The following is a 45,820-nucleotide window of genomic DNA, read 5'->3' on the forward strand; positions in this document are numbered from 1 at the left end:
CGGCGGCGTTCCTGGCGCTGGCGGGCGCGGCGGCCGATCTGCACCGCAGGAGGCGGTCGACGCGTCACGGGCGTTGCACGGCTTGGGTTTCGCGGGTGTGCCGATGGTGCTGACGACGATGGCGCAGAGCACCACCGCGCTGGACAGGGCCGCGATCCACGCACGGGCGGCGCGGTTCCGGCACGACGACCAGGCGCCGATCGACGACGTCGCCGCGCATCTGCTCGAGGCCGCGCCGATCGGAGAGGACTGGGTGCGGGACGTGCTGCGCATCGCGGCTCGACGGTCCACTCCGGACAAAGCGATCGCCTGTCTGCGAAGGCTTTTGCGCGAGCCGTTGCCCGACGATCTGCGCGGCGAGGTGCTGGTCGAGCTGAGCGAGGCGCAGTCGCTGGTCGATCCGGGCGCGGCGATCGCGTCGTTGAACAAGGCCGCGAGCGCGTCGATGGACGTGATGGCGGAGGGGCGGATGGCGCTGTTGCTCGCCTACGACCTCGCCGGGCGGCGGCTGTACCGGGACGCGGTCGCGAAGGTCGAGTCGGTGATCGCGCGCGTGTCCGGTGTCGACGCGGATTTGGCTCAACGGCTGGATTTGTACGCGTTGTCGCTGGGCTTGGAGGAGTCGTTCTTCTCCAGCGAGGTGGAGACGCGGATCGCCCGGTTGTCGGGCTCGCGCATGACCTCGGCGCGCAACGAGCGGTTCCTGAACGCGGTCCTGGCGTACCGGGGTGCTTCCGTTGGCACCAACCCCGGGGAGACTCGGCGGCGCGTGCAGTCGTCGTTGCCGTTGTCCATTGGTCGCGACCTGATCGACCAGTTCTCGTTCGCGCACATGATCGTGGCGCTGATCGGCATCGACGAGTACGAGCAGGCCGACCGGCAGTGCGAGGAGGCGCTGCGGGTGACGTCCGAACGCGATCTCGCCGTGTGCGCGGCTCTGGTGCAGGGACTGCGGTGTCACGTGGCGCGGCGGCTGGGCGCGTTGCCTGCCGCGGAACAGCTCGGCATCGCGTCGCTGTCGAGGCTCGATGCGTTGGGAGCCAACCAGGACGGCAACGTCGTCGTGGCGGTGGCCGGCCTGGTCGGCGCCTGGGTCGACACCGGCGACACGACGTCGGCGTTGCGGCTCGTGCGCGAACGCGAGCTCGACGGCGACGTGCCGGAGTACGCGCACTACCACGCACTTCTGCACCAGCGCGGCCGTCTGCACATGGCTCTCGGCGACCCCGTTCTGGCGTTGCGCGACCACCTCGACTGCGGCCGGCGGATGGAACGCCGTGGCGCGCGCAACCCGTCATTGCAGCCGTGGCGCTCGCACGCGGCGTTGGCGCACTTGGCGTTGGGGGATTGGGACAGCGCGTTGCGGTTGGCCGCGCAGGAGCTGGAACTGGCGCGCGACTGGGGTCTCGCGGTGCCGATCGGCGTGGCACTGCGGGTTTCCGGTGTCGTGACTGGAGATGTCGCGTTGCTGGAAGAGGCGGTGTCGACGCTGCGCGCTTCCCCGCCCCGCCTGGAGCTGGCGCGGGCGCTGGTCGACTGGGGTGTCGCGCTGCGCTCGTCGGGCCGCGGCCCGGAGGCGCTGGCGGCGTTGCGGCAGGGCCACGACGTGGCGAAGAGGTGCGGCGCGATCCCGTTGATGGGACTCGCGGCACGGGAGTTGCGCAGGGCAGGCGGCCGCCCGGCCCGCACGCCGTCGGGTTCGGTGCTCACCGCGCAGGAGGAACACATCGTGCGGCGCGCCGTGCACGGCCTGACCAACCGGCAAATCGCGGCGGAACTGTTCGTCACGCCACGAGCCGTTGAACTGCATCTGACGCGCGCGTATCGAAAACTGGGTATTTCCGGGAGGCGAGACCTGGCGGCGGCATTGGAAAAGGCCGGCGCGTGAGGGCGGCGCCGGCCTTTTCCCTGGGCGTTACTTGATGACGACGATGCCCGACGCGAAGATCTTGCCGCCGACCTTCTTGCCGTTCACGTCGACCGACGCACCGACCTTCAGCTCACCGGAGATGATGGTCTGCGTGAGGCTGTAGTCCACGTCCACCGTCGTGGAGGCGTCGACCTTCACCTTGATGGACTTGCCCTTGACGACCGCGACGACCTCGCCGGTCACGTTTGCCGCGGCCTCGGCCGACTGGTTCGTCGTCGGCGCGGCGACAGCCTGGGCGGCACCACCGAACAGCACGGCGGTGGCGGCGAGACCGACGAGAACACCCTTGATCGCGTTCATTTGTTCTCCTTGATGCCTTCGTGCTTCGGGGAGATTTCCTGGGCCCGGTTGAAATGTGGCCCAGCATGATCCGCACGCTCAAGGGTTCGGTTTCAAGTTTTCGTTCTCGCCGAAGTGCGGCTTTGCATTGGGCAACGACTTCGGTGGCGTGTGGCAAACTTGTGGGCATGCTGCGGAACATGTTTCGGTGGGGCAGAGGCAAGGCCGTCACGCAGTGCTCCTGCGAGCCCGAGTGGCAGGGCCTCTACACCGAGATCGACGGCCAGCGCCAGCTCGCGCTGCCCCGCGACGAGATGGCGACCATCGTGGGGTATCTGGACCTGACGGCCCACTGCGCCGGCTGCGGCGCCGAGTACCCGAAGCCGTGGGGTCTGGCCTCCAAGTAGGCTCCTCGGTCGTGCTCACGGTCTCCACGATCAACGTCAACGGTCTGCGCGCTGCCGCGAAGAAGGGCTACCTCTCGTGGCTGGAGACTTCCTCCGCCGATGTGGTGTGCCTGCAGGAAGTCCGCGCGGAACCTGACGAGCTGCCTTCGGACGTCCACTCGCCCACGGGCTGGCACGGCGTGTACGCGCCGTCGTCGTTGAAGGGCCGCGCTGGCGTGGGGATCATGTCGCGCGTCGAGCCCTCGTCGGTGCGTGTGGGCTTCGGTACCGCGGAGTTCGAGTCGAGCGGCCGGTACGTGGAGATCGAGCTGCCCAACGTCGTTGTGGGGTCCTTGTACCTGCCCTCCGGCGACGTCGGCACCGAGAAGCAGGACGAGAAGGACCGCTTCATGGCGGCCTTCCTGCCGTACCTGGTGTCGCTGCGTGAGAAGGCGGCCGTGTCGGGCCGTGAGGTGCTCGTGTGTGGTGACTGGAACATCGCGCACCAGCAGGCAGACCTGAAGAACTGGCGGACGAACCAGAAGGAGTCCGGCTTCCTGCCGTACGAGCGGGAGTGGATGACCTCGGTGTTCGCGTCGGGATACAACGACGTGGTGCGCGCGCTGCACCCTGATGTCACCGGGCCTTACTCGTGGTGGTCGTACCGCGGCAAGGCCTTCGACAACGACTCGGGCTGGCGGATCGACTACCACGTGGCGACGGACGGGCTGGCGGCTCGGGCTTCGTCTGCGGTGGTGGAGCGGGCTGCGACGTACGCGGAGCGCTGGTCGGACCACGCCCCTGTCACCGTCGTGTACTCGGACTGACCCAACGCCGGAGATCAGGCACAATCGTGTTTGAGGAGGTGGCGAGGGTGCACGAGGTCGTGACGGCCAAGCTGGCCGAGATCGAGGAGCTGTGCCGGGCGCTGGGCGTTCGGCGGCTTGACGTGTTCGGGTCGGCGGTCAGTGACTCGTTCGACGTGGCGACCAGCGATGTGGACATTCTCGTCGACTTTGAGATCGGGCACGGCTTTGATCACTTCGGCACCTACTTCGCGTTGAAGGAAGGGCTGGAGCGGATCCTCGACAGGCCTGTTGACCTGGTGATCAGCGGCAGCATCCGCAACCCGTACTTCCGGCAGCAGGTCATGGACAGCAAGGAAAACCTGTATGCGGCGTGATCCCCGCACGTACTTGTGGGATGCCTTGCACGCTGCCGAGCTGTTGGCCGAGTTCAGCAGCGGCAAGTCCTTCACGGACTACCTGGGTGACGCGATGCTGCGGTCGGCAGTCGAGCGGCAGTTCGAGATCATCGGTGAGGCGCTGAACAACCTGTCCAAGGTCTCCCCGGAACTCGCTGCGGCGATACCGGACCTGTCTCGCATCGTCGCCTTCCGCAACATCTTGATCCACGGCTATGCCAGCGTGGACGATGCGCTCGTTTGGCAGGTGCTCACCGAGAAGCGGCCACAGCTGGAGGAGCGGTTGCATCAGCTGCTCGCGGGGCTCGGTTGAGCACCGTCGTCTACTCCGACTGACCCAGCCCGACCAGCCTTTATCGCTCTTGTCCCCCACCTGACGGCTCGATTTAACCCACCAGCTCCCCGAACATGAACACGATTCAGCATCGATGAATCGGGGGCGTTCATGACGGGCTTCAAGCGGCGTTCATTCCTCCTGGCCATGGGCGTGGGCGCCGCAGGCGTGCCACTCCTGGACACGCAAGCGATTGCCTCGACCGCAGGCACCACACTCGACACCACAGCCGTACCGGTCGGCACCAGCGGCTACCGCAGGCTCGCGGCAGGCCCGGGCTGGCCGACCGTCGTGCGCAACGACATCATCCAGGCCAAAGCAGGCCGCGAAGCACGGCGCCAAGCCCTGACCAGCTTCGTGCAGTTCTCCGACATGCACATCTGTGACGCGCAGAGCCCGCTGCGGTTCGAGTACCTGCACCCGATCATGGGGTCCAGCGCGCACCGGCCGCAGGAGGCGCTCACGGCGCAAGGGTCGACGTCGCTCGTCAAGCGCGTCAACGCCGTGCGCCGAGGTCCGCTGACCGGCAGGCCGTTCGACTTCCTCATGACGACCGGCGACAACACCGACAACCACGAGCACGTCGAGCTCGACTGGTTCCTCACGATCCTCAACGGCGGCCGGATCACGCCCAACACCGGTGACTCCAGGTACGAAGGCGTGCAAAACGCGGGTATCAAGACGTTCTGGCAGCCAGACCTCAGTGGCAGCGACGACTACAAGGCGGCGGGCTTCCCGCAGCTCAGCGGACTGCTCGATGCCGCGGTCCGCGAGTTCACCAGCCCCGGCCTGAACATCCCCTGGTACGCCACCATCGGCAACCACGACGACAGCGTGGTCGGCGCGTTGCCCGATGGGCTGCTCGACAGCTGGTACACGGGACGCAAGAAGATCGTCGGGCTCGGCGACCCCGTGCAGAACGCGAAGGTCGCGAAGGCCTTCACCGACCCGACGGCTGTGCCCGAGGCGTTGGCCATTATCGCGAACGGCGGCGCAATAAGGACCGTGACGCCCGATGACCGTCGCAGGCTGTTCGACACCGGTCAGTTCGTGCGCAAGCACCTGCCGACGGGTGGACACGGCTACACCGAGGCGAACGCGGACGGTGTCGACGTCTTCTACACGTTCCGGATGGCGCCCGGCGTCACCGGCATCAGCATGGACACGACGAACCTCGCCGGGTTCTCCGAGGGCTCGATCGGGCTGCACCAGCTCAACTGGATCGAGAAGACTCTCAAGCGCAACAGCTCGCTCTACTACGACTGGCTCGGCAGGCCGACACGGCAGAACGTCACCGACGAGCTGTTCGTGCTGTTCAGCCACCACACGAGCAAGACGATGGGCAACGTTCTGCCGGACCGGCGTCGCCCGCTGGACCCGCGAATGAACGGCAACGCGCTGGTCGATCTTCTTCACCGGTTCCCGAACGTGCTGGCGTGGGTCAACGGCCACACGCACCGCAACGTGATCACGCCGCACCGGCACAGCACGCCGTCGCGGAGCTTCTGGGAGATCAACACTGCCGCGCACGTCGACTACCCGCAGCACGCCCGCGTGATCGAGGTGGCTGACAACGGGGACGGCACGTTGTCGCTGTTCACGACGTTGCTGGAGGCCGATGCGCCGTACCAGGTGGACTACGACGACCGGACCGATACAGGGCTTGCCAGCCTGTGCAGGGAGTTCACCTACAACGACATCCACTCGCGGACGAACCCGCTGGGCACGCCGCTGGACCGGAACACGGAACTGCTCGTCGCGGTGCGCTGAAGTGGGATGTCCCACAGCGCATCACAACTGATCAGGAATTTAAGCGGCCTAAGGTCGTTGACGTGGCAGTGGACATCTCAGTAACCCCACCGCAGCCCAGTCCGAGCGCGGCGGCCATGCGGCGTGCGCTGCGCCGGGCCGCTGACGGTGCCGTGCTCGACGCGACCGAGGCTGCCGTGTTGCTGCATGCGCGCGGGGATGATCTGGACGCGCTGTTGACCGCGGCGGGCAAGGTGCGGGACGCGCACTTGCTCGCCGAGGGGCGTCCCGGGATCGTCACGTACAGCCGGTCGGTGTTCATCCCGCTGACCAGGCTGTGCCGGGACCGGTGTCACTACTGCACGTTCGCGACCGTGCCGCACAAGCTGCCCGCGGCGTTCCTCGAACGCGACGAGGTGCTGGAGATCGCCCGCGCAGGGGCGGCTCAAGGGTGCAAGGAAGCGCTCTTCACGCTCGGGGACCGGCCGGAGGACCGGTGGCCGGCCGCGAAGGAGTGGCTGGAGGCACGTGGTTACGAGTCCACTTTGGACTACGTGCGGGCCAGTGCCATTGCGGTGCTTGAGGAAACCGGTCTGCTCCCGCACCTGAACCCCGGCGTGCTGAGCTGGGAGGAACTGACCAGGCTGCGCCCTGTCGCGTCCAGCATGGGCATGATGCTGGAGACCACCGCCGAGCGGCTGTGGAGCGAGAAGGGCGGCCCGCACTACGGCAGCCCTGACAAGGAACCCGCTGTCCGCCTGCGCGTCCTCACCGACGCGGGACGCGTGAACGTTCCCTTCACCACCGGAATCCTGATCGGCATCGGCGAGACCATCGCTGAGCGCGCGGAGTCGCTGCTCGCGATGCGTCAGGTCGCCAAGCAGTACGGGCACATCCAGGAAGTGATCATCCAGAACTTCCGCGCCAAGCCGGACACGGCGATGCGCGGCATGCCCGACGCCGACCTGACCGAGCTCGCGGCCACGATCGCCGTTGCGCGCCTTGTGATGCCTTCGACCGTGAGCGTGCAGGCGCCGCCGAACCTGGTCGGCGAGGAGTTCGACCTGATGCTGCGCGCGGGCGTCGACGACTGGGGCGGCGTCTCGCCGATCACGCCGGACCACGTGAACCCCGAGAAGCCCTGGCCGCAGGTCGACAAGCTCGTCGACATCACCCGTGAGGCCGGTTTTCCTTGCAGGAACGGCTGAACGTCTACCCGCGCTACGTCCGTGCGGCGGCGGGGCAATGGATCGACACCCGGCTCACCGCGCATGTTTCCGCGCTGGCGTTGGAAAGCGGGCTCGCGAACCCCGACGCTGAAGTGGTCGGCCGTGAGTGGCAAGAACCGGACGGCGGGCTCGACACGTTTGGCCGCGCGGACCTGAACACCGCGATCGACACCGAAGGCCGCACGGGCGACCGGCGCGGCGACTTCGACGAGGTCTACGGCGACTGGGACGAGCTGAAGATTCCTGTTGCGCCGCAACGGCTTCCCGAAGACGTCCAACGTGGACTGAAGATCGCAGCGAACGATCCGGCCGCGTTGCTCGGTGACACCGAGGCCGCGATGGCCCTCCTCACCGCCGACGGCGACGCACTCGAAGAGATGACCCGCCTCGCCAACGATCTGCGGCGCGAGGTCGTGGGCGACGACGTCACGTACGTGGTCAACAGGAACATCAACTTCTCGAACGTCTGCTACGTCGGTTGCCGTTTCTGCGCTTTCGCTCAACGCGAGCGCGACGCGGACGCGTTCCGGCTCTCGGCGGAAGAGGTCGCCGACCGCGCGCAGGAGGCGTGGGACACGGGTGCCACCGAGGTCTGCATGCAGGGCGGCATCGACCCCAAACTGCCGGTGACCTACTACGCGGACGTCGTGCGCGCGATCAAGAAGCGTCTGCCCGAGATGCACGTGCACGCGTTCAGCCCGATGGAGATCGTCTCCGCCGCGGCGAAGGCGGGCGTGAGCGTGCGCGAGTGGCTGACCGAGTTGAAGGAAGCCGGCCTGGACACGATTCCCGGTACGGCGGCCGAAATTCTCGACGACGACGTGCGGTGGGTGCTGACCAAGGGCAAGCTGCCGACCGCGACCTGGCTCGACGTCGTCGGAACAGCCCATGAGCTGGGCATTCGTTCATCGTCGACGATGATGTACGGCCACGTGGACCACCCCGGCCACTGGCTCAGCCACTTCCGCGTGCTGGCGAACCTCCAGGACAGGACCGGCGGGCTCACCGAGTTCGTCGCGCTGCCGTTCGTGCACCGCAACGCCCCGATCTACCTCGCCGGCGTCGCCCGCCCCGGCCCCACCCGCCGCGACAACCGGGCCGTGCACGCGTTCGCGCGGCTGGCGTTGCACGGGCGGATCGACAACATCCAGTGCTCGTGGGTCAAGCTCGGCGACGAGGGCACCGCGGAGATCCTCAACGGCGGTGCGAACGACATCGGCGGCACGTTGATGGAGGAGACCATCAGCCGCATGGCCGGGTCCGAGCACGGGTCCGCGCGTACTGTGCGTGAGCTTGAAACCCTGGCTTCGCTCGCAGGGCGTAACGCCCGTCAGCGGACTACGACATATGGGCGAGTGCGGATCGATCAACAGTGACCGATAGTCTGTTTCGGCGCATCGACGCTACCGGCCTTCGGTAGCTTGGCGGCCAATCAGTCAGCAAGGTTCACCCGTTCCGGGGTGGATCTGTGCCTTGGGGAGGCTCGGCAAGTGCAAGGCATGAGTCTGGTGCTGAGTGCTGCGGTTGAGAGCAGCATGACCGGCACCGCTGCTGGTCCCGTGGGTCTGATCGCGGTCACGGCGGGTGTGGGCGGTTTGGTGTACGGCCTGGTCAAGCGGCGCAAGCCGGCCACGGTCTCGGCGGCGAACCAGCGCGTCGACCTGGTCCAGCAGGACACCGCGCAGAACTGATTCACCTGGTCTGAGAAGATTTCGTTCGTGTCCACCGAGAACGCGCCCGCAGAGATCACGACCGCGCCCGTCAAGCGCCCTCGCGTCCTGTCCGGCATCCAGCCAACGGCCGGGTCGTTCCACCTGGGCAACTACCTGGGTGCGGTGCGGCAGTGGGTGGCGCTGCAGGAGGACCACGACGCGTTCTACTGCGTCGTCGACCTGCACGCGATCACCGTGGAGCAGAACCCGAAGGAGCTGCGCCAGAACACGCGCGTCTCGGCCGCTCAGCTGCTCGCGCTGGGCATCGACCCCGACCGCGCGACGCTGTTCGTGCAGTCGCACGTTCCTGAGCACGCTCAGCTCGGCTGGCTCATGCAGTGCATGACCGGCTTCGGCGAGGCTGCGCGGATGACGCAGTTCAAGGACAAGTCCGCGCGCCAGGAGCAGTCCGTCGGCGTGGGCCTGTTCACCTACCCGATCCTGCAGGCCGCGGACATCCTGCTGTACCAGGCGCACTACGTGCCGGTCGGCGAGGACCAGCGCCAGCACCTGGAGCTGACCCGCGACCTCGCGACGCGCTTCAACTCGCGGTACGGCAAGACGTTCCGCCTGCCGGAGGCGTACATCGTCAAGGACACCGCCAAGATCTTCGACCTGCAGGAACCGACGGCGAAGATGAGCAAGTCGGTGCCCGGCGGCGTCGTGGAGCTGCTGGAAGACCCGAAGCGCTCGGCGAAGAAGATCCGCTCGGCCGTCACCGACACGGGCCGCGAGATCATCTTCGACGTCGAGAACAAGCCGGGCGTCTCGAACCTGCTGACGATCTACTCGGCCCTCACGGGGCGAACGGTCGAGTCGCTGGTTCTCGATTACGAGGGCAAGGGCTACGGCGACCTGAAGAAGGACCTCGGCGAGGTCTTCACCGAGTGGGTCACGCCGGTCCAGGAACGCGTCCGCACGTACCTCGACGACGTGGCGTCGTTGGACAAGATCCTGGCCCGCGGCGCGGAGCGCGCCCGCGATGTCGCCTCGGTCACGCTGCGCCGCTCGTACGAGAAGATCGGGTTTGTCCTGCCCGAGTAGTGCACTTGCACTAGCGTCTTGGTCGTGGACAAGTGGCGGCGGAAGTACGCGTGGCTCGACCACATCATGTTGGCGTACGAGCGCTTCACCGAGAGGTACGGCACGCACTACGCCGCCGCGGTGACGTACTTCAGCGTGCTGTCGCTCGTACCCATCCTGATGATCGGTTTCGCCGTCGCGGGCTTCGTGCTGCAGTCCCAGCCGGACCTGCTGGCCGACCTGCGCGACAGCATCGCCAAGGCCGTGCCGGACGAGCAGCTGCGCGGCCAGATCAACGACGCCGTGAACACCGCCCTGGACTCCAAGGGCACTGTCGGCATCATCGGTCTGCTCGGAGCCGCCTACTCCGGCCTGGGCTGGATGAGCAACCTCCGCGACGCCCTGACCGCGCAATGGGGCCACGCGAAGGAGAACCTGCCGTTCCTGGGCACGTTGTGGCGCGACCTGCTGGCGTTGGTCGGGCTGGGTCTCGCGATCGTGCTGTCGTTCGGCATCACCGCGCTCGGTTCCGGGTTCGCGGAGCAGATGCTGGAGTGGATGGGGCTGGAGAACGCCGGCTGGGCGCACGTCCTGCTGCGGATCGGCTCGATCGTCCTGTCGCTGCTCGCGAACTGGATGGTGTTCCTCTGGGTGCTCGCGCGGTTGCCCCGCAAGCCCGTGGGGTGGCGGAGTGCGCTGCGCGGGGCGTTCGCGGGGGCGATCGGGTTCGAGGTGTTGAAGCAGGCGGCCACGATCTTCCTGTCGTTCGTGACCACCTCGCCCACGTCGGCCGCGTTCGGGTCTGTGATCGGTGTTCTGGTGTTCGCGAACCTCGTGGCGCAGTTCCTGCTGTTCATCACGGCTTGGACGGCCACGGCGCGGGAGAACCGGGAGCCTGAGGTGGTTCCGGCGCCCCCGCCCGCGGTGATTCGGCCCGTGGTCGCGGTGCGGTCCGGGCCTTCGCCGTCGTTGATGCTCGGTGCCGGTGCGGTGGTCGGGGCGTTGCTCGGTCTTCGGTGGCGCCGCCGCTAGGACGCGCGGGCGTTCCAAAACGAACGGCCCCAGCGCCTTGAGCGCTGGGGCCGTCCGTTTTGGGGTTCTAGACGCCCTGTGCCGCCTGCGCGGCCTGGCGGCGTGCCCGTGCCGCCTTGGCTCGCTTGTTGCGGATGTAGAGGAACACAGCGGCCAGCAGGCCGATGCCCGCCACGGCCGTGATGGGGAGGCCGACGGTGCCGAACGCGGTCGGCGTCGGGCGGCCGGTGCCGGAGTTGGCGGCGGCCGCGTCGTCGGCGGGTTGGTTGTCCTGGGTGGGGACGACCTTCGGCTTCGGCTGCGGGGCGCCGTCCACGAGCTTGCCGACGCCGCCGGGGCCCATGGCGAAGCCGTAGTCGAGCAGCTTCGCGGCCTGGGCCGTGATGTGCGTGGGCTGCAGCTGGCCGCGCAGCAGGACGACGACGAGGCGGCGGCCGTTGCGTTCGGCGGCGCCCGCGTAGGTGTGCTGGGAGTCGTCGGTGAAGCCGGACTTGCCGCCGAGCGCGCCCTGATAGCTCGTGAGCAGGCGGTTGTCGTTCGTCAGCATGATCGTGCCGCCGTTGCGACCGGGGAACTGCGCCTGCTGCAGCTTGATGGCCTGCGCGAACTCCTCGTACTTCATCGCGCCCCGGAAGATCAGGGCGACGTCGTAGGCGGAGGTGCTGGTGCCGGGGGCGTCGAGGCCCGACGGGGTCACGGCGCGGGTGTCGAGGGCGCCGAGCTCCTTGGCCATGGCGTTCATCTTGCGCAGCGCGTTCGGCACGCCGCCGAGCTGGCGCGCAAGCGTGTGCGCCACGTCGTTGCCCGACGTGAGCAGCAAGCCGTGCAGCAGCTGACGGACCGTGTACTGGCCGCCGTCACGCAGGCCGACGCAGGTGCATTCCTGCTGCGTGTCCTCGGCGGTGGCGGTGACGACGAGATCGCCGCGCAGCTCCTTGGCGACCACCATCGCGAGCAGCACCTTGATGACGCTCGCCGGGCGCTGACGACCGTGCGGGTCGTACGCGGCGATGACGGCGCCGCTGTCCATGTCCGCGAGCAGCCACGAGGCCGCGGTGATGCCGCTCGGCGGCTGCGCCGAGTTCGGCGGCAGGATCAGGCCGCACTCGCCCAGCCGGTCACCACCGACGGGTTTCTCCGGCACTTCGAGCGGGGTCGGCGCCTTCTGGCCGGGCGCGGGCTGCTCGGACGTGTCCACCGGTGGCGGCGGGGTCTCGCGGTTCGCGCACTGCGCCGAGCCGGCGGCCTGCTGTGCGGTGCCGGTCGGTGCGGCGAACGCGGCTGTGGCCGTTGCTAGGACCAGGGCGACGATGAGCCGTTTGGTGAAGGGCACGGCTCCAGGCTATCCACCCCCGTTTAGCGTCTTGCACGCACCACGTCCGATACTGGTCGCTGTGAAGCTCTCGCGCCCGATGTCACTCTTCCTGGTGGCTTTCGGAGTGTGGTCGTGGGTGATCTGGCCCACGTTCCTGAAGAACATCTGGAAAGATCCCCGTTCGTTCAGCGACGGACCGACCCCGTTCTTCACGGTGCACCTGGTGCTCGTGATCGTCTCGCTCGTGCTCGGCACCGTCATCGGGGTGCTGGGCGTGCGAGGCTTCCTGGCCACTCGACGTCGATAGGAAACGCTGTGGAGTTCGTACGCCTGCTGCTGGTGTTCCTGCACCTGCTCGGCATGGGCATGCTCGTCGCGATGATCATGTTGCAGGCCAAGGCCGGCAAGGACGCGCCGGTCAACAAGGGCTGGCTGCACGGCGCCGCCCTGCAGTTGCTCACCGGCGTGGCACTGGTCGGCATCGACCCGCTGGTCGACTCCGTGAAGTACGACCACATCAAGATCGGCGTGAAGCTGCTGGTCGTCGTGGCCATCGCCGCCGTCGTGGCGATCACCGTCAACAAGCCCAAGGCCCCGTCGTGGCTGCTGCCGACCGCCGCCTCACTTGTCGTGCTGAACGTGGGCATCGCGGTCTTCTGGACCTGATCGGGGGACGTCGCGCGCACGCGTGGGTGACGTCTGCCTACTTCACGCGCGACGTGCTGTGTTTGGGCGGAAGCATCGTGCCATGTCACGTATCGCCTATATCGGTGTGCTCACCGCCGGCGCGGTGTTGACGTTCGTCGCTCTGCACGGTGCCGCTCCGGAGGCCTCGGCCTCCGGAGATGGCCGGGTGTGCGCCGCTGCGTGGTGCCCGAAAGAACGTCCAGGGTGGAGAACGCCTTCGCCGAGAGGTGAGGAACCTCCCACGTCGACGAAGCCGTCCACCTGGACCAAGCCGTCGACGACCACCACCACATGCACCGAGACGACGACGTCTCCGAGTTCGACAACGTCCTCGTCCACCACCACTCCACCGACGTCAACATCTACGTCCACGTCGACGCGCACCACCACGTCGCCGCCGACCTCGACGACCACAACGACTCGGCCGACGACGACCACTCCACCGACGACGACCAAACCGGTCGCGAAGCCTCCGCGCCACCAGGACAACCGCCTGGCCAGCACCGGCGCTTCCACCGGCTGGATCCTGCTGCTCGGCGTGCTGCTCCTCACAGGCGGCGTGCTCCTGTTGGTGATCGACCGCGCCAGGCGGGTCTCCCGGCGCTGACCGTCAGAAACTGTCGGTGGTCCTCGTCACACTGGTGACATGCGAATCGACCAACTGCGGGAACGCAGCGATCTCGGTGTCATCAGTGCCGGCGCATTGAAGTCGCTGGGTGTCTCCGATCCCTGGCGGCGGTGCGCCTCGGGCGGGCCGTGGCAGCGCATGTACCCCGGTGTCGTGCTGCTGCACACGGCCCGCCCACGCGCGACCAACAGGTCACCGCGGCCCTGTTGCGTGCGGGGCCGGGTGCCGTGGTCAGCGGCGCCGAGGCGTGCCGCCGGCACGGGCTGCCCGCTCGAGGTGCCGAGATCCACGTGCTGGTGCCGGGTTCGGTGCGTGGCAGCGGTTCGCTGATCGTGGAACGCGCCTCGCCGATGCCGCCGCCCGCCGACGTCGGCGGGTTTCCGGTCGTGCGAGCGGAACGGGCCGTCGTGGACGCGTGCCGCCAGATGCGTTCGGTCGACGAGGCCACGGCTCTGGTCGCCGCAGCCATCCAAAAGGGCCGCTGCACGCCCGAAAGTCTCCGTGCGGAGGCCCGTACCAACCGCTATGGCACGAAGCTAGTCCGTGCCGTCCTGAAGGAACTGGGGCGCGCGGAATCGGTGGCGGAACGGGACGCGCGGCGGCTCTCGCGGCGGATCCGGCTGACCACACCGCACTGGAACGTCACGATCGCCGACTCCGACGGCCTGATCATCGGCAGACCGGATGCCTGGTACGACGACGTGGGGCTGGCCTGGGAGATCGACTCGAAGGCCTTCCACTACGGACCGCGTGACTACGAGCGGACCCTCGCACGCAACAGCCGTTATGCCGCAGCCGGAATCCTCGTCGTCCAGACGTTGCCGACTCGCTTGCGCGACAATCCGGACGCGGTTGCGCGGGAGCTGAAGAAAGCGCACGCAGCTGCGGCGGCACGCCCTCGGCCGCCGGTGCGCATCGTGCGTCTCGATCACTCCGCGACTTCTGGTGACCCACCGCGGAAGTCGAACCGGTAGACACCGTGCCCACCGACCACCACCAGGTCGGTGTTTCCGGCCCAGTCACATCCGGCGACCGTGCCGTCGAGGCGAATGGAGGTGAGGCACTGCCAGCCGGCACCGTCGTAGATCCGGACGATCTGGTCTTTCGTCACCACGGCGACCAGGGAGTGGTCCGGCGTCCAAGCGGCTCCCTCGACGTTGGAGCTGATTTCCGTCAGGACGGTCTTGCGGGCCCACGTGTCGGTGCACCACACCTGCAGGGCGTCCTTGACTCCGACGAGCAGCCAGCGATCATCTGGTGAAACGATTGCTCCAGTGGGCCGCGTGCCTGCGTCGACAGTCGCGATCGCCTCGCCCGTGGCCGGTGCGAGGACGAAAACCGTGGTGTCGGTGGCAACCACTACTGAGCCACCGGACGGAGCGACGGCTGCTCCGACGATCTCCGGCGGTGCCGATCGCCGCAGGAGTGGTAGGGCCCGGCGTGGGCTTTCCGGCATCGGACGGTCGGCCAGTCGTACCGAGTCGCCGTCGACCACGACGAACCTGGGCGGGCCCCACTTGTCGACGTCCCACAACAGAGCCTGCCCTCCGGATTCGGCGCAGACGAATGAACCACCGCCGGTGGCGGCGCCGAGCGTGTTGCCCTCGGGATGCGCCAGCACTCGGCCGGCACGCCAGTCATTCGCGTCGCAAAGGAGGATTTCGCTGACCAGTTCCACCAGCAGTTGCTCGCCGCCGTGAAGCGCTACGAGCCTGTAGGCGCGGCTCGCGAACTCGAGCTCCAGTGTGGGCTCGGGAGGTGCGAGCCTCTGGATGATCGTGCTCGTCGGCGTCCCGATTGCCAGCCAGCTGCCGTCCGGTGCCGCGGCACAGGTGGATGCCGCAGTGTGCTGCGTCCGTTCTGATGCCAGCGTGGGATCCCAGAGCCGTGCGGTGCTGTCGGCGCTCGTCGAGGCGAGCGTGGAACCGTCGGGAGAGAAGGCCAGAGCGTTGATCGCTGAGCCGTGGGCGGCGATCTGTCCGACCGGACACCACTCCGCGACGCTCCAGATGGTGATCATGCCTTTGTCGTCACCGGTGGCGAGCAAGTCTCCACGCGGGGAGAAGGTGACCGCGGTCAGATCGGTGTGGTGCCTCAGCATGCGCGCGGGCTGGCCGGGCCGGGCCAGGTCGTGCACGGCGAGACCGAAGTTGCCGGCAAGCGCTGCGAAGCGGTGACTCGGGTCCACCGCAGTGCTGTCGACCGAGTAGCTCGTCTGCAGCTCGGTGAACGTGGCGTACTTACCGGTGTCCATGTCCCACAGCCTGACCAGGCCGTCATCGACACCCAATACCGTTGTGCCGGTCAGCGCGACGCAGTGCCCGAGATCCTGTTCGATCTTGAACTGTCGCAGCTTCTTTCCCGTGACCGCGTCCCACACGATCAGCTGGTTCCGCCCGTCGGCCACGACCAGCGTGCGGCTGTCCGCCATGAAGGTGAAACACCTGATCGCGCTGCGGCCTTCGAGAACGGCCTGCACTGTCCAAGTGCCGGTGTCGAACACATGGACCACTGAACGGAAACCTTCGACCGCGAGCCACCTGCCGTCAGGCGAGAGTGCACTTTCGCTGAACAGCCAGGTGTTTGTGGTGATGACCTGCAACACCCGACCACTTGACGGATCCCATACACGAATCGTGTTGTCTGCGCCGACTGTGGCGAGCCACGCTCCGGTGGGAGAGAAGGCGCATCCTTTCACGGCGCGGTCGTGACCGGTGAGTACCCGGTTCAACGCGGGGTCGGGCAGATCCGGCATCGGAGCGCTCGGCACGAGCCGTGGCACCCCTCGCGTTTCCGCGATCGCGGCTTCGTGCAGCTTGCTCAGCGCCGGATAGTGTGCGAGCCGATGAGCCAGGGCGTTGACCACCGCGTGTTCGGGGACGGTTGGGGTGAGTATGTGCCCCAGTTGGTCGAGGAACCGGGTGAGCTCACGGCTGTGCTCGTTGTCGACGAGCGCGACGTCCTCGGCGACGGCAACCGGACCGAACCTCCGCAGCTTCCCGATGAGCCAGGCAGGGGCCTCGACGAGCGCGGCGAGTTCCTCGGTCCGTTGAGCACCGGTGAGGTGGTAGGCGAGGGTGCGCCACAGGTGTTCCTGTTCGCCGGGAATCTGCCACCACCCGGCCGGATCCGGAGGAAGCGTCGCGGCGACAGCGTCGAGAAGGGCGTTGTGCAACACGGTGAGGCGGTCGAGCCCGCATTCATGGCGCAGGTAGGAACGAATGACGTCGTGCAGGCGGACGCGACGCTGACCTGTCGCCAGCGAGAGGTCCACGATCTCCGCACACAGCCGGTCGGTCTCGTCGGACGACAGTCCTGCGGTGCGCCGCCAGAGCAACGCGATCAGATCCCGCGGAATCTCCGTGTCCTCGGGGAAGATCGCCAGCTCGACGACACGGTCGCGACGTTCGCCGAGCAAGCCCAGCGACGATTCGAGCGTGGTCGCGACCGTGCGGTCCCGGCGGGCCGCGTCAGTCACGTCGAGCGCGGCCGGACCCAGGTCCTGCAAGCTTCGCAACAGCTTTTGAGCCGTCTCGGTGACGTCGGCGCCGCTGCGAGCCGCACGCCGCAGAGCGGCGTTGGCCAGGCTGAGCGCGAGCGGCCATCGTCCAGTGATTTCGAGCAGACTTTCGCTGACGGAGTCAGGCAGTTCGGCGATGCCACTGCTCATGAGTGCCCGTGCTTGTTCGGGTCTCATCTGGTCGACTTCGACCGGCTCCGCGTCGTCCGGCAGGAGGTCGGGAAACCGGGTGGTCACCAGAAGCGTGCAGCCGCGGCCCGCATCGAGGAACGGGCGCAACTGCTCGGCGGTCCAGACGTCGTCCACGACGAGCAGTGATCTGCCGCGTTCCTTCAGCAGCGCACCCAGGTACATGCCTGCCTGCTCCGGCTGGGTGAAACCGGGGTTCTGACGTTCGACGGACTTGATGACGCCGTTGATCGTGTCGGCGAGTGCTGCGCCGCGCACCTCTTGTCCGATGGTGACCCACCAGATGTTCCCTGCGAACGCCGCCTCGATCTCGTCGTTTGCGCAGATCTCCTTGGCGAGCGTCGTCTTGCCGAACCCGCCGGCGCCCCACAGGCCGGTCGTGATGGCGACCTTGCGACTCCCGGTGCCCAGCAGGAGGCGAACGATCTTCCCCGACAGCTCAGGCCTGGCAACGATTCCGCTGGCCGAGGTCACCGCCGGTGCTCCGAGAGGCTTGGTCCGGCCGGCTGAGGCCTGCCACACCGCCAGCGCGACCCAGACGCCGGACAGTGCCGCGAGCAGCGCGAAGATCGTCCAGCTCCACCCCGACGTCAGCACGTTGACGACGATCGCCACGGCGATGCTGATCACGGTGACTGCTGCCGCTGTCGATGTCTGCTTCGTCAACGTGGCTCCACGATGGGTCCGGTCGTGCGCGTCCGGAAAGGCTTACCACGCGTGCATGCCGACACGAGGTGGCTCGCGCAAAGCGAAGCGCCGCGCCCCCAACGGGAACGCGGCGCCTCGAAGCAACCCGAACTCAGACGCGCTTGAACAGCAGCGCCCGCTTCACTTCCTGGATCGCCTTGGTGACCTGGATGCCACGCGGGCAGGCGTCGGTGCAGTTGAACGTGGTCCGGCACCGCCACACGCCGTCGATGTCGTTGAGGATGTCGAGCCGCTCCTCAGCGCCCTCGTCACGCGAGTCGAAGATGAACCGGTGCGCGCTCACGATCGCCGCAGGGCCGAAGTACGAGCCCTCGGTCCAGTAGACCGGGCACGAGGTCGTGCAGCAGGCGCACAGGATGCACTTCGTGGTGTCGTCGAAACGCTCGCGGTCGGCGGCCGACTGGATGCGCTCGCGCGTCGGCTCGTTGCCGTAGGTCACGAGGTACGGCTTGACGGCGCGGAACGCTTCGAAGAAGGGCTCCATGTCGACGAGCAGGTCCTTGTTCACCGGCAGGCCCTTGATGGGCTCGATGGTGATCGTGGTGTGCTTGTCGCCCTTTTGCAGCAGGTCCTTCAGCAGAACCTTGCACGCCAGGCGGTTCACGCCGTTGATGCGCATGGCGTCCGAACCGCAGATGCCGTGCGCGCAGGAACGACGGAAGGTCAGCGTGCCGTCCACGTACCACTTGATGTGGTGGAGCAGGTTCAGCACGCGGTCAGAGGGCAGCGCCGGGATGTCGAACGAGTCCCAGCGCGGCTCGTCGTCGAACTCCGGGTTGAACCGGCGGATCTTGACGGTGACCGTGACAGCGCCGTCCGGAACCGGCGGCTGGGAGCCGCGCGAGCCAGTGGTGGTTTCAGCGGTGGCGGTCATCAGTACTTGCGCTCCATCGGCTTGTACCGGGTAAAGGTCACGGGCTTGTAGTCGAGGCGGATGTCCGCGGTCAGACCCTCACCCTGCTTGTAGAACATGCTGTGGCGCATGAAGTTCGTGTCGTCGCGGTTCGGGTAGTCCTCGCGGGCGTGTCCGCCGCGGGACTCCTTGCGCGCCAGTGCGCCGTGCACCAGGACCTCGGCCAGCTCCAGCAGGAAGCCGAGCTCGACGGCTTCCAGGAGGTCCGTGTTGAAGCGCTTGCCCTTGTCCTGCACGGAGATGTGGGCGTAACGCTCCTTGAGCGCCTGCACGTCGTGCAGGGCCTGCTTCAAGGTGTCTTCCGTGCGGTACACGGACGCGTTGGCGTCCATGGTGGCCTGCAGCTCGGTGCGGATGTCCGCGACGCGCTCCTGGCCGTGCTCGGACAGAGCGAGCGCGACCTGAGCCTCGACCTGAGCGGCCGGGTTCTCCGGCAGCTCGACGTGCTCGTCACGCGACAGCGCGTACTCCGCGGCGGCGATGCCGGCGCGGCGGCCGAACACGTTGATGTCCAGCAGCGAGTTGGTGCCGAGGCGGTTCGCGCCGTGCACCGAGACGCATGCGCACTCACCGGCGGCGTAGAGGCCGGGGACGACGTTGTCGTTGTCCCGCAGCACTTCGCCGTGGATGTTCGTCGGGATGCCGCCCATCGCGTAGTGCGCGGTCGGGTACACCGGGACGGGCTCGACGACCGGGTCGACGGCCAGGTAGGTGCGCGCGAACTCGGTGATGTCCGGGAGCTTCGTCTCCAGCACCTCGGCGCCGAGGTGCGTGCAGTCGAGCAGCACGTAGTCCTTGTTCGGGCCGGCGCCACGGCCTTCCAGCACCTCCAGCGCCATCGAGCGGGCCACGATGTCGCGCGGCGCCAGGTCCTTGATGGTCGGGGCGTAGCGCTCCATGAACCGTTCACCCGAGGCGTTGCGCAGGATCGCGCCCTCGCCGCGAGCACCCTCGGTCAGCAGGATGCCGAGACCCGCGAGGCCCGTCGGGTGGAACTGGTAGAACTCCATGTCCTCCAGCGGCAGGCCCTTGCGGAAGATGATGCCCATGCCGTCACCGGTGAGCGTGTGGGCGTTCGACGTGGTCTTGAAGACCTTGCCGAAACCACCTGTCGCGAACACCACGGACTTGGCCTGGAAGACGTGGATCTCGCCGGTCGCGAGCTCGTACGCGACGGCGCCGGTGCAGACCGGGCCGTTCTCCGTCTCGGTCAGGCAGATGTCGAGGACGTAGAACTCGTTGAAGAACTCGATGCCGTGCTTGACGCAGTTCTGGTACAGCGTCTGCAGGATCATGTGACCGGTGCGGTCCGCGGCGTAGCAGGCGCGGCGCACGGCGGCTTCACCGTGGTTGCGCGTGTGCCCGCCGAACCGGCGCTGGTCGATCTTGCCCTCGGGCGTGCGGTTGAACGGCAGGCCCATCTTCTCGAGGTCGAGAACGGCGTCGATGGCCTCCTTCGCCATGATCTCGGCGGCGTCCTGGTCGACCAGGTAGTCGCCGCCCTTGATCGTGTCGAAGGTGTGCCACTCCCAGTTGTCCTCCTCGACGTTGGCGAGGGCGGCGCACATGCCGCCCTGGGCCGCGCCGGTGTGCGAACGCGTGGGGTAGAGCTTGGTGAGCACCGCGGTGCGGGCGCGCTGGCCGGACTCGATCGCCGCGCGCATTCCGGCACCACCAGCGCCGATGATGACTACGTCGTACTTGTGGAACTGCATTGTGGTGGGCTCCCCGCGCGGGTCAGTTCGAGATGTTCGGGTCGAAGGTGAAGATCACGAACGTGCCGAGCGAGACGATCAGCACCATCGAGACGTAGAGCAGCATCTTCAACCAGAACCGGGTGGTGTCCTTGCGGGCGTAGTCGTTGATGATCGTCCGCACGCCGTTGCCGCCGTGGATCTGCGCGAGCCAGAGCATCGCGAGGTCCCAGAACTGCCAGAACGGGGACGCCCAGCGGCCGGCCACGAAACCAAAGTTGATCTTGTGGATACCGCCGTCGAGGATGTTCATGATGAACAGGTGGCCCAGGACCAGGACCACGAGCAGCAGGCCGGAAAGGCGCATGAACAGCCAGCTGTAGAGCTCGCCGTTGCTGCGACGGGCCGCGGGGCGGCGCGGCTGGCGGGGCTTGTCGAGTGCGAGAGACATGGTCAGTGACCCCCAACCAGCTCGGAGATCGTGCGCTCCATCATGAAGTAGAAGCCGGGGATCATCACGACCACCCAGACGGCCAGCACGGTCCAGAGCATGACCCGCTGGTACTTGGCGCCCTTCTCCCAGAAGTCGACCAGCATGACCCGGATGCCGTTGAGCGCGTGGTAGAGCACGGCGCCGACGAGGCCGACCTCGAAGAGGTTCACGACCGGGTTCTTGTAGGTCTCGATCACCGCGTCGTACGCGTTCGGCGACACCCGCACGAGTGCGGTGTCGAGCACGTGGGTGAAGAGGAAGAAGAACGTGAGGACACCGGTGATCCGGTGGGCGACCCAGGACCACATGCCCAGATCTCCGCGGTAGAGCGTCCCACCCCCTCGGGTGGTGCCCGACCGCTCGGGTGCGCCTGCGCTGGTCATGCGCCGCGGCCTCCAACGTCAGTGGTGGTGGTCGGTGAACAGTTCTGCCCGACCATGACCGGAAAATCCTAGTCCCGCACGTCGGGACGGACCCAGCAGGCGCACCCGCTCTGTGATCGATGAGACACGCTGTCGATCGGCCAAGCGGTCTTTATCGATCCCGAAATGCGGTCCACGCCACAAGTGGCGCGCGCGTACCGGGAAAAAGAGGACGGCGGCCCGGACCTCCGCCTTGGTCCGGGCCGCCGTCGTCGGCAAGGGCACTTGCCACCCCCTACACGATCGCGAGCCCGCAACCGGTTCAACGCCGGGCGAAGAAATTTCGTCGAACACCGAATCCCAGGTCATCGGTGTGGACGGCCCGGCGCGCTGGACTGCTCCGTTTGGACGACGATCAGTGTGGCGAAGCGGCTGACGAGGACCTTTCCGCCACGCGCCGAACACGAGTGATCACCACTCGTACGGCCAAAGCGTCGAATGCGTAACCGATTTGGGTCTTTGTAGGTGCTGGCGGCAACGGGGTTGGTTACTAAGAGGTACGGTGCCGCGTCTAGGACCCAACAACGTCGTTGGGGAGGAATCTCAGGGAGGAGACGCGCCGTGCGTCGTCGTATGCGGGGTGTCGCGGTCGCCGCGATCGCGTTGACCAGCGTGATGACTATGGCCGCCTGCGCGAAGGACTCGGGTGGCGGAAACAACTCGAACACCGGCAGTGGTGCCGCTTGCGAGTACGCCACGCCTCCCACCGCGCCTGCCACCTCGAACACCAGTGCCGCCAACGGTGACAAGGTGGACGGCAGCGCGCTGAAGGTCGGTCTGGCCTACGACATCGGTGGCCGTGGCGACGCGTCGTTCAACGACTCCGCCGCCGCCGGTCTCGACAAGGCCCTCACCGACTTCGGCGTCAAGAAGGAGAACACCAGGGAGCTCTCCGCCGCGCCGAACGAGGACGAGTCCGCCAAGCAGACCCGTCTGCGCCAGCTGGCCACCGAGGGCTTCAACCCGATCATCGGTGTCGGCTTCGCCTACGCCGAGTCGATGAAGGTCGTCGCGCCGCAGTTCCCGAACGTCAAGTTCGGCCTGGTCGACTCCGTCGTCGAAGGCGCGACCAACGTGACGCCGCTGCTGTTCGCCGAGCAGGAGGGCTCCTTCCTGGCCGGCGTCATCGCCGCGTACCAGAGCAAGAAGTGCCACGTCGGCTTCGTGGGCGGCGTCGAGATCCCGCTGATCCAGAAGTTCGAGGCCGGCTACTTCCAGGGTGCCAAGGCCGCCGCGCCGAAGATCCAGATCGAGAAGAAGTACATCACCCCCGCCGGTGACTTCACGGGTTTCCAGGACGCGCCGAAGGGCCAGGAAGCCGCCAAGGGCCAGATCGACAAGGGCGCCGACGTGATCTACCAGGCCGCGGGTGCGTCCGGTAAGGGCGTCTTCTCCGCCGCCAAGCAGGGTGGCGTGCTGGCGATCGGTGTCGACTCCGACCAGTACAACCAGGCGACCGTCGCCGACACCAAGGACGTCATCGTCTCCTCGATGCTCAAGCGCGTCGACGTCGCGGTGTACGACTTCATCAAGGCCGTCGCGAAGAACGACCTCACGTCGCTGCCGAAGGTCTTCGACCTGAAGGTGAACGGTGTCGGTTACGCCACGTCGGGTGGCAAGATCGACGCGAAGCTGCAGGGCATCCTCGAGGGCTACAAGGCCCAGATCATCGAGGGCAAGATCAAGGTCGCGGACAAGCCGTAACGCGAAGACCCACAGCTACCGGGCCCTGTGAGGACTTGCCCTCACAGGGCCTGGTGCGTGGTAGGAGGGGCACTCGACGATGAGCAGTTCCACGTCCGTACGGACGGACGATCCCCCCGCTGTGGTGCTCACAGGCATCACCAAGCGATTCCCCGGTGTGGTCGCCAACAGCGACGTCCACCTGACCGTCCGCCGCGGCGAGGTGCACGCGCTCTGCGGTGAGAACGGCGCGGGCAAGTCCACCCTGATGAAGATCCTCTACGGCATGCAGCCGCCGGACGAGGGCACCATCGAGGTGAGCGGTGAGCAGGTGCGGTTCCGCACGCCCGCCGACGCCATCAAGGCCGGCATCGGCATGGTGCACCAGCACTTCATGCTCGCCGACAACCTCACCGTCCAGGAGAACGTGGTCCTGGGCGCCGAGGCTCTGCACGGCATCGGCCAGAAGGCCCGCAGGCGCATCATGAGCTGTCGGGCAAGACCGGGCTCAACGTCGACCCCGGTGTGCTGGTCGAACAGCTCGGTGTCGCCGACCGGCAGCGCGTCGAGATCCTCAAGGTGCTCTACCGCGGTGCCAAGGTGATCATCCTGGACGAGCCGACCGCCGTGCTCGTGCCGCAGGAGGTCAACGAGCTCTTCGACACCGTCCGCGGCATGCAGGAGCAGGGCTACACGTTCCTGTTCATCTCGCACAAGCTCGACGAGGTCCGCGCGATCGCGGACTCGGTCACGGTGATCCGCCGCGGCACGACCGTGGGCAGCGCGGACCCGAAGACCGTGTCGTCGCGCCAGCTCGCCGAGATGATGGTCGGCAGCGAGCTCCCCAGCCCGGAGACCCGCGAGTCCACCGTCACCGACAAGGTCGTGCTCGACGTCAAGGGCCTGCGCCTGCTCACCCCCGACGGTTCGCGACCGATCATCGACGACGTGGACCTGGTGGTCCGTTCCGGCGAGGTCGTCGGCATCGCCGGTGTCGAGGGCAACGGCCAGACCGAGCTCGTCGAGACGATCATGGGCATGCGCAAGGCAGGCGGCGGCACGATCACGTTGCTGGACAAGGACCTCACCAAGCTGGGCACACTCGCCCGGCGCGAGGCGGGCATCGGCTACATCCCGGAGGACCGCCACCGCCACGGCCTGCTGCTCACGCAACCCCTTTGGTACAACCGGATCCTCGGCTACCAGACGCGCAAGCCGACGGCCAGGGGCATCTGGCTCGACACGGACGGCGCCAAGAAGGACACCGAGCGGATCGTCGCCGACTTCGACGTCCGCACGCCCGGCATCGACGCATTGGCTGCCGCGCTCTCCGGTGGTAACCAGCAGAAGCTCGTCGTTGGCCGAGAACTGTCCGGCAATCCGGTACTGCTGATCGCCTCGCACCCGACCCGCGGTGTCGACGTCGGCGCGCAGGCGCTGATCTGGGACGAGATCAAGCACGCCCGTGCCGCCGGTCTCGCGGTGCTGCTGATCTCCGCCGACCTGGACGAGCTGATCGGCCTCTCGGACACCATCAAGGTCATGCTGCGCGGACGCCTGGTGGCCGACGCCGACCCGAACACCGTCACGCCCGAGGACCTCGGCAGTGCGATGACCGGTGCGGGCAGCACGAGCGCGGCGGTCCAGGAGACCGCTGTCGTTGAGGAAGGCGAGAACTGATGGGACACCTGCGCGGCAAACTCCTGCCGCCCGCGTTGGCGATCGTCTTCTCCATGCTGCTGTGCGGCGTCGCGCTCGTCATCTCCGGCGCGAACCCGCTCAGCGCGTTCGGTGCGATGGCGACACAGGTCGGCAAGGGCACGACGTTCGTCGACATCCTCAACTCGACGGGCATCTACTACATCGCGGCGCTCGCGGTGGCGATCGGGTTCCAGATGAACCTGTTCAACATCGGTGTCGAGGGCCAGTACCGCGTCGCGGCGGTCATCGCCGCGGTCGTCGGCGGCTCGATCGCACTGCCGCCGGGCATCCACACGCTGGTGATCATCATCGTGGCGGCGATCGCCGGTGCGGCCTGGGCCGCGATCCCCGCGATCCTCAAGGTGACCCGAGGCGTCAACGAGGTCATCTCGACGATCATGATGAACGGCCTCGCGATCGGCCTGTCCGCGTACCTGATCCGCCGTGACGTCTTCGGTGAGCTGCGGGGCAACAACATCCGCACGCCGGAGATCCCGGAGAGCGGCTGGATGCCCGGCATCACGTTCGGGGGCGCCGGCACGATGTTCGGCTTCATCTTCGTGGCCATCGCACTCGGCGTCGGCTACTGGATCATGATGAACCGCACCCGTTTCGGCTTCGAGCTGCGCGCGTCCGGTGAGTCCTCCACCGCCGCGTCTGCCGGTGGTGTGAACGCCAAGAAGATGGTGCTGGTCGCGATGCTGCTCTCCGGAGCCATCGCCGGCCTGATCTCGCTGCCGGAAATGCTCGGCCGCGACCACACGTTCAGCCTGAACTTCACCGCGGGCATCGGGTTCTCCGGCATCGCGATCGCGCTGCTCGGCCGCAACCACCCCGGTGGCATCGCGTTCGGCGCGCTGCTGTGGGCGTTCCTGGACAAGTCGGGCCTCGCGCTCGACAACGTCGGTGTGCCAAGGGAGATCGTCACCATCATGCAGGGCTCGATCGTGCTGTCGGTCGTCGTCGCGTACGAGGTCGTGCGCCGCTTCGAACTGGCCGCGGAACAGCGTCGCGTCGGCCGTGAGCTCGGAACCGTCCCGGAGGTGGCCGCATGATCACGACGATGGAGGAGAAGCCCCACGTCCCAGCGGCGCCTCGCAAGAGGAAGCTGCCGGGCTGGGCGATCGGCATGGTCGGTGTCGCCGGCGCGATCGCGTTGCTGTCGATCACCTCGATGCAGACCGGGTTCCCGCAGCTCACCTCGTCCGGCACGACCCAGACCGCGGTCCGCCTGGCGCTGCCGATCCTGCTCGCCGGCCTCGGCGGCCTGTGGGCGGAACGCGCCGGCGTGGTCAACATCGGCCTCGAAGGCATGATGATCATGGGCACCTGGGGCGCGGCGTGGGCCGGCTACCAGTGGGGTCCGTGGGCGGCTTTGGTCGCGGCCGTCGTGTTCGGTGCGCTGGGCGGTCTGCTGCACGCGATCGCCACCGTCACGTTCGGCGTCAACCACATCGTCTCCGGTGTGGCGATCAACCTGCTCGGCGCCGGCCTGACGAAGTACCTGTCGACGCTGGTCTTCCAGCCGTTGTCGCACAACCCGCGCCAGTCACCGCCGGTCACGCCGTTCGAAACGTACTCGGCGGCGGGCCTCGCGGACTGGCTCGGCGAGCTGGAGGCAGGGCAGCGCCTGTTCATCTCCGACGTCGCGGGCATCCTGCGCGGCCTGGTCACCGGCGTCTCGCCGTTGACGATGCTGACGATCCTGCTCGTGCCGCTCTCGTACTACCTGCTCTGGCGCACCCGCTTCGGCCTGCGCCTGCGCTCGGTCGGCGAGAACCCGTACGCGGCGGACTCGCTGGGCGTGAAGGTGTACTTCCACAAGTACGTCGCCGTGATCGTCTCCGGTGGCCTCGCCGGCCTGGGTGGCGCCGCACTGGTGCTCAACCCCGGCCAGCTGTCCTATCTGGAGGGTCAGACCGGCGGCCGCGGCTTCATCGGCCTGGCCGCGATGATCTTCGGCAACTGGCGGCCCGGCGGGTTGCTGGGCGGCGCGGCTCTGTTCGGCTACGCCGACGGCCTGCAGCTGCGTTCCGGCGGCGACACGGTGCTGGCGCTGGTCTACGGCGTCGTGCTGCTGCTCGGCGTGATCGTGGTGTGGCAGCTGATCCGGCGCAAGTGGTTCTCGGCGGCGGCCGCGATCGCCGTGGCCGTGCTGCTGTACCTGCTCTACATCAGCCTCGACGAGATCCCCGGCGAGTTCGTCTCCTACGCCCCGCACATGGTGACGCTGGCCGTGCTGGCCGTGGCGTCGCAGCGGCTGCGAATGCCGGCCGCAGACGGTCTGGTCTACCGCCGTGGCTGAGATCGACTGGGACCTGCTCAGGGCACGGGCAGTGGAAGCGGCATCGCTCGCCCACTGCCCGTACTCCGGGCTTCAGGTGGGTTCCGCCGCGTTGTGCGATGACGGCCGCATCGTTGTGGGCTGCAACGTCGAGAACGCCTCGTACGGGGTCGGTCTCTGCGCCGAGTGCACGATGGCGGGCCAGCTGCGGCTGACCGGCGGCGGTCGTTTCGTCGCCGTCGCCTGCCGCAGCGGCTCCGGCGAACTGCTGATGCCCTGTGGTCGTTGCCGTCAGGTGATCTACGAGTTCGGCGGCCGTGAGTGCCTGGTCGACACCCCGCGCGGCCCGTTGCCGATGTCCGAGGTGTTGCCGGACGCGTTCGGGCCGGAGGACCTGCCATGAGCTTTTCCGCTGTCGACGTCATTCGCGCCAAGCGCGACGGCCTCGTCCTGTCCGACGAGCAGATCGACTGGGTGATCGACGCCTACACCCGTGGCGCGGTCGCGGACGAGCAGATGTCCGCGCTGGCCATGGCGATCTTCTTCAACGGCATGACCGCCGCGGAGACGGCGCGCTGGACCCAGGCGATGATCTCGTCTGGCGAGCGGTTGTCGTTGCATGTGGATCGCCCGACCGTGGACAAGCACTCGACCGGTGGTGTCGGCGACAAGATCACGCTGCCGCTGGCCCCGCTGGTTGCGGCTTGCGGGGCTGCGGTGCCGCAGCTGTCCGGGCGCGGGCTCGGGCACACCGGCGGGACGCTGGACAAGCTGGAGTCGATTCCCGGGTGGCGGGCAGCACTGTCCACTTCGGAGATTCTTTCTCAGCTGTCTTCGGTTGGTGCGGTGGTTTGTGCTGCCACCGAAGGGCTTGCTCCTGCTGACCGCAAGCTCTACGCGTTGCGGGACGTCACGGGGACCGTCGAGGCGATTCCGCTGATCGCGTCTTCGATCATGTCGAAGAAGATCGCGGAGGGTGCCGAGTCGCTGGTTCTGGACGTGAAGGTCGGTTCCGGGGCCTTCATGAAGGATCTGTCGTCCGCTCGTGCCCTTGCTGAGGCGTTGGTGGTCATCGGCGTTGAGCACGGGGTGCGGATTTCGGCTCTGTTGACCGACATGTCGGTGCCTCTTGGTCGTGCGGTTGGCAATGCGGTCGAGGTGGCCGAGTCCGTTGACGTGTTGCGCGGTGGCGGGCCTGCCGATGTCGTCGAGCTGACCGTGGCGCTGGCGTCGGAAATGCTGTCCCTGGCCGGGATTTCGGCTGATCCTGCCGCTGTTCTCGCTTCTGGTGAGGCTTACGAGGTGTGGGCTCGGATGATCCGGGCCCAGGGCGGCGATCCGGACGCCACCCTGCCCGTTGCCGCTCACAAGCACGTGGTCTCGGCGCCTGCTTCGGGTGTTCTGTCCACTTTGGACGCTTACGGTGTCGGGGTGGCCGCGTGGAGGCTCGGTGCCGGGCGGGCGCGCAAGGAGGATCCGGTGCAGGCGGGGGCCGGTGTGATGTGCCTGGCCAAGCCCGGTGACGTGGTGGAGGCCGGGCAGCCGTTGCTGGAGCTGTACACCGACACCCCGGATGCCGTTTCCGGTGCGCTGCAAGCGTTGGAAGGCGCCTACTCGGTTTCCGACTCCGCTGTGGAGCGGTCGCCGCTGGTGATCGACACCATCCGGGGCTAGGGCCTAACCGACGAGCGTCCCCGCCAGCGGCGCGCGGTCCTGCTTCCACACCACGCACAGCACCTCCTGGCGGCCAGGAGTGGTGGGGTCGTTCCACGCCTGCCACTCCTGCTGCGTCGGCACCAGCGCCGTGAACCCGAGTGCCTCCTTGGACCGGGACGCGGTGGCCTGGAACTGCTCGTTGCAGTACTTCCTGCCGAAGTCGGCGAGCCAGTCCTTGCCGGGGTAGGCGACGGTCTTGGGCTGGTCCCAGAGAGGCGTCGCGGCGGAGAAGAGCTGGATGCCGTGCGGCTTGTCGCACGGCACGCTCGCGAGCACCGGTGAGCCCTGGGTGAGGAAGTCCTTCGCGCACTCCGTGCCGGTGAGGTTCCACTGCGTCACGTCGCCACCGCGGCCGTACGTGGCGATCCGCCGGGACGGCAGCGGAGCGCCGATCGGCAGCGGCGCGGTGTCGGTGCTCCACTCGGTGGAGTTCGCCGAGGTCGGGGTGCCGCTGGTGGTGGGTGAGCCGGCGGCTGAGGTGTTCTTCGGCTTGAAGGCCTGGTAACCGGCGAACGCGGCACCCGCGAGCACCACGACACCCAACGCCACGGCGGCGACCCGAACGGCCGTGTTCTTCTTCTTGCGCGGCAACGGAACCGGCGCGGTGCCCTGGACGATGGCGGTCAGCATGCCCCGCGCCTGGGACGCGGTCAGGCGCCGCGCCGGGTCCACGGTCAGCAGTCCGCGGATGACCTCGGCCAGCGCGAGTGAGGCCAGCCGCAGCACCGGCGGCTCGTTCATGATCGCGTGCAGCGTCGACGCGGTGGACGTGCGTTCGAACGGGCTGATGCCTTCGACCGCGTGCGCCATCGTGACGCCGAGCGCCCACAGATCGGACGCGGGTGAGGCCTCCCAGCCGCTCAGCCGGTCCGGCGACATGTACGCGGGTGAGCCGACGATTCCGCCGTTGGTGGTGAGCCTGGGGTCGTCCATCGCCTGGGCGATGCCGAAGTCGGTGAGCTTCACGGCGCCGTCCGGGCGCACCATGATGTTGCTGGGCTTGACGTCCCGGTGCACGATGCCGGCCGCGTGCGCGGTCTCCAGCGCTCCCAGCACCTGCAACGCCACGCCTGCCATCCACACCGAGTCGCGTGGCCCGTGCCGCTCGACGACGGTGGCGAGGTCGGACGCGTCGACCAGCTCCATCGCGAGATAGGTGCGTCCGTTCTCGCGGACGATGTCGTAGACAGTCACCACGGCGGGGTGGTTCAGCCTGCCCGCGGTCCGCGCCTCGCGGAGCATGCGCTCCTCGAGCACGTTGCGTTCCTCGGCGGCGATGCCCTGTGGCGGGTGCAGCTCCTTGAGCGCGACCGCGCGGCCGAGCAGCTGGTCCTGGGCACGCCACACGACGCCCATCGCACCGCGGCCGAGCTCGGCGAGCAGTGCGTAGCGGTTGGCGATGAGTCGCTGTTGCACGAACTATCCCTCCTGGACGCACCCGGATTCCGGCGAGCATATCGACGGTCGTGTGAGCGCTCTCTTCATGGTCACGTCTGTCGCGGGGCACAGGTTCACCACCGACGAAGAACGGCCCCGGAGCAGCAGCTCCGGGGCCGTTCAAGAGATCAGACCGAGGCGATCAGGCGCCCTCGGCCGCCAGGTCGTCGTCGTCCATGTCCTTGCCACCGTTGACCGGCTTGGCACCGTTCTTGCGGGTGCGGCGCTGCGGGCGAGGCAGGGCGGTGGGCGGCGGGGGAGGCGTGGGCGAGCCGCCGCCGAGGATGAGCTCGGCGAAGGTGGCCATGGCCTCGTCCAGCTGGCCGCCGATGCGGAGCTCCGACTCCTGGTTCGACTTGCGGACCAGGGACTGCAGGGCGTCGGAGTCCGGGCGGGCCGCGACGGTCTCGCTGACCTTGGACAGGCTCGCGTCGACCGTGCCGCCGAGCTCGGAGATGCGGGTCGCGAAGTCGTCCTCGACCTTGTCCAGGCGGTCGGTCATGGTGTCGAGCTTCGAGGTGACCTGCTCCAAGCGGCCGGCGAGAGCCTCGAGGCGGTCGGCTGCGTCGACCTGGTCGCGGGACTGCTCGATCGCCGCGTACAGGGCGGTGCGGGCCTCGTCCAGCTTGCCGTTGACGGCGTCGCGGGTGTCGGCGACGGCCGACGTCAGCTCGGTGCGGGTCTCGGCCAGCGAGCCGGCGAGCGAGTCGCGGGTCTCCGCCACGACGCCCGCCAGCTCGCCGCGGGTCTCCGCCACGGCGCCGGACAGCTCGGTGCGGGTCTCGGCGAGCGACGAGGCCAGCTGGTTGTGGCGGTCGGTGACGGTGGACACCAGCTTCTCGCGGCTGTCGGTGATCGCGCCGGCCAGCTCCCACGGCTGTCGGCCGATCGCGGCGACCAGCTCTGCGCGGGCGGCGGCCAGGGAGGTCGCGGGACTCGTCGGCGCGGCCGTGCAGGCCCGAGAAGGACTCCGCGAGGATCTTCTGCAGGGCCTCGCGGGTGCCGTCGAGGTGCTCGTGCACGCCCTCGTCGACCTCGTCGAGGCGGCCGCGCAGGGCGGCTTCGAGGGCCTCGATGCGCTCGCGCAGCGGGTTGGTGACGGCGCCGGGGATCGAGTCGACCTTGCCGTCCTGCTTGTCGAGGTGGCCGTCGAGGTCGTCGATGCGCTTGTGGATGCTGGCGAGCTTGTCCTCGAGGCCGTCCATCCGGCCGGCGACGCCCTCGAAGCGGCCGGCGACGCCGTCGAGGCGGCCGTCCAGCTGGGCGAAGGGCTTGGCGAGCTTGTCCACCAGGGAGTCGACGGCGCGACCGATGTCCGCGACCGCGTTGTCCTGGGCCTCCAGCTTGGCGAGGGCCTCGTCGAGGCGCTCCGCGAGGACGCTGACCTCGGTGCGGTCCGGCAGCTCCGACAGGCGCTTGCGAACCGAACCCAGCGACTCCAGAGGCGACATTCGGGCGTGGATCTCGTCCAGCGCGTCGAAGATCTGCTGCTGCTCGCTCTCACGGATCTCCGCGGCGCGCGTGAGCATGTTGCGCATCCGATCGAAGGACATCGTGGAGTTGTTGTTCTCTGTCACGGCTGAGTGCCTTCGTCCAGGGGAGGGGGAGACCACGGGAGCCTATCCGCGTCACGGCACGTGTCTGTACCACCCCCGCCAGAAAACGGCCGGGCGCGGACGGGCGACTGGCCCGATCAGGCTACTCGATTGGTATGAACGCCAAGTTACTGGCCGGAAGCGTCCGATTGCGACCGGTGATGTTCCTACCTTGGGGTGACTCAAGCGCGCGAGTGGTTGCAGAAAGTTGCTGATCACGGATCGGCAACATCCGTGAACCGACAAACGATCATAGCGGGAGCAAGATCATTTTGGCCAGCGCTGAAGCGGCGTGTCGCCTGAAGTAACGTGTAGCAATGTCCACGCCGCTTACCTTGGAGTCCATCCGCAGCGCGCCGAAGGTGCTGCTGCACGACCACCTCGACGGTGGCCTCCGCCCGCAGACGGTGATCGAACTCGCCGATGCCTCCGGCTACCAGGGCCTGCCCACCACAGACGCGGGCGTGCTCGGCGGCTGGTTCCGTGACAACGCCAACTCCGGGTCGCTCGTGCGATACCTGGAAGGCTTTGCCCACACGTGCGGTGTCATGCAGGACGAGGCCGCGCTCGTCCGCGTCGCCGCCGAGGCCGTCGAGGACCTCGCCGCCGACGGCGTCGTCTACGCCGAGATCCGCTACGCCCCCGAGCTGAACATCGAGAAGGGCCTCTCGCTGGAGCAGGTCGTCGAGGCCGTCCAGGAGGGCTTCCGCCTCGGCGAGCAGCGCGTCGCCGCGACCGGCCGCAAGATCCGCATCGGCACCCTGCTGTGCGCCATGCGCCAGAACGAGGGCTGGCTGCGCATCGCCGAACTGGCCGTCCGCTACCGCGACCTCGGCGTCGTCGGCTTCGACATCGCGGGCCCGGAGGCCGGCTTCCCTCCCACCAGGGGCCTCGACACCTTCGAGTACCTGCGCCAGCAGAACACGCACTTCACCATCCACGCAGGTGAGGCGTTCGGCCTGCCGTCCATCTGGGAGGCCATCCAGCACTGCGGCGCCGAACGTCTCGGCCACGGCGTGCGGATCGTCGACGACATCAAGGTCTCCGGCGACGGCACCGTCCAGCTGGGCCGCCTGGCCGCCTACGTCCGCGACCGCCGCATCCCGCTGGAGATGTGCCCGACCTCGAACCTGCAGACCGGTGCCGCGGCCACCATCGCCGACCACCCGATCGGCCTGCTGGCCAAGCTGCGGTTCCGCGTCACCGTCAACACCGACAACCGCCTGATGAGCGACTGCACGCTCTCCAGCGAGTTCGCCGCGCTGGCGGACACGTTCGGGTACGGGTGGGCGGACCTGCAGTGGTTCACGATCAACGCCATGAAGTCGGCGTTCATCGGGTTCGACGAGCGGCTGGCGATCATCAACGAGCTGATCAAGCCGGGTTACGCGGCTCTCACCGCTTAGCTCACAGCTACCGAGTCCGTTGAGCACCAACAAAAACGGGCCACCCAAGCTGGGTGGCCCGTTGTCGTGAGAGAGTCAGTTGGTGTTGAGCCGGTCCTCGAACTTCGCCTGCAGCTCGCGGAACGCGGCCACCTCGGCGTCGTAGGGGGCGGACGGCGCGAGGCGCGTCGGGTCGGGCGACACGACGAACGACACCAGCCAGCCCAGCGACTCGGACGAGGCCAGCGCGTCCTTCACGGACTCGTCCTCCGCCCACTCGGCCGCGTCCTCGAACAGTTCGACGGCGAGGTCGAGCTGCTGCGGGTCGAGGGAGTCGGGGCCCTCCTCCATGTCCTCGGCGATGCCGGTCAGCACGTAGACGTTGTCCTCGTCCACGTCGACCTCGAGCTCACCCGCGGTGGCCTTGACCTTGACGTCGTTCCAGGTCTCGACCTCGGCGAGGTCGTGCTCGTCGTTCTCGGCGACGAAACGGCTCAGGCCGCGGTGCGAGGTGAACACCTCGATCTTGCCGCGGCGGCCCAGGAACACCGGGTCGTCGCCGAGGTAGCAGCGCAGCGTGTAGAACTCGCCGGCGGACGTGATGATCTTGATCGGGTCGATGCCGACCTCGGCCCAGAAACCGGTGGGCGCGGCCTTCTCCTCGTCGGAGTCTTCCTCGTCCGAGTCGTCGGCGGCGGCAGCCGCGGTCGCTTCCTCCAGCGCGGTGAGCTCCTCCTGCGCGACGGCGAGCTCCTTCTCCGGGACCTCCGGCGTGTTCACCACGCTGTCGATCGCGTCGAGGACCTCGTCCCACTTCTCGGAGACGACCTCGGACAGCTCGTCCCACAGCTTGGCGCCGTCACGGCCGCTGAACGGCAGCGTGCCCTGCGGAAGCAGCGAGAAGCCCTCCGCGGAGTCGAGCACCTCGTGGACCTTCTCCAGGTCGCAGACGTCCGCGAGCGCGCGCACGATCGCGATGACGTCGGCGAGCTCACCGATCGTCCAGGTGTCCGGGTCCTCCGCGATCAGCTCGGGCACGCCGACGAGGTCGAACTGGTGGTTGTCGTCCGGCGAGAGGTCCGCGACGCCCAGCGACGGCACGATCGGCCACGCGGGGTGATCGGTGAGGTCGTGCTCCTCGGCGGTGCGCACGAACGCGGCGAGGTGCGCGGCGTCGGGGAAGACGAACAGGTCCTCCTCGTCGCCGAGGAACGCCTCCCACTCCTCGCCCTTCTCGCGCCAGCGGGGTGCCCACAGCGTGACGACGTCACCCTGCGTCAGCCCCAGCTCGATGGGGACGATGTCCTGCGCCATCCTGACCTCCCGGTCACGCCTGCCTGATGCCGTGGGCGAGCCTAACGGTGCTGATCACCGGCGCCCAAAGGGGTTCTCGAAGAACGCGTCCTCGTCTGGGTCATCGAGGATAGGCGTCCTGGGTCGCCGCTCCGCAGGCGCCTCGGGAGCTGCGGATTTCGGCGGTACGACGGGGTTCCACGTCGACCGGAAGGGTGAGTCGCCGGCAATGGACTCGACGTCGATCGCCATGCCGTCACCGAGCGCCAGCGCCATCCTGTTGAAGCTCGTCTGCACGGCAGCGTTCGTCGCGAGCCGCGCGGTCTCGGTGACCACCTCGCCGACCGCTTGCGGACCCTGGTTCAGCAACGCCGGGTGCAGGTGCACAGCCTTGAGCTCGCCCTTCGCGGACGCCGTCACCCTGCAGAGCCCGTTCGGGTGCTCGACCGTCTCGACGGTGACCGCGAGGTCGCGCTGGAGCTGCTCGACGGCCTGCATGCGTTCCTCGTTCACCGCCGCCACCCGAACTCGTCTTCGTCGCTGCCGCGCTTGAGCCCCATGGCGGTCAGCTCCTGCGTGTCGACCACGCGTTCCAGCGACTGGTGCAGCCTGGTGTTCGCGTTGCGCTGCGCCTTCTCGGCGATGCGCATGATCTCGGCGGCCAGCCCTTGCGGGCCCATCCGCAGTGCCGCGGCGCTCACCGTGATCTGCTGCGGCGGACCGCCGGGCGTCGCGACCACCGTCACCGCACCGTCCGGTGAGGACGCTCGTCCCGTGATGGGACCGCTGCGCGTGACGTGCTCCGACACGGCCTGCTCGACATCGCGCACCTTCCGCGCGGCGCGCTCGACGTCGTCGTCCACCTGATCACCCCCCTACTACGACAGTGTGCCGCATGATCATGCGTTCGGTCGTGCAGTTCACGCCTCGACAGCGGTTTCCAGCAGCGTGGTCAGTTCGCTGGCCACGTTGTCGAGCGGATCGATGCTGCGCTGGGCCCGGCACATCGCGACGGCACCTTCCGCGGCGGCGACGACGAGCTGGGCCAGGCTCTTCGCACGCCCTGCCGCGACGCCGTGGTCCTGGAGCGAGTTTTCGAGCTGTCCCGACCAGGTCCTGAACGCCTCGGCGGCAGCGGCCAGCGCGTCCGCACTGGCGGTCTCCTCGATGGACACCGCGAGCACGGGACAGCCGGCCTGGAAGTCGGTCTCGGTGACGATCTGCCGCCACAGCCCGAAGAACGCCTTCAGCCCGTCGACCGGTCCTTTGCGGAGCTTCGCCGCGAGCACTTTCGACACGGTGTCCCCCGCCCACCGGACCGCCTCGGTCGCGAGCTGGTTCTTGCCGCCGGGGAAGTAGTGGTACGTCGAGCCGAGCGGCGTGCCCGCGTGCTTCGCGACCTCCCGGATGCTCGTCGCGTTGAGCCCGCGCCGCCGGATCATGTCGGCCGCTCCTGTGACGATCTGCTCTCGGGACATGTCTTGCCTCTCTGGCTATAACGCTCGTCATAGGATAGCGTCCGCCTGGGTTTATAACAGTCGTCATAGATCGGAGTTCGCCATGCCGATGATCGAGCTGACCGCTCCGGCGGGATCGCTGACCGACGCGGGCCGCAAGAGCGTGCAGCGGGACCTGGCCGCGCTGCTGCTGAAGTGGGAGGGCGCCCCGGACAACGAGTTCTTCCGCTCGGTGGCGTGGACCTACCTGCACGAACTGCCCGCGGGCGCGCAGACGACCGCCGAGGACGACGCGCCGCGGTTCCGGGTGGACGTCCGGGTTCCCGCGGGTGCGCTGTCCGATCGGCGCAAGGCCGGCCTGGTGCGGGAGGCGACCGCGCTGGTGCTCGACGCGGCCGGGTTGGGGGAGGCCGACGTCATGCGGGTGTGGGTGCTCATCCACGAGCAGGCGGAGGGGACCTGGGGCGCGGGCGGGCAGATCGTGCGGTTCGCCGAGTTGCGTGAGCTTGCGGCGAAGTCCGCCGATGGCGTGAGCTGACCTCGCCCAGGCAAAATCGCGTGGCGTGCTTGGGACGAGCGCACCTGCCCGACGCGTTGGAACTGGCGGCGTCCGGACAGGTGGCGCCGGAGCGGGTGGTGTCCGGGGTGTTCGACCGGGAGCAGCTGCCGGAGGTGTTGCCGGAGCGGCATCTCAAGCCGGTGTTCACTCGCTAGGGTCGGCCCATGACTGATCCCCGGGATGTCGTGGTCGCGTTGCTTCGAGCCACCGAGAGCGGTGATCCCGAGGAGGTCGTGCGCCACATGGCCGACGACGTCGTGTGGCAGAACGTGCCGTTGCCTCCCGCACGGGGCAAGGCCACCGTGGCCAAGCAGTTGCGGGCCATGCACAGGTCGTCCAGGACGTCGAGGTGCGGATCCACAACATCGCGGCCAACGGTGACGTTGTGCTCACCGAGCGGACCGACGTGATCGGGCGCGGGGCGTGGCAGGCCGAGTTCTGGGTTTGTGGCACGTTCGTGGTGTGCGACGGGAAGGTCGTGCTGTGGCGTGACTACTACGACAACGCCACGTTCGTCTTCGCATGTCTGAAGGGCTTGGTCCGAGCGGGCATCAAGACCGCCCGGACCAGGCTTCAGCCCGTCGGCCGGTAGAAGCCGTAGAACGACATTCCGCTGTTGGTGGTGCGGATCTTGCCGACCTGCACAGGGTCGCCGGCCTCGACCATCTGCCCGTTGCCGATCACCATCGCCACGTGCCCGTCCCACACCACGAGGTCGCCGGGCAGCAGCTGGTCCGGCGGCACCGACGCGCCCATGGCCTGCGACGACGCCGGACGCGGGATGTCGAAGCCGGCGTTCTTGTACGCCCACTGCGTCAGCCCGGAGCAGTCCGTGCCCTGAGGCGGGTTCGCCCCACCCCACACGTACGGCGTTCCCAGCGCCGACAACGCGTTCCGCACGGCCTTGGCCGCGGTTTCGTTCGGCGCCTCGGCACTGCTGCCGTCTGGCAGGTTCACGCCGACGCCGGTGCCCGGCTGCGGCGGAATCGCAACGGGGAGCCGAGGCCCGAACCGCCGCCACCGCCACCTCCTCCACCGCCGCCACCCGAGCCGCCGCCTCCACCGCCGCTTCCGCTCCCACCACCGGAGCCCGAACCGGAACCGGATCCGGTCGAGTCCTGCTTCGGAGAGTCGGAAGCACTGGACACAGCGGTGGTGCCCTCGTCGCCGCCGAGCGGCTCGCCCAGCTTCCCCAGAGCACCCGCGTCAGGCTTCTGCAGCCCGTTCAGCTGACCGACCAGCTGCGTGAGCTGGTCACGCACCTTCTGCAGTTCGGCGGAGGTCTTGCCCTGGTAACCGGAAGCCATCCCGGCGAGGTCGGCGAGAGCGGCCAGCACCACGCCGGGCCCTGCCACCAGCGACGCGGCGACGGCGGCGGCGAGCTTCGGCGTCGCTTTCGAGGTGAACTCGTCGATCAGACCCTGGATCGCCGTCCGGCCGCCGGTCACCGCGGAAACGCCGGTGGAAGCCACGGTCTTGAAGACGGAAGCGTTGGAGGACAACGTGTTCGCGGCCGCGGTGAAGGTGGCGACACGGCTCGTGAAGGCGTTGGCCTTCTCCCCGGACCAGGTGTTCAGCACGGCGGTGGAAGCCGAGGCGTGCCGCGACCCCAGGTCCGTGAGTGCGGTCTGCGCACGACCGAAGGCGTCTCCGGCACGTGTGGCGCCACCGGTGTCGCCGTCCAGCTTGGCCAGGTCTTCCTTCATGGGCGCGATGAACGCGCTCAGGAGCCCTTCGACGCTCATGCACGCGCCGCCTTGTCCATCGAGGCCTTGTTCGCCTCTTCCTGGGCGATGTAGGCCTCACGCGCCTTGGAGACGGCGGTGCCGAGGCCGGAAAGTCCGGTGGACGCGGCCTTCAGGGCGTCGAGCTGTGCCCATGCGGCGGTCTGGAAGGCGGCGTTGAGGCCCACCTCGTTGCCGATCTTGCCGAAGCAGTCGCCAGGCAGGGACGTGGTGCCGTTCAACGTGCCGGTGCCGACCGTGCCCACTTCGCTCGCCAGACCGCTCACCGCCGACGCGTAGCCGGTCAAGGCGTCGAGGTCGACCTTGAGACCCTGTTCCGCCATCTGAAAGCTCTTCCCCCAGTAGTGACCTGTTCGTCTTGATCCTGCCCCGATGGGCGGTACCTCGCCCGTCGTTCCGCCAAGATCATGGAACTGTGGGTGTGATCGAGCACTGGAACCGGATCCTGGCATGGCTGGCTGAGCACGCTCCGGCCACCCGCGCCGTGCTGCGTCCGAGGTACGACGCGCTGCCGGAGCTTCGGGTTCCGACCGACCTCCAGATGTGGTGGAGCGTCTACGGCGGCACGGGAGAGGGCCTGTACGCCGAGATCCTGCCGCCCTTCTACACGCCGCTGGGCGCCGATCGCGCGTTCGTGCTCAGAGACACCTACGTGAGCAAGCCCGTGGACGCCTCGGAGGCGGGCTCGCCGGCCACCGGTTTCCACCCCGAGTGGCTGCCGATCGCGTTCGACGGCACGGGTGACGTCCTCGCGGTGGACCTGAGGCCAGGTGTGCTGCGGGGCTGCGTGGTCGAGTGGGACCAGGAGCGCAACGAGATGACCAAGCCGGAGTGGGCGTCGATCGTCGAGATGTTCGACCAGGTCGCGACGGCCCTGGAGACGCGCACCGTGGTCGGGCACTGCTTCCCCGAGGTCAACTCCGCCGGCGAGCTGGGCTGGCGCACTAGCTGACCGGTTCGAGCACGCGCAGCGCTTCCAGGCCGTTGACGATCTGTTCGACACCGAGCGCCGCGAGCAGGATGCCGAGCACCCGCACCAGCACCCACGCGTAGGTCACCTTCACGTACCGCATCGCGATCCCGAGCACCGCGATCGCGGCCAGGTCGAGCGCGATCACCGCGGCGAAGGCTCCTGCCAGCACGAACGTCACCTGTACCGACTGCGTGTCCGCGAGCAGGAACAGGTAGGCCAGCGCCACCGGGTTCGCGTAGTACGCGGTCGCCAGCTCGTGCGTGCCGCCGGTCTCGTCGTGGCTCGGCTCCTGTTTGCGGCCGAGCACGAGATCGAGCGCGTGCACGAACAGGATCACGCCGCTGGCCAGCAGCAGGGCGCCGTCGCTGATGTGGAAGAGGGAGAGCAACAGTCTTCCCGCCGCCACCACGAACAGCCCGACACCCAGGGCGATGGCGCTGGAGGTGAGCGCCACCCGCCATCTTGTGCGGGAGTCGGCGCCCTCCGTGTCCATCAGGAACGCCAGCAGGATCTTCGGCGGACCGGCGACGGCGACGAGGATGCTGAACGCCTCCACGAACTTCATGACTTCAATGATCAAGCCGCCGGACCTGCTCCGCGACTCACCTCACGCCGGCGAGCGAACGCTGCGGTACGGCGGCGGCGGTCTTCACGCGGGCGTAGACCTTGACGGCGGCGAGAGCTCCGAGCCAGCCGAGCGCGGTGCCGGTGGTATTGGTGATCAGGTCGTCGACGTCGAAGATCCGGTTGGCCCACATGAGCTGCGAGCCCTCGATCAGCAGCGAGACGCCGTAGCCGATCAGCGCGGCCTGGCCGATAGTGCGCTTGCCCCAGAGCATCAGCATCGCGCCGAGCGGCACGAACAGCAGCACGTTGAGCGTCATCTGGTCGAACGCGATCTGACCGTCGCGGAAGGTGTCGGCGATCCACTGGAACGGAACCAGCTGCACGGCCTGGCGCGGTGGGACGGTCTGCATCGGCAGGAACGTCGCCGCGAACAGCATGCTCGCGTAGACGGTGATGGTGCCGCTGCGGAAGGTCAGTTGACGAAACAACAGCTGCGGAAGCAGGAAAACGACCGACAGGAAAAGGCCCCACTGGATGCTCGCGAGCTGTGCATTCGTCATGAATCCAAGTTAGGAAAATGGCCTTCAGTGCACATCGCGCTGAAGGCCATTTCCATCCTCGTACTTCTGGCCGAGTGTTACTCGGCCGCGTAATCCCGCGGGCTGATGCCCCGTAGTACCGGGCCGCACGCCAGCGCTGCGACCAGCGCAACCACGAGGCCAACGCCCACCGGGGCGACCACCCACGGGGTGATGGGCATTTCGCCGTGGCCCACCAGTCCGCGTGCCAGAGTGAGCAATCCGAGGCCTACAACAATGCCCGCGCCGCACGCCGCGAGTGTGACTGCGAACACTGGCAGCATCACTTCTCGCCGCAATGCGTGACCCAGCACACGAATCGGAGTTCCTGCCGCGATCAACGCACCGAAAGTGCGCCTGCGGTCGATCACCGACCCTGCCGCGGACACCGCCGCGCCGATGCCGCCGAGCACCGCCGCGATCGACAGCCCGATGACCGTTGCCCGCTGCAGATCGTCCATCAGCGTGCTGCCCCACAGCTCCCGCAGCTCGCCGTCCACCAGCCGCACGCCCGGCAGCGTGCCGATCAACGCGGTGTGCACGGCGTCGCGGTTCTCCGGTGTGGTTGGCACGCCGACCATCGACACCTTGCCCGCCATCGTCGGCAGCAGGTCGGCGTCGACGACCACCTGAACCCGGCTGGTGCCCTCGAACGGCCGGGTCTCGTACTGCGCGGGCAGCTTCGCGGTCACCGAGTCGTGCGGTCCCATCGACTCGAACACATCGCCCTGCAACGGCGCCGACGCGTAGACGGCGGGGCCTGGCCGACAGGTGAGGCCGGTGAGCAGTTCGGCCACGTCAGCGCACCTGCCGACGATGACGTAGCTTCCGTCGTCGCTCTTGTCGCCGGTGCTCACCTTGCCCTCCAGCATCGTGACGATCGGTGCGGAGGTGGCCAGGCGCAGCGGCGTGACGTCGTGCGTCACCTGCTCCGCGACGATCGCGTTCTCGTTCCAGGTCCCGTCGCGGTAGGGCACCTGGCTTTCCAGTCCCGGCAACATCGTCAGCGCCATCGAACCGGTGAAGACCGCGATCACCACACCGGCCGAGCCGCGGAAGGCCGCCACCGGGTCACCGGAGAGCCGCCGGCCGGCCAGCAACGTCGACGGGGTGCGCCACCGTCCGACGAAGAACCTGCCGACCCACGCCGTCAACACCGGTCCCGCCAGCACCAGCGCGAACGCCACCGCGCCGAGGCCGAGGAGCACCACGGTGAACTGGCTGTCGCCGCCGGCTTCCTGCGCGTACAGGATGCCGAGGAAGAACACACCCATCGCGCCGGCGATCGTGAGCAGCCGCCATGACCGCACCTTGCGCTTCTCCTCCGCCGAGAGCGGCCGGTTCACCACGCGTCGCAGTCCCATGATCGCCGCCGTGATCACCAGCACCGGTGCGAGCACGGCCACCGCCGCCACGACCGCCGGTGCGGGCACGAAGTCGCCCGGATACCAGGTTCCGCCCTCCCACGGGACCTTGGCGGTGATGTGGCTGAACGGCTGAGCCAGCACCACACCCAGCACGCTGCCGGCCACCGCGCCGATCGCGGTCTCCACGGCCGTCATGATCACGACCTGTCGTGGGCTGGCACCGGCGAGCCTCAAGGCGGCCAGTCGCCGTTCCCGTTTCGCCGCGGTCAACCTTGCCGCCGATGCGACCAGCACCAGGCACGGCACCACGAGAACGACCAGGCCAACGCGGGTGAGCAGGTAGAGCATGCCGTGGTAGTCGTCGCGGTACGAGCCGCTGCCGCCCTCCAGACCTGGCGCCGGGAAGCCGTTCTCGACCTTGTCGTGGCCGATGATCGCGACGAGCTCGCCGGGGAACTTCAGCGCTTCCGGCCCGAGCTCGCCGATCAGCCTGCCGGGGAAGCGGTTGCCGAGCTTCTCCGCGGGCGTGGTGCGTACCAGGTCCGCGAGTGCGGGGGACAGCAGCACCTCGCCCGCTTCCGGGAACTTGGTGATGCCGGCCGCGACCTTGATGCCGCCCTGCTCGTTGCGTGCGACGTCGAAGCGTTCGATGAGCTTGCCGTCGTAGGAATCCCGGTTCATCGCAACGGAAATGGCGCCCTTGTCGCTTTGGCCCACGACGTCGCGCCACGCGGTGCGGTCCGCTCGCGCCTGAAGGCCGTTCGGTGCCGCGACGAGCCACAGCACCAGCGACACCGCGATCATCACGCCGAGCGCGACCAGCACGGTCGCAACCTGGCTGCGACGATCCCTGCGCAGCACCGCGAGAGCGATCCTCACGCGGACACCCCCGCGGCGATGCGTCCGTCCTGGATCTCGACGACCCTGAGCGCCCGGTCCGCGATCGCCTTGTCGTGCGTCACGATCACGACGGCCGCGTTGGTCTCCTCCGCGGCCTGCAAGAGGGCGGTCATCATCTCTTGGCCGGTGCGCGTGTCGAGGGCACCGGTCGGTTCGTCCGCGAAGATCACGCGTGGCCGGTGCGCCAGGGCTCGCGCGATCGCCACCCGTTGCGCCTGCCCGCCGGACAGCTCGCCGGGCCGCCGCTTCTCCATGCCCTGCAGGCCGAGGCGCGTCAGCCACAGCCGCGCCGCGCCGAGCGACTCCTCGCGCGAACCACCGGCGAGCAGCATCGGCAGCGCCGCGTTCTCCTCGGCGGTCAGCTCGGCCACGAGCATGCCCGACTGGAACACGAAGCCGAACGCCGTCCGCCGCAACGCGCTGCGCCCCGTCTCGTTCAGCTCGCCGATCGCGCGCCCGTCGAGGAACACCTCGCCGCCGTCGGCGCGCAGGATTCCGGACAGCACGTGCAGCAGCGTCGTCTTGCCGGAGCCGGACGGACCGACGACCGCCAGCACGTCCCCGGCCTTGATGTCGATGTCCACCCCGGCGAGGGCGTGCACTTCGCCGTAGGTCTTGACCAGGCCACGAGCGGCCAGAACCGAATTCATGCCTTTGAAGGTGCCCGTCGCGGGCTCTCGAAACCTCGGCCTTAACGACACACCGGATCAGCCGGATGACCGAGGCCGTAGGGGTGTGATGGTCCTACCGTTGTCTGCCGTGGACAGTCATCGGGGCCAATGGCCGATCGCCGCCGCTCTCGCGCTGCTGATGCTCGGCGAGCTAGTGCTGATGAACGGGCCGGGCAGCGCGGAGGCGCTGGTGTGGCTGCTCAGCGTGCCGCCGTGCATCGCGGCCGTCACCTCGTTCAAGTCACGTGCCTTCACCATCCCGGTGACGGTGGCGTCGGTCTTCGTGTCGTCGTTCGTCATCCGGCTCTTCCACGTGAACCTGCCCACGCTCCTGAGCCCGCTGACCGTTGCGGAGACCGCGGCGTGCCTGGTCCTCACGGCCGTCATCGTGCGCGAGGAGCCGCGCCGCGCCGCCACGTGGTCGGTGGGCTCGCTGATGGCCGTGAGCTTCTTCGCCGCCATCGTGCGGGACAACTGGCTGTCGAGCAGCAACTACAACGAGATGCTCGGCTCGCTCGTGCTGGGCTTCATGGCGGTCGGCACCGGCCTGTACTTCCGCGCCCGCGACACCGAGAGTGGCCGGCTGATCGCGGCCGCGGTCACCGACGCCCAGAAGGAAGAACGGATCGCGCTGGCCCGCGAGCTGCACGACGTGGTCGCGCACTACGTGACCGCGATCGTCGTGCAGGCTCAGGCCGCGCTGGAGGTCTCCGACGACGACCCGCGGGCCGCGCACCGGTTGTTGCCGGGCATCGTGCGATCAGGCACCGAAGCGCTGGGGGCCATGCGGCGCCTGGTCGGCACGTTGCGGCAGGGCGAGAACGACGACGCCGCCACGACCGACCTGGCCGCGGACGTCATCTCCACCGTCGAACGCACCCGTGAGCTGGGCTTCGAGACCCGGCTCCGCATCGACCTGCCCGACGAGGTGCCACCGGAGCTGGGCCGCTCGGTGCTGCGCCTGGTCCAGGAGTCGCTCACCAACGTGCACAAACACGCGCAGGGCCCCACCATGATCGACGTGGAGATCGCCAGGACGCCTGCTGGAGCCTTGCGCGTGATCGTCGCCGACGACGGCCGGCCGGGTGAGCTGAACCAGGGCGGCTACGGTCTCGTAGGCATGCGTGAGAGGGTCGACCTGCTGGGTGGCCTGTTCTCGGCGGGTCCGCGTGAGAACGGCTGGCAGGTGCTCGCCGAGCTACCCCTGGAAGGGAAGAAGTGATCTCGGTCCTCATCGCCGACGACCAGGAGATGGTCCGCGTCGGGTTTCGGATGATCTTGGAGAAGCAGCCGGACATCACTGTCGTCGCTGACGTCGCGGACGGCATTTCGGCTGTGACCGCCGCTCGTGAGCTCAACCCGGACGTGGCTCTTCTGGACATCCGGATGCCGGGGCTGGACGGGCTGGAGGTCACCAAGAAACTCTCCGGCTCCACCAAGGTCGTCGTCGTGACCACGTTCGATCTGGACGAGTACGTGCACACGGCGCTGGAGAACGGGGCTTCCGGGTTTCTGACCAAGGACGCTGGGCCGGCTTTGCTCGTTGAGGCTGTTCGGGCTGCGGCTCAGGGGAATGCTTTGATCTCTCCCCAGGTGACTGTGCGGATGTTGGAGCACTTTGCTCGGCCTGCTTCTCGGCCGGATCTTGGGTTGTTGACCGCTCGGGAGCAGGATGTTGTTCGGGAGGTGGCTCGGGGGCTCTCCAATCAGGAGATCGCTTCTGAGCTTTACCTTTCGTTGTCCACCGTTAAGACGCATTTGGCTTCGGTGCAGACCAAGTTGAACGTTCGGAATCGGGTGGGGATTGCTTCTTGGGCTTGGCGGGCTGGGTTGGTCAATTCCTGAGTGCTGTTGGGAGTGCGCCTCGGTTGCGGTTGGCGCGTCGGTTGCGGTGGCCGTCTCCCGGTTTCGTTGGCGGCTGCCGGTTTGTTGTCCGTAGGTGGGTTCCGTTGCGTTGTTAGCTGGCGGTTGCTTGCGTTTTCCTGGGGCTCCGCCCCAGGGTTCCGGCAATGTCGTGTCCGCCGTTTGGACGTAGGACGGGCACGGCGTCCTAGTTGATCATGAGAGTGTCTAAGTCACATGGTCTTCTGGGAGTGCCGTGCCCGCCGTGTCATCCTGCCCGATTCCGGCTGTGCTGGATCGGCTGGCCCCCGTCGCCGCTGCTGTTGATCGGGTCGCTGACCTGAGGGAGTTCGTGGCCGGGGTGCCGGATCCGCGGCGCCGGCGGGGCGTGCGGCATTCGCTGGCGTCGATCTTGCTGGTGGCGGCGTCGGCGGTGGCCGCGGGCGCGCGGTCGTTCACCGCGATCGGGGAATGGGCCGCGGACGCCCCCAGCAGGTACTCGCGCTGCTCGGGGTCCGTCAGATCACCGTCCACTTGGCACGGAGCACATCACCACCGCGATGCGGACAGGCGCGCGGTACGTCGCGAGTTCGCCGCTCTTCCGGCGGGTGCTGGCACGG

Annotated in this window: 47 protein-coding genes and 3 pseudogenes; 28 read left to right on the forward strand and 22 right to left on the reverse strand. The window is 68.1% G+C overall.

What is annotated here, in order from left to right; genetic code table 11:
• On the forward strand, positions 1-1,888 hold a 1,888-nt coding region (locus tag FXN61_RS15430; RefSeq protein WP_167974491.1), incomplete at its 5' end, for a helix-turn-helix transcriptional regulator.
• A gap of 27 nt (positions 1,889-1,915) precedes the next feature.
• Here the strand turns inward: FXN61_RS15430 and FXN61_RS15435 are convergent.
• Positions 1,916-2,230 (reverse strand): hypothetical protein, encoded by a 315-nt coding sequence (locus FXN61_RS15435; RefSeq protein ID WP_167974493.1) that lies wholly within the window; start codon positions 2,228-2,230, stop codon positions 1,916-1,918.
• A 167-nt stretch (positions 2,231-2,397) separates the two neighbouring features.
• Here FXN61_RS15435 and FXN61_RS15440 point away from each other — a divergent pair, with 167 nt between their 5' ends.
• From FXN61_RS15440 to yhjD, 9 genes and pseudogenes are all read left to right on the forward strand, one after another.
• Positions 2,398-2,616, forward strand: coding sequence for a hypothetical protein (locus FXN61_RS15440; protein ID WP_167974495.1), 219 nt, complete (start codon positions 2,398-2,400; stop codon positions 2,614-2,616).
• 11 nt (positions 2,617-2,627) lie between these two features.
• Positions 2,628-3,422 carry an exodeoxyribonuclease III gene (locus FXN61_RS15445; protein ID WP_167974497.1) on the forward strand — a complete coding sequence of 265 codons (795 nt, stop codon included), beginning with the start codon at positions 2,628-2,630 and terminating at the stop codon, positions 3,420-3,422.
• A 47-nt stretch (positions 3,423-3,469) separates the two neighbouring features.
• Positions 3,470-3,778 carry a nucleotidyltransferase family protein gene (locus FXN61_RS15450; protein WP_167974498.1) on the forward strand — a complete coding sequence of 103 codons (309 nt, stop codon included), beginning with the start codon at positions 3,470-3,472 and terminating at the stop codon, positions 3,776-3,778.
• Complete coding sequence (locus FXN61_RS15455) at positions 3,768-4,112, forward strand: HepT-like ribonuclease domain-containing protein (protein ID WP_167974500.1); 345 nt, start codon at positions 3,768-3,770, stop codon at positions 4,110-4,112. Before FXN61_RS15450 ends, FXN61_RS15455 begins: the two co-directional genes overlap by 11 nt.
• A gap of 132 nt (positions 4,113-4,244) precedes the next feature.
• Positions 4,245-5,903: a TIGR03767 family metallophosphoesterase gene (locus FXN61_RS15460; protein WP_167974502.1), complete on the forward strand. Its 1,659-nt coding sequence runs from the start codon at positions 4,245-4,247 to the stop codon at positions 5,901-5,903.
• 116 nt (positions 5,904-6,019) lie between these two features.
• A pseudogene (locus FXN61_RS15465) lies at positions 6,020-8,487 on the forward strand (bifunctional FO biosynthesis protein CofGH).
• Positions 8,488-8,610: 123 nt separating this feature from the next.
• The gene (locus FXN61_RS15470; RefSeq protein ID WP_167974504.1) at positions 8,611-8,802 is read left to right on the forward strand and encodes a hypothetical protein; all 192 of its coding nucleotides are present in this window, start codon (positions 8,611-8,613) and stop codon (positions 8,800-8,802) included.
• A gap of 27 nt (positions 8,803-8,829) precedes the next feature.
• Positions 8,830-9,867, forward strand: coding sequence for a tryptophan--tRNA ligase (gene trpS, locus FXN61_RS15475; protein ID WP_312877757.1), 1,038 nt, complete (start codon positions 8,830-8,832; stop codon positions 9,865-9,867).
• Positions 9,868-9,891: 24 nt separating this feature from the next.
• Positions 9,892-10,878, forward strand: coding sequence for an inner membrane protein YhjD (yhjD, locus tag FXN61_RS15480; RefSeq protein WP_312877758.1), 987 nt, complete (start codon positions 9,892-9,894; stop codon positions 10,876-10,878).
• 67 nt (positions 10,879-10,945) lie between these two features.
• Here yhjD and FXN61_RS15485 read toward each other — a convergent pair whose 3' ends face one another.
• Positions 10,946-12,211, reverse strand: a complete 1,266-nt coding sequence (locus FXN61_RS15485) for a D-alanyl-D-alanine carboxypeptidase family protein (protein WP_167974506.1) — start codon at positions 12,209-12,211, stop codon at positions 10,946-10,948.
• Between the two features lie 61 nt (positions 12,212-12,272).
• Between FXN61_RS15485 and FXN61_RS15490 the strand changes: the two genes are divergently transcribed.
• Both FXN61_RS15490 and FXN61_RS15495 read left to right on the forward strand, forming a co-directional pair.
• Positions 12,273-12,500 (forward strand): SCO4848 family membrane protein, encoded by a 228-nt coding sequence (locus tag FXN61_RS15490; RefSeq protein WP_167974508.1) that lies wholly within the window; start codon positions 12,273-12,275, stop codon positions 12,498-12,500.
• 8 nt (positions 12,501-12,508) lie between these two features.
• Entirely contained in the window at positions 12,509-12,859 is a 351-nt protein-coding gene (locus FXN61_RS15495) for a hypothetical protein (RefSeq protein WP_167974510.1), read from the forward strand.
• 96 nt (positions 12,860-12,955) lie between these two features.
• Here the strand turns inward: FXN61_RS15495 and FXN61_RS15500 are convergent, their stop codons facing one another.
• Entirely contained in the window at positions 12,956-13,432 is a 477-nt protein-coding gene (locus tag FXN61_RS15500) for a hypothetical protein (RefSeq protein WP_167974513.1), read from the reverse strand.
• A gap of 282 nt (positions 13,433-13,714) precedes the next feature.
• Here FXN61_RS15500 and FXN61_RS15505 point away from each other — a divergent pair, with 282 nt between their 5' ends.
• A complete protein-coding gene (locus FXN61_RS15505; protein ID WP_167974515.1) occupies positions 13,715-14,482 on the forward strand; it encodes a hypothetical protein in 768 nt (255 codons plus the stop codon).
• On the opposite strand, the gene FXN61_RS15510 is transcribed toward FXN61_RS15505, so the two are convergent.
• The 5 genes from FXN61_RS15510 to sdhC form a co-directional block, all read right to left on the reverse strand.
• Positions 14,437-17,883, reverse strand: a complete 3,447-nt coding sequence (locus FXN61_RS15510) for an NB-ARC domain-containing protein (protein ID WP_167974518.1) — start codon at positions 17,881-17,883, stop codon at positions 14,437-14,439. The genes FXN61_RS15505 and FXN61_RS15510 overlap by 46 nt on opposite strands.
• A gap of 133 nt (positions 17,884-18,016) precedes the next feature.
• Positions 18,017-18,799: a succinate dehydrogenase iron-sulfur subunit gene (locus FXN61_RS15515; protein WP_167974520.1), complete on the reverse strand. Its 783-nt coding sequence runs from the start codon at positions 18,797-18,799 to the stop codon at positions 18,017-18,019.
• The gene (sdhA, locus tag FXN61_RS15520) at positions 18,799-20,553 is read right to left on the reverse strand and encodes a succinate dehydrogenase flavoprotein subunit (protein ID WP_167974522.1); all 1,755 of its coding nucleotides are present in this window, start codon (positions 20,551-20,553) and stop codon (positions 18,799-18,801) included. Before sdhA ends, FXN61_RS15515 begins: the two co-directional genes overlap by 1 nt.
• 22 nt (positions 20,554-20,575) lie before the next feature.
• A complete protein-coding gene (locus FXN61_RS15525) occupies positions 20,576-20,983 on the reverse strand; it encodes a succinate dehydrogenase hydrophobic membrane anchor subunit (protein WP_376770652.1) in 408 nt (135 codons plus the stop codon).
• 2 nt (positions 20,984-20,985) lie between these two features.
• Positions 20,986-21,408 (reverse strand): succinate dehydrogenase, cytochrome b556 subunit, encoded by a 423-nt coding sequence (gene sdhC, locus FXN61_RS15530; protein ID WP_167974524.1) that lies wholly within the window; start codon positions 21,406-21,408, stop codon positions 20,986-20,988.
• A gap of 612 nt (positions 21,409-22,020) precedes the next feature.
• On the opposite strand from sdhC, the gene FXN61_RS15535 reads away from it, so the two are divergent.
• From FXN61_RS15535 to FXN61_RS15560, 6 genes and pseudogenes are all read left to right on the forward strand, one after another.
• Complete coding sequence (locus FXN61_RS15535; protein WP_167974574.1) at positions 22,021-23,151, forward strand: BMP family lipoprotein; 1,131 nt, start codon at positions 22,021-22,023, stop codon at positions 23,149-23,151.
• A gap of 79 nt (positions 23,152-23,230) precedes the next feature.
• Positions 23,231-24,810, forward strand: a pseudogene (locus tag FXN61_RS15540) (ABC transporter ATP-binding protein).
• Positions 24,810-25,886, forward strand: a complete 1,077-nt coding sequence (locus tag FXN61_RS15545; RefSeq protein ID WP_167974526.1) for an ABC transporter permease — start codon at positions 24,810-24,812, stop codon at positions 25,884-25,886. Before FXN61_RS15540 ends, FXN61_RS15545 begins: the two are co-directional and overlap by 1 nt.
• Complete coding sequence (locus tag FXN61_RS15550) at positions 25,883-27,136, forward strand: ABC transporter permease (protein WP_167974528.1); 1,254 nt, start codon at positions 25,883-25,885, stop codon at positions 27,134-27,136. Before FXN61_RS15545 ends, FXN61_RS15550 begins: the two co-directional genes overlap by 4 nt.
• The gene (locus FXN61_RS15555; protein WP_167974531.1) at positions 27,129-27,518 is read left to right on the forward strand and encodes a cytidine deaminase; all 390 of its coding nucleotides are present in this window, start codon (positions 27,129-27,131) and stop codon (positions 27,516-27,518) included. Before FXN61_RS15550 ends, FXN61_RS15555 begins: the two co-directional genes overlap by 8 nt.
• Positions 27,515-28,789, forward strand: coding sequence for a thymidine phosphorylase (locus FXN61_RS15560; protein WP_167974533.1), 1,275 nt, complete (start codon positions 27,515-27,517; stop codon positions 28,787-28,789). The genes FXN61_RS15555 and FXN61_RS15560 overlap by 4 nt, the downstream gene beginning before the upstream one ends.
• Before the next feature lie 3 nt (positions 28,790-28,792).
• Here FXN61_RS15560 and FXN61_RS50705 read toward each other — a convergent pair whose 3' ends face one another.
• From FXN61_RS50705 to FXN61_RS52160, 3 genes and pseudogenes are all read right to left on the reverse strand, one after another.
• Positions 28,793-30,247, reverse strand: a complete 1,455-nt coding sequence (locus FXN61_RS50705; protein WP_312877759.1) for a serine/threonine-protein kinase — start codon at positions 30,245-30,247, stop codon at positions 28,793-28,795.
• A gap of 163 nt (positions 30,248-30,410) precedes the next feature.
• The gene (locus FXN61_RS15570) at positions 30,411-31,100 is read right to left on the reverse strand and encodes an apolipoprotein A1/A4/E family protein (RefSeq protein ID WP_167974535.1); all 690 of its coding nucleotides are present in this window, start codon (positions 31,098-31,100) and stop codon (positions 30,411-30,413) included.
• A 204-nt stretch (positions 31,101-31,304) separates the two neighbouring features.
• Positions 31,305-31,806 (reverse strand): annotated as a pseudogene (locus FXN61_RS52160) (hypothetical protein); the annotation flags it as partial.
• Between the two features lie 374 nt (positions 31,807-32,180).
• Here FXN61_RS52160 and FXN61_RS15580 point away from each other — a divergent pair.
• Entirely contained in the window at positions 32,181-33,269 is a 1,089-nt protein-coding gene (locus FXN61_RS15580) for an adenosine deaminase (RefSeq protein WP_167974538.1), read from the forward strand.
• 75 nt (positions 33,270-33,344) lie between these two features.
• Here FXN61_RS15580 and FXN61_RS15585 read toward each other — a convergent pair whose 3' ends face one another.
• From FXN61_RS15585 to FXN61_RS15600, 4 genes are read right to left on the reverse strand one after another with little or no spacing between them, the layout of a single operon-like run.
• Positions 33,345-34,562, reverse strand: coding sequence for a SatS C-terminal domain-containing protein (locus tag FXN61_RS15585; protein WP_167974541.1), 1,218 nt, complete (start codon positions 34,560-34,562; stop codon positions 33,345-33,347).
• A 54-nt stretch (positions 34,563-34,616) separates the two neighbouring features.
• Entirely contained in the window at positions 34,617-35,054 is a 438-nt protein-coding gene (locus FXN61_RS15590; protein ID WP_167974543.1) for a YbaB/EbfC family nucleoid-associated protein, read from the reverse strand.
• Entirely contained in the window at positions 35,051-35,404 is a 354-nt protein-coding gene (locus tag FXN61_RS15595; RefSeq protein ID WP_167974545.1) for a YbaB/EbfC family nucleoid-associated protein, read from the reverse strand. The genes FXN61_RS15590 and FXN61_RS15595 overlap by 4 nt, the downstream gene beginning before the upstream one ends.
• A gap of 57 nt (positions 35,405-35,461) precedes the next feature.
• The gene (locus FXN61_RS15600) at positions 35,462-36,019 is read right to left on the reverse strand and encodes a TetR/AcrR family transcriptional regulator (RefSeq protein WP_167974547.1); all 558 of its coding nucleotides are present in this window, start codon (positions 36,017-36,019) and stop codon (positions 35,462-35,464) included.
• A gap of 82 nt (positions 36,020-36,101) precedes the next feature.
• On the opposite strand from FXN61_RS15600, the gene FXN61_RS15605 reads away from it, so the two are divergent.
• From FXN61_RS15605 to FXN61_RS55360, 4 genes are read left to right on the forward strand one after another with little or no spacing between them, the layout of a single operon-like run.
• A complete protein-coding gene (locus FXN61_RS15605) occupies positions 36,102-36,536 on the forward strand; it encodes a tautomerase family protein (protein ID WP_167974549.1) in 435 nt (144 codons plus the stop codon).
• 29 nt (positions 36,537-36,565) lie between these two features.
• Positions 36,566-36,712, forward strand: coding sequence for a hypothetical protein (locus FXN61_RS15610; RefSeq protein ID WP_246291588.1), 147 nt, complete (start codon positions 36,566-36,568; stop codon positions 36,710-36,712).
• 9 nt (positions 36,713-36,721) lie between these two features.
• Positions 36,722-36,967, forward strand: a complete 246-nt coding sequence (locus FXN61_RS55355) for a nuclear transport factor 2 family protein (RefSeq protein WP_312877760.1) — start codon at positions 36,722-36,724, stop codon at positions 36,965-36,967.
• Positions 36,907-37,149, forward strand: coding sequence for a limonene-1,2-epoxide hydrolase family protein (locus tag FXN61_RS55360; protein ID WP_312877761.1), 243 nt, complete (start codon positions 36,907-36,909; stop codon positions 37,147-37,149). Before FXN61_RS55355 ends, FXN61_RS55360 begins: the two co-directional genes overlap by 61 nt.
• Here the strand turns inward: FXN61_RS55360 and FXN61_RS56345 are convergent.
• The 3 genes from FXN61_RS56345 to FXN61_RS15630 are packed head-to-tail and all read right to left on the reverse strand — an operon-like array spanning position 37,131 to position 38,625.
• Positions 37,131-37,514: a C40 family peptidase gene (locus tag FXN61_RS56345; protein WP_376770654.1), complete on the reverse strand. Its 384-nt coding sequence runs from the start codon at positions 37,512-37,514 to the stop codon at positions 37,131-37,133. The genes FXN61_RS55360 and FXN61_RS56345 overlap by 19 nt on opposite strands.
• Positions 37,511-38,302 carry a hypothetical protein gene (locus FXN61_RS50125; RefSeq protein ID WP_376770655.1) on the reverse strand — a complete coding sequence of 264 codons (792 nt, stop codon included), beginning with the start codon at positions 38,300-38,302 and terminating at the stop codon, positions 37,511-37,513. Before FXN61_RS50125 ends, FXN61_RS56345 begins: the two co-directional genes overlap by 4 nt.
• The gene (locus tag FXN61_RS15630; RefSeq protein ID WP_167974551.1) at positions 38,299-38,625 is read right to left on the reverse strand and encodes a type VII secretion target; all 327 of its coding nucleotides are present in this window, start codon (positions 38,623-38,625) and stop codon (positions 38,299-38,301) included. Before FXN61_RS15630 ends, FXN61_RS50125 begins: the two co-directional genes overlap by 4 nt.
• Before the next feature lie 92 nt (positions 38,626-38,717).
• On the opposite strand from FXN61_RS15630, the gene FXN61_RS15635 reads away from it, so the two are divergent.
• Positions 38,718-39,254 (forward strand): SMI1/KNR4 family protein, encoded by a 537-nt coding sequence (locus FXN61_RS15635; RefSeq protein ID WP_223165453.1) that lies wholly within the window; start codon positions 38,718-38,720, stop codon positions 39,252-39,254.
• Here the strand turns inward: FXN61_RS15635 and FXN61_RS15640 are convergent.
• The 4 genes from FXN61_RS15640 to FXN61_RS15655 all read right to left on the reverse strand — a co-directional run bounded on the left by FXN61_RS15640 (position 39,247) and on the right by FXN61_RS15655 (position 43,337).
• On the reverse strand, positions 39,247-39,840 hold the full coding sequence (locus FXN61_RS15640) for a MarC family protein (RefSeq protein ID WP_167974555.1): 594 nt from the start codon (positions 39,838-39,840) through the stop codon (positions 39,247-39,249). The two genes, FXN61_RS15635 and FXN61_RS15640, sit on opposite strands and share 8 nt — an antisense overlap.
• A gap of 37 nt (positions 39,841-39,877) precedes the next feature.
• Positions 39,878-40,402, reverse strand: coding sequence for a VanZ family protein (locus FXN61_RS15645; protein WP_167974557.1), 525 nt, complete (start codon positions 40,400-40,402; stop codon positions 39,878-39,880).
• Between the two features lie 77 nt (positions 40,403-40,479).
• Complete coding sequence (locus FXN61_RS15650) at positions 40,480-42,666, reverse strand: FtsX-like permease family protein (protein WP_167974560.1); 2,187 nt, start codon at positions 42,664-42,666, stop codon at positions 40,480-40,482.
• The gene (locus tag FXN61_RS15655) at positions 42,663-43,337 is read right to left on the reverse strand and encodes an ABC transporter ATP-binding protein (protein ID WP_167974562.1); all 675 of its coding nucleotides are present in this window, start codon (positions 43,335-43,337) and stop codon (positions 42,663-42,665) included. Before FXN61_RS15655 ends, FXN61_RS15650 begins: the two co-directional genes overlap by 4 nt.
• A 109-nt stretch (positions 43,338-43,446) precedes the next feature.
• Between FXN61_RS15655 and FXN61_RS15660 the strand changes: the two genes are divergently transcribed.
• The 3 genes from FXN61_RS15660 to FXN61_RS52165 all read left to right on the forward strand — a co-directional run.
• Positions 43,447-44,580, forward strand: coding sequence for a sensor histidine kinase (locus FXN61_RS15660; RefSeq protein WP_312877763.1), 1,134 nt, complete (start codon positions 43,447-43,449; stop codon positions 44,578-44,580).
• Positions 44,577-45,203, forward strand: coding sequence for a response regulator (locus tag FXN61_RS15665; protein ID WP_167974566.1), 627 nt, complete (start codon positions 44,577-44,579; stop codon positions 45,201-45,203). Before FXN61_RS15660 ends, FXN61_RS15665 begins: the two co-directional genes overlap by 4 nt.
• 253 nt (positions 45,204-45,456) lie before the next feature.
• Positions 45,457-45,820: transposase family protein (locus FXN61_RS52165; protein ID WP_376770656.1), on the forward strand; the 364-nt coding region annotated here is incomplete at its 3' end.

The organism is Lentzea indica, from assembly GCF_012184385.1.
GTDB classification, from domain to species: Bacteria; Actinomycetota; Actinomycetes; order Mycobacteriales; family Pseudonocardiaceae; genus Lentzea; species Lentzea indica.

Coding starts and splice junctions, on each gene's coding strand:
- FXN61_RS15605 (WP_167974549.1), top strand. CDS start 36,102: ATGCCGATGATCGAGCTGACCGCTCCGGCGGGATCGCTGACCGACGCG.
- FXN61_RS15560 (WP_167974533.1), top strand. CDS start 27,515: ATGAGCTTTTCCGCTGTCGACGTCATTCGCGCCAAGCGCGACGGCCTC.
- FXN61_RS15585 (WP_167974541.1), bottom strand. CDS start 34,562: ATGGCGCAGGACATCGTCCCCATCGAGCTGGGGCTGACGCAGGGTGAC.
- sdhA (WP_167974522.1), bottom strand. CDS start 20,553: ATGCAGTTCCACAAGTACGACGTAGTCATCATCGGCGCTGGTGGTGCC.
- FXN61_RS15600 (WP_167974547.1), bottom strand. CDS start 36,019: ATGTCCCGAGAGCAGATCGTCACAGGAGCGGCCGACATGATCCGGCGG.
- FXN61_RS15655 (WP_167974562.1), bottom strand. CDS start 43,337: ATGAATTCGGTTCTGGCCGCTCGTGGCCTGGTCAAGACCTACGGCGAA.
- FXN61_RS50125 (WP_376770655.1), bottom strand. CDS start 38,302: ATGAGCGTCGAAGGGCTCCTGAGCGCGTTCATCGCGCCCATGAAGGAA.
- FXN61_RS15470 (WP_167974504.1), top strand. CDS start 8,611: ATGAGTCTGGTGCTGAGTGCTGCGGTTGAGAGCAGCATGACCGGCACC.
- FXN61_RS15525 (WP_376770652.1), bottom strand. CDS start 20,983: ATGTCTCTCGCACTCGACAAGCCCCGCCAGCCGCGCCGCCCCGCGGCC.
- FXN61_RS15435 (WP_167974493.1), bottom strand. CDS start 2,230: ATGAACGCGATCAAGGGTGTTCTCGTCGGTCTCGCCGCCACCGCCGTG.
- FXN61_RS15515 (WP_167974520.1), bottom strand. CDS start 18,799: ATGACCGCCACCGCTGAAACCACCACTGGCTCGCGCGGCTCCCAGCCG.
- FXN61_RS15460 (WP_167974502.1), top strand. CDS start 4,245: ATGACGGGCTTCAAGCGGCGTTCATTCCTCCTGGCCATGGGCGTGGGC.
- FXN61_RS15645 (WP_167974557.1), bottom strand. CDS start 40,402: ATGACGAATGCACAGCTCGCGAGCATCCAGTGGGGCCTTTTCCTGTCG.
- FXN61_RS15455 (WP_167974500.1), top strand. CDS start 3,768: ATGCGGCGTGATCCCCGCACGTACTTGTGGGATGCCTTGCACGCTGCC.
- FXN61_RS15550 (WP_167974528.1), top strand. CDS start 25,883: ATGATCACGACGATGGAGGAGAAGCCCCACGTCCCAGCGGCGCCTCGC.
- sdhC (WP_167974524.1), bottom strand. CDS start 21,408: ATGACCAGCGCAGGCGCACCCGAGCGGTCGGGCACCACCCGAGGGGGT.
- FXN61_RS15630 (WP_167974551.1), bottom strand. CDS start 38,625: ATGGCGGAACAGGGTCTCAAGGTCGACCTCGACGCCTTGACCGGCTAC.
- FXN61_RS15535 (WP_167974574.1), top strand. CDS start 22,021: ATGCGGGGTGTCGCGGTCGCCGCGATCGCGTTGACCAGCGTGATGACT.
- FXN61_RS55355 (WP_312877760.1), top strand. CDS start 36,722: ATGACTGATCCCCGGGATGTCGTGGTCGCGTTGCTTCGAGCCACCGAG.
- FXN61_RS15545 (WP_167974526.1), top strand. CDS start 24,810: ATGGGACACCTGCGCGGCAAACTCCTGCCGCCCGCGTTGGCGATCGTC.
- FXN61_RS15440 (WP_167974495.1), top strand. CDS start 2,398: ATGCTGCGGAACATGTTTCGGTGGGGCAGAGGCAAGGCCGTCACGCAG.
- FXN61_RS15640 (WP_167974555.1), bottom strand. CDS start 39,840: ATGAAGTTCGTGGAGGCGTTCAGCATCCTCGTCGCCGTCGCCGGTCCG.
- FXN61_RS15580 (WP_167974538.1), top strand. CDS start 32,181: ATGTCCACGCCGCTTACCTTGGAGTCCATCCGCAGCGCGCCGAAGGTG.